The organism is Streptomyces sp. NPDC017936 (assembly GCF_044328485.1).
GTDB lineage: Bacteria > Actinomycetota > Actinomycetes > Streptomycetales > Streptomycetaceae > Streptomyces.
In genome coordinates, this window is the sequence record NZ_JBIRHK010000002.1 from 1 (window position 1) to 57476 (window position 57476).

46 protein-coding genes and 1 pseudogene (1 of these 47 running past the window's edge) are annotated in these 57476 nt (G+C 75.0%); 23 read left to right on the forward strand and 24 right to left on the reverse strand.

Annotation, left to right across the window (positions count from 1 at the left end):
* The first annotated feature begins 298 nt into the window (after positions 1-298).
* The 4 genes and pseudogenes from ACH4F6_RS03610 (at position 299) to ACH4F6_RS03625 (ending at position 3545) form a co-directional block, all read left to right on the forward strand.
* Positions 299-1237 (forward strand): SRPBCC family protein, encoded by a 939-nt coding sequence (locus tag ACH4F6_RS03610; protein ID WP_397958222.1) that lies wholly within the window; start codon positions 299-301, stop codon positions 1235-1237.
* Positions 1234-2406, forward strand: coding sequence for a zinc-dependent alcohol dehydrogenase (locus ACH4F6_RS03615; protein ID WP_397958223.1), 1173 nt, complete (start codon positions 1234-1236; stop codon positions 2404-2406). Before ACH4F6_RS03610 ends, ACH4F6_RS03615 begins: the two co-directional genes overlap by 4 nt.
* Before the next feature lie 225 nt (positions 2407-2631).
* A pseudogene (locus tag ACH4F6_RS03620) lies at positions 2632-2994 on the forward strand (hypothetical protein); the annotation flags it as partial.
* Positions 2991-3545 carry a flavoprotein gene (locus tag ACH4F6_RS03625; RefSeq protein WP_397958224.1) on the forward strand — a complete coding sequence of 185 codons (555 nt, stop codon included), beginning with the start codon at positions 2991-2993 and terminating at the stop codon, positions 3543-3545. The pseudogene ACH4F6_RS03620 and the gene ACH4F6_RS03625, both read left to right, overlap by 4 nt.
* A gap of 127 nt (positions 3546-3672) precedes the next feature.
* On the opposite strand, the gene ACH4F6_RS03630 is transcribed toward ACH4F6_RS03625, so the two are convergent.
* From ACH4F6_RS03630 to ACH4F6_RS03640, 3 genes are all read right to left on the reverse strand, one after another.
* Positions 3673-4455: a hypothetical protein gene (locus ACH4F6_RS03630; RefSeq protein ID WP_397958225.1), complete on the reverse strand. Its 783-nt coding sequence runs from the start codon at positions 4453-4455 to the stop codon at positions 3673-3675.
* A gap of 198 nt (positions 4456-4653) precedes the next feature.
* A complete protein-coding gene (locus ACH4F6_RS03635) occupies positions 4654-5226 on the reverse strand; it encodes a WHG domain-containing protein (protein WP_397958226.1) in 573 nt (190 codons plus the stop codon).
* A gap of 117 nt (positions 5227-5343) precedes the next feature.
* Positions 5344-6672, reverse strand: a complete 1329-nt coding sequence (locus tag ACH4F6_RS03640) for a jacalin-like lectin (protein WP_397958227.1) — start codon at positions 6670-6672, stop codon at positions 5344-5346.
* A 250-nt stretch (positions 6673-6922) separates the two neighbouring features.
* Here ACH4F6_RS03640 and ACH4F6_RS03645 point away from each other — a divergent pair, with 250 nt between their 5' ends.
* Together ACH4F6_RS03645 and ACH4F6_RS03650 are read left to right on the forward strand one after the other, a co-directional pair.
* Complete coding sequence (locus ACH4F6_RS03645) at positions 6923-8623, forward strand: PHP domain-containing protein (protein ID WP_397958228.1); 1701 nt, start codon at positions 6923-6925, stop codon at positions 8621-8623.
* Positions 8620-9132: a hypothetical protein gene (locus tag ACH4F6_RS03650; RefSeq protein WP_397958229.1), complete on the forward strand. Its 513-nt coding sequence runs from the start codon at positions 8620-8622 to the stop codon at positions 9130-9132. The genes ACH4F6_RS03645 and ACH4F6_RS03650 overlap by 4 nt, the downstream gene beginning before the upstream one ends.
* A 2-nt stretch (positions 9133-9134) precedes the next feature.
* Here ACH4F6_RS03650 and ACH4F6_RS03655 read toward each other — a convergent pair whose 3' ends face one another.
* Positions 9135-9641 carry a hypothetical protein gene (locus tag ACH4F6_RS03655; protein ID WP_397958230.1) on the reverse strand — a complete coding sequence of 169 codons (507 nt, stop codon included), beginning with the start codon at positions 9639-9641 and terminating at the stop codon, positions 9135-9137.
* Between the two features lie 250 nt (positions 9642-9891).
* Between ACH4F6_RS03655 and ACH4F6_RS03660 the strand changes: the two genes are divergently transcribed.
* Complete coding sequence (locus ACH4F6_RS03660) at positions 9892-11139, forward strand: MFS transporter (protein WP_397958231.1); 1248 nt, start codon at positions 9892-9894, stop codon at positions 11137-11139.
* Between the two features lie 177 nt (positions 11140-11316).
* Here ACH4F6_RS03660 and ACH4F6_RS03665 read toward each other — a convergent pair whose 3' ends face one another.
* From ACH4F6_RS03665 to ACH4F6_RS03690, 6 genes are all read right to left on the reverse strand, one after another.
* Positions 11317-14184: a glycoside hydrolase family 2 TIM barrel-domain containing protein gene (locus tag ACH4F6_RS03665; protein ID WP_397958232.1), complete on the reverse strand. Its 2868-nt coding sequence runs from the start codon at positions 14182-14184 to the stop codon at positions 11317-11319.
* Between the two features lie 26 nt (positions 14185-14210).
* The gene (locus ACH4F6_RS03670) at positions 14211-15107 is read right to left on the reverse strand and encodes a carbohydrate ABC transporter permease (protein WP_397958233.1); all 897 of its coding nucleotides are present in this window, start codon (positions 15105-15107) and stop codon (positions 14211-14213) included.
* Positions 15104-16069: a carbohydrate ABC transporter permease gene (locus ACH4F6_RS03675; protein ID WP_397958234.1), complete on the reverse strand. Its 966-nt coding sequence runs from the start codon at positions 16067-16069 to the stop codon at positions 15104-15106. The genes ACH4F6_RS03670 and ACH4F6_RS03675 overlap by 4 nt, the downstream gene beginning before the upstream one ends.
* Before the next feature lie 20 nt (positions 16070-16089).
* Positions 16090-17352 carry an ABC transporter substrate-binding protein gene (locus tag ACH4F6_RS03680; protein WP_397958235.1) on the reverse strand — a complete coding sequence of 421 codons (1263 nt, stop codon included), beginning with the start codon at positions 17350-17352 and terminating at the stop codon, positions 16090-16092.
* A gap of 245 nt (positions 17353-17597) precedes the next feature.
* Positions 17598-18830, reverse strand: coding sequence for an ROK family protein (locus tag ACH4F6_RS03685; protein WP_397958236.1), 1233 nt, complete (start codon positions 18828-18830; stop codon positions 17598-17600).
* 147 nt (positions 18831-18977) lie between these two features.
* On the reverse strand, positions 18978-20222 hold the full coding sequence (locus ACH4F6_RS03690; protein ID WP_397958237.1) for a D-arabinono-1,4-lactone oxidase: 1245 nt from the start codon (positions 20220-20222) through the stop codon (positions 18978-18980).
* A 148-nt stretch (positions 20223-20370) separates the two neighbouring features.
* Here ACH4F6_RS03690 and ACH4F6_RS03695 point away from each other — a divergent pair, with 148 nt between their 5' ends.
* Positions 20371-21693: a radical SAM protein gene (locus ACH4F6_RS03695; RefSeq protein WP_397958238.1), complete on the forward strand. Its 1323-nt coding sequence runs from the start codon at positions 20371-20373 to the stop codon at positions 21691-21693.
* A gap of 238 nt (positions 21694-21931) precedes the next feature.
* Positions 21932-23416 carry a cellulose binding domain-containing protein gene (locus ACH4F6_RS03700; RefSeq protein ID WP_397958239.1) on the forward strand — a complete coding sequence of 495 codons (1485 nt, stop codon included), beginning with the start codon at positions 21932-21934 and terminating at the stop codon, positions 23414-23416.
* A 40-nt stretch (positions 23417-23456) separates the two neighbouring features.
* On the opposite strand, the gene ACH4F6_RS03705 is transcribed toward ACH4F6_RS03700, so the two are convergent.
* The 3 genes from ACH4F6_RS03705 to ACH4F6_RS03715 form a co-directional block, all read right to left on the reverse strand.
* Complete coding sequence (locus tag ACH4F6_RS03705; protein ID WP_397958240.1) at positions 23457-25121, reverse strand: alkaline phosphatase D family protein; 1665 nt, start codon at positions 25119-25121, stop codon at positions 23457-23459.
* 494 nt (positions 25122-25615) lie between these two features.
* Positions 25616-26545: an anti-sigma factor RsbA family regulatory protein gene (locus ACH4F6_RS03710; protein WP_397958241.1), complete on the reverse strand. Its 930-nt coding sequence runs from the start codon at positions 26543-26545 to the stop codon at positions 25616-25618.
* Entirely contained in the window at positions 26542-26877 is a 336-nt protein-coding gene (locus ACH4F6_RS03715) for an STAS domain-containing protein (RefSeq protein WP_397958242.1), read from the reverse strand. Before ACH4F6_RS03715 ends, ACH4F6_RS03710 begins: the two co-directional genes overlap by 4 nt.
* 536 nt (positions 26878-27413) lie before the next feature.
* Between ACH4F6_RS03715 and rsgA the strand changes: the two genes are divergently transcribed.
* From rsgA to ACH4F6_RS03745, 6 genes are all read left to right on the forward strand, one after another.
* Positions 27414-28502, forward strand: a complete 1089-nt coding sequence (rsgA, locus tag ACH4F6_RS03720; protein WP_397958243.1) for a ribosome small subunit-dependent GTPase A — start codon at positions 27414-27416, stop codon at positions 28500-28502.
* A 99-nt stretch (positions 28503-28601) separates the two neighbouring features.
* Positions 28602-29987: an AlkA N-terminal domain-containing protein gene (locus tag ACH4F6_RS03725; RefSeq protein ID WP_397958244.1), complete on the forward strand. Its 1386-nt coding sequence runs from the start codon at positions 28602-28604 to the stop codon at positions 29985-29987.
* Positions 29974-30525, forward strand: a complete 552-nt coding sequence (locus tag ACH4F6_RS03730; RefSeq protein WP_397958245.1) for a methylated-DNA--[protein]-cysteine S-methyltransferase — start codon at positions 29974-29976, stop codon at positions 30523-30525. The genes ACH4F6_RS03725 and ACH4F6_RS03730 overlap by 14 nt, the downstream gene beginning before the upstream one ends.
* Before the next feature lie 479 nt (positions 30526-31004).
* A complete protein-coding gene (locus ACH4F6_RS03735) occupies positions 31005-32918 on the forward strand; it encodes a protein phosphatase 2C domain-containing protein (RefSeq protein WP_397958246.1) in 1914 nt (637 codons plus the stop codon).
* Positions 32919-32993: 75 nt separating this feature from the next.
* On the forward strand, positions 32994-34736 hold the full coding sequence (locus tag ACH4F6_RS03740; RefSeq protein ID WP_397958247.1) for a pyruvate dehydrogenase: 1743 nt from the start codon (positions 32994-32996) through the stop codon (positions 34734-34736).
* 1151 nt (positions 34737-35887) lie between these two features.
* Positions 35888-36376: an ATP-binding protein gene (locus ACH4F6_RS03745; protein WP_397958773.1), complete on the forward strand. Its 489-nt coding sequence runs from the start codon at positions 35888-35890 to the stop codon at positions 36374-36376.
* 72 nt (positions 36377-36448) lie between these two features.
* On the opposite strand, the gene ACH4F6_RS03750 is transcribed toward ACH4F6_RS03745, so the two are convergent.
* Positions 36449-37492 carry a DUF2637 domain-containing protein gene (locus tag ACH4F6_RS03750; RefSeq protein ID WP_397958248.1) on the reverse strand — a complete coding sequence of 348 codons (1044 nt, stop codon included), beginning with the start codon at positions 37490-37492 and terminating at the stop codon, positions 36449-36451.
* Between the two features lie 327 nt (positions 37493-37819).
* Positions 37820-38677, reverse strand: coding sequence for a (2Fe-2S)-binding protein (locus ACH4F6_RS03755; RefSeq protein WP_397958249.1), 858 nt, complete (start codon positions 38675-38677; stop codon positions 37820-37822).
* Between the two features lie 158 nt (positions 38678-38835).
* Here ACH4F6_RS03755 and ACH4F6_RS03760 point away from each other — a divergent pair, with 158 nt between their 5' ends.
* Positions 38836-39654, forward strand: a complete 819-nt coding sequence (locus ACH4F6_RS03760; RefSeq protein ID WP_397958250.1) for a GntR family transcriptional regulator — start codon at positions 38836-38838, stop codon at positions 39652-39654.
* Between the two features lie 20 nt (positions 39655-39674).
* Here the strand turns inward: ACH4F6_RS03760 and ACH4F6_RS03765 are convergent, their stop codons facing one another.
* Positions 39675-40817 carry a tetratricopeptide repeat protein gene (locus ACH4F6_RS03765; protein ID WP_397958251.1) on the reverse strand — a complete coding sequence of 381 codons (1143 nt, stop codon included), beginning with the start codon at positions 40815-40817 and terminating at the stop codon, positions 39675-39677.
* 75 nt (positions 40818-40892) lie between these two features.
* On the reverse strand, positions 40893-44282 hold the full coding sequence (locus ACH4F6_RS03770) for a CHAT domain-containing protein (RefSeq protein ID WP_397958252.1): 3390 nt from the start codon (positions 44280-44282) through the stop codon (positions 40893-40895).
* Between the two features lie 113 nt (positions 44283-44395).
* Between ACH4F6_RS03770 and ACH4F6_RS03775 the strand changes: the two genes are divergently transcribed.
* The gene (locus tag ACH4F6_RS03775; protein ID WP_397958253.1) at positions 44396-44830 is read left to right on the forward strand and encodes a hypothetical protein; all 435 of its coding nucleotides are present in this window, start codon (positions 44396-44398) and stop codon (positions 44828-44830) included.
* Positions 44827-45735: a hypothetical protein gene (locus tag ACH4F6_RS03780; RefSeq protein WP_397958254.1), complete on the forward strand. Its 909-nt coding sequence runs from the start codon at positions 44827-44829 to the stop codon at positions 45733-45735. The genes ACH4F6_RS03775 and ACH4F6_RS03780 overlap by 4 nt, the downstream gene beginning before the upstream one ends.
* 388 nt (positions 45736-46123) lie before the next feature.
* On the opposite strand, the gene ACH4F6_RS03785 is transcribed toward ACH4F6_RS03780, so the two are convergent.
* Together ACH4F6_RS03785 and ACH4F6_RS03790 are read right to left on the reverse strand one after the other, a co-directional pair.
* The gene (locus tag ACH4F6_RS03785) at positions 46124-46897 is read right to left on the reverse strand and encodes a hypothetical protein (protein WP_397958255.1); all 774 of its coding nucleotides are present in this window, start codon (positions 46895-46897) and stop codon (positions 46124-46126) included.
* A 427-nt stretch (positions 46898-47324) separates the two neighbouring features.
* The gene (locus ACH4F6_RS03790; RefSeq protein WP_397958256.1) at positions 47325-49007 is read right to left on the reverse strand and encodes a PucR family transcriptional regulator; all 1683 of its coding nucleotides are present in this window, start codon (positions 49005-49007) and stop codon (positions 47325-47327) included.
* Between the two features lie 358 nt (positions 49008-49365).
* Here ACH4F6_RS03790 and ACH4F6_RS03795 point away from each other — a divergent pair, with 358 nt between their 5' ends.
* The 4 genes from ACH4F6_RS03795 to ACH4F6_RS03810 all read left to right on the forward strand — a co-directional run bounded on the left by ACH4F6_RS03795 (position 49366) and on the right by ACH4F6_RS03810 (position 54611).
* A complete protein-coding gene (locus ACH4F6_RS03795) occupies positions 49366-50253 on the forward strand; it encodes an FAD binding domain-containing protein (RefSeq protein WP_397958257.1) in 888 nt (295 codons plus the stop codon).
* Positions 50253-50834 carry a (2Fe-2S)-binding protein gene (locus ACH4F6_RS03800; RefSeq protein WP_397958258.1) on the forward strand — a complete coding sequence of 194 codons (582 nt, stop codon included), beginning with the start codon at positions 50253-50255 and terminating at the stop codon, positions 50832-50834. Before ACH4F6_RS03795 ends, ACH4F6_RS03800 begins: the two co-directional genes overlap by 1 nt.
* Before the next feature lie 5 nt (positions 50835-50839).
* On the forward strand, positions 50840-53248 hold the full coding sequence (locus ACH4F6_RS03805; protein WP_397958259.1) for a xanthine dehydrogenase family protein molybdopterin-binding subunit: 2409 nt from the start codon (positions 50840-50842) through the stop codon (positions 53246-53248).
* A gap of 211 nt (positions 53249-53459) precedes the next feature.
* The gene (locus ACH4F6_RS03810; RefSeq protein ID WP_397958260.1) at positions 53460-54611 is read left to right on the forward strand and encodes an XdhC family protein; all 1152 of its coding nucleotides are present in this window, start codon (positions 53460-53462) and stop codon (positions 54609-54611) included.
* 149 nt (positions 54612-54760) lie between these two features.
* Here the strand turns inward: ACH4F6_RS03810 and ACH4F6_RS03815 are convergent, their stop codons facing one another.
* The gene (locus tag ACH4F6_RS03815; protein WP_397958261.1) at positions 54761-55201 is read right to left on the reverse strand and encodes an SRPBCC family protein; all 441 of its coding nucleotides are present in this window, start codon (positions 55199-55201) and stop codon (positions 54761-54763) included.
* A 74-nt stretch (positions 55202-55275) separates the two neighbouring features.
* The gene (locus tag ACH4F6_RS03820) at positions 55276-56064 is read right to left on the reverse strand and encodes a polysaccharide deacetylase family protein (RefSeq protein ID WP_397958262.1); all 789 of its coding nucleotides are present in this window, start codon (positions 56062-56064) and stop codon (positions 55276-55278) included.
* A gap of 146 nt (positions 56065-56210) precedes the next feature.
* On the opposite strand from ACH4F6_RS03820, the gene ACH4F6_RS03825 reads away from it, so the two are divergent.
* A complete protein-coding gene (locus ACH4F6_RS03825) occupies positions 56211-56357 on the forward strand; it encodes a hypothetical protein (RefSeq protein WP_397958263.1) in 147 nt (48 codons plus the stop codon).
* Positions 56358-56712: 355 nt separating this feature from the next.
* Here the strand turns inward: ACH4F6_RS03825 and ACH4F6_RS03830 are convergent, their stop codons facing one another.
* The 3 genes from ACH4F6_RS03830 to ACH4F6_RS03840 form a co-directional block, all read right to left on the reverse strand.
* Complete coding sequence (locus ACH4F6_RS03830; protein WP_397958264.1) at positions 56713-56910, reverse strand: hypothetical protein; 198 nt, start codon at positions 56908-56910, stop codon at positions 56713-56715.
* Positions 56911-56969: 59 nt separating this feature from the next.
* On the reverse strand, positions 56970-57272 hold the full coding sequence (locus ACH4F6_RS03835) for a DUF3040 domain-containing protein (protein ID WP_397958265.1): 303 nt from the start codon (positions 57270-57272) through the stop codon (positions 56970-56972).
* A 163-nt stretch (positions 57273-57435) separates the two neighbouring features.
* Positions 57436-57476: the 3' end of a family 43 glycosylhydrolase gene (locus ACH4F6_RS03840; protein WP_397958266.1), read on the reverse strand. The gene runs 1408 nt beyond the window's last position; the window shows 41 of its 1449 coding nt (coding positions 1409-1449); its start codon lies beyond the right edge, outside the window — the gene reads right to left on this strand; it ends in the stop codon at positions 57436-57438.

Below are 57476 nucleotides of genomic sequence, written 5' to 3' on the forward strand. Positions count from 1 at the left end.
GGAGCCACAGGGCCGCCGCCCGCCTGCTCCCCACAGGACGGGGCCGACCGAGGAGCGACGTCCGGCCCCGGCCCCGGCCCCGGCCGGGGCCGGACGGGCAATCGTGCGCTCCTGACATGGCTGAGCAGCGGCGATCAACCGTGCCCGGCCCGGCAGGCCGGACAGCGGATCCCGATGACGCCGGTTGAGGATTGGATGCGGGCCACGCGGAAACTCCGCCGTTGTCCGCGATGCGCTCTTCGCCTTCTCACCCAAGTGGCCCGCCTTCCGTTCACCTCACCGCACGTGGGGAGCACTCATGAAGACAGACACCCGTTCCACCTCCCGCCTCCAGCACGATCCGCTCGTCCGGGGCCTGGGCTGGGCCAGTGCGCTCCTGGGCGTGCCTCAGGTCGTCGCCCCGGCGGGTTTCACCCGGGCCCTGGGCGTGGACGACGCCTTCCGGCACCGCTCGGCCACGACCGCAGTCGGTGTGCGCGAGCTGGCGGCGGCGACCGGGCTGCTGGGGCGGCCGCATCCCGCCTGGCTCTGGGGCCGCGTCGGCGGCGATCTCATGGATCTGACGATGCTGACCCGGGCCCTGAGGAACCACAACGGTCGCGGCCTGGGCCGCACCGTTGCCGCGACCGCCGCGGTCACCGCCCTCACAGCCACGGACGTCTACGCGGCCGTGACCCGCACCCGTAGGAGCACCCCCATGGAACTGACCGCGGCCACCACCGTCACCCAGTCCCCGGACGAGGTCTACGCCCTCTGGAAGGACCTGAAGCGACTGCCGGACTTCATGGCGCACCTGGACGAGGTGCGCGTCACCGGTCCGCGCACCAGTCACTGGCGGGCCAGCGCGCCGTTCGGCAAGACGGTCGAATGGGACGCCGAGACCACGCAGGACGAGCCCGGCCGGCTGATCGCCTGGCGGTCGGTGGACGGCGCCGACATCGACAACTCCGGCGAGGTCCGGTTCGTGCCCGCCCCCGGCGGCCGGGGCACGGAGATCCGGGTGACCTTGCGCTACGACCTGCCCGGCGGAGCGGTGGGCAAGGCCGCGGCGCGCTACTTCGGCGAGGAACCGCACCAGCAGCTGGACGACGACCTGCGCCGCTTCAAGCAGATCGTGGAGATCGGCGAGGTCGTCCGCTCCGAGGGGGCGCCCGGCGGCAAGCAGGCCCGCGGCGAGTTCCCGCAGCACCCGGCCCGACCGCTGACCGAGGACGAACTGAAGGAGGCCCTGGCATGAAGGCGAACTGCTGGACGGGACGCAACTCGGTCGAGGTGCAGGACGTCCCCGAACCGTCGATCCTGAACAGCCGCGACGCCATCGTGAAGATCACCTCGACGGCGATCTGCGGCTCCGACCTCCATCTGCTCGACGGCTACGTCCCCACCATGGAAAAGGGCGACATCATGGGCCACGAGTTCATGGGAGAGATCGTCGAGGTCGGCCCCGGCGTCAGCGACAAACTCCGCGTCGGCGACCGGGTCGTCGTGCCCTTCCCCATCGCGTGCGGCGCCTGCGCGTCCTGCCGCGCGGAGCTGTACTCGTGCTGCGAGAACACCAACCCCAACGCCGGCATCTCGGAGAAGCTCTTCGGCCACCCCACCGCCGGCATCTACGGCTACTCCCACCTCACCGGCGGCTTCGCCGGCGGCCAGGCCGAGTACGCCCGCGTGGTGCTCGCCGACGCCAACGTCCTGAAGATCGGGCCGGAGCTCACCGACGAGCAGGTGCTGTTCCTGTCCGACATCCTGCCGACCGGGTACATGGGCGCCGAGATGTGCGACATCCAAAAAGGTGACGTCGTCGCCGTCTGGGGCGCCGGCCCGGTCGGCCAGTTCGCCATGGACAGCGCCCGGGTCCTGGGCGCGGAGAAGGTCATCGCGATCGACAAGGAGACCTACCGGCTCGACATGGCCGCCGCCCAGGGCTACACCACCATCAACTTCGAGGACACCGACGTACGCTCGGCACTGCTCGAACTCACCGGCGGCCGGGGCCCCGACAAGTGCATCGACGCGGTCGGCCTGGAGGCCACACACGGTGCCTCCCACGTCCACCTCTACGACCGCGCCAAGCAGGCCGTCCGCTCCGAGACCGACCGGCCCCACGCCCTGCGCCAGGCCATCCTGTCCTGCCGCAGCGGCGGCGTGGTGTCGGTCATCGGCGTCTACGGCGGACTGATCGACAAGTTCCCGGCGGGCGCCTGGATGAACAGGTCCCTGACCCTGCGCACCGGGCAGTGCCACGTGCACAAGTACATGAAGCCGCTGCTGAGTCTGATCGAGCAGGGCAAGATCGACCCCACCCGGGTCATCACCCACCGGCTGCCCCTGACCGAGGCGCCGACCGGCTACGACCTGTTCAAGAACAAGAAGGACCACTGCGAGAAGGTCGTCCTCACGCCGTGAGGGACTCTCCCGTCAACTGCGGCACCATGTCTCACTGATGCCGGCTTGCGCTGGTCGGACGTGGCCCCGGACCATGATCGGTCCGGGGCCTCTTGTCTGGCGCCCCGGCAGGGCTCGAACGTCGGCGTCGCGGCTTTCGTGTCCTCCGCCGGCTCGGCCGCTGTCCACGAGAAACTCGTTCGAGCCCTCCTGCCGGAGCCGGTTTCGGCGGGCACGGCCGCTTCACTCGACCGGCCCGGTGCCTGGGCCGACTTCGACGCCACCCACGTGGACCTTCGTGGAGTGAGCGCACTGGTGGCCCTGGGCGACGCCGGCTTCGCTCTCCAAGCCGCCCGCCCGCTCACGCGCCGCCGTGTCCCCGTTCCGGAGCGCCGGGCCGCCCTGTGGGTGGAGACCGCCCGCGCCTACAGCCAGCAGGGACGCCTTGCCGACGGCCACCGGGCCCTGCGTATCGCCGAGACGTGCGCCGCACAGGACGTCCGCCGTCCCTCCGTCCGCGCTCTGGTCGCCGACATGGCAGCACACGGCCACCGTCGTGGCCTGCCGGAACTGCACCAGTCCAGCCGCCGACTGGGAGTCCCCGCGTGACCGAGCCGACAGCCACGGGCGAGAAGCCCTTCCTCTACGTCGTCGTCTGCGGATGCGGCATCGCCGCCGACGTCGGCAAGCTGATCGCAGCCGCACGGGGGCGGAACGGGAACGTCGGGGTCGTCGCCACTCCGCAAGGGGTGACCCTCCTCGACGTCCAAGCCGTCCAGGAGCAGACCGGCTACCCGATCCGCTCCGCCTGGCGCGCACCCGGTGAAGCACGCCCCCTGCCTCCCGCCGACGCCGTCGCCGTTGCTCCGGCCACCTTCAACACGATCAACAAATGGGCGGCAGGCATCGCCGACACCCTCGCCCTGGGCATCCTGTGCGAGGCGTACGGCATGGGCATCCCCACCGCCGTCCTCCCGTACCTGAACGCCGCCCAGGCGGCCCACCCCGCCTGCCGGCGGAGCCTGCAAGGGCTGCGTGAGATGGACGTCCTGATCGGCACCTACGAGCCCCACAGGCCCAAGGCCGGCGGTGGGGCGGACCGCTTCCGGTGGGAGGAGGCCCTGGACCTTCTGGAGCCGCGACTCGGCCGGAGGCCATGACGCCGTCACCCGCCGAGCGAAGCGGTGCGCCCCCGGCACGCTTCCGGCAACCAACGACTGACCACCGCGCACAGCAAAAAGGTCCAGGTCGCTGCCCTGGGCGCGAGCGCTGTCGACGTCCGATCGCTCAGGCCGGGAGGACCGGTCCGGCCGTCGCCGTGACCGGCCGTCCCCGGTGCGGTCTCATGAGGTCCAGGTCCTCGCCCCACGCGTCCAGTACCTCGCCGTGTCCGGCCTCTCGGGCCGCCGCCTCGACGAGGGCGAACAGGTGCCGCTGCAGGGAGGCGTCGCCTGTTGCCGAGACGCGGTCCACGGCACCGAGCAACACCTCGGTGTCCCAGCCCGGCAGCGGATGCCGGGCGAGCTCCCACTGCAGGTACTTGTTGTAGGGGCGGGGACGGCGGTCGAGGGCGAAGAGCAGCTCGAGCAGGAACCGCATGCTGTCGGCGGCGTCGAGGCGAGCGGCGAGGTCCTGGCCGTCCCGGTGGTTCTTGACGGACCGGTAGAGCGAGTTGGCGTAGGCGTCGAGCAGGCCGCCGGCGTGGTGGAACGCCTCGTCGGCACCCAGGCGGGCCTTGTCGGCGAGGATCCGGGCGATGTCTCCGTCGAGCCGGTCGAGCACGACCCGGGCCCGGGCGAGGGCGTAGCGTTCGAGACCGGGCATTCCGGCTGCGCGGAACTCGGTGAGGGAGACGATGACGAGGTCCAGCTCGGCGGTGCGGTGGCCCGCGAACCGGGTGAGACCGGTCGTGGCGTCATCGGCGAGGACCACGTACAGATCGTGGTCGGAGTGCTCGGTGATCATGCCGTCGTGGGCCCGGGAACCCTTGAGGACGAGGCCGACGACGGCTGGATCAGTGGTGGCGAGTTCGACGAGCGCGTCGTAGGTGAGGGGCTGCTGCGCGGTCATGGGGGGATCTCCGCTGAGGTGGTGACGGGCATGCCTGCCGGGGCGGCCCCTTGTCCGAGAGGCGCCCCGCACCGTCTGCGGCTGCACGGGGCCGCCGCCCGGGAGATCAACGCACATCCGGACCCTACCGCCGGCCGGGCCGCGGGACAGGCGGAAGGGTCGAGAGGTGGGGAGAAGGGTGTCCGCCGCTCGGGCGGGCTACGTCTCGCGGGGCCAGTGGGTGAGGGCCGTGTGCAGGGCGTGGACCGCCTTCTCCCAGGACCGCTGCACGTCCCGGGACGCCCCGAAGCCGCCGCCGGCCTCCAGGGCGCAGTAGCCGTGGAAGGTGCTGCGCAGCAGGCGGACGGCGTCGGTGAGGTCGGGTTCCTCGAGGCCGTAGGCGCGGAGCATGCCGTAGGTGATCTCGGCGGTGCGGCGGAAGGCGGGTGTGCCGGCGGCCAGGGCCTGGTCGACGGGGATCTGGGTGGCGGCGTACCGTCCCGGGTGCCGCAGCGCGTACTCCCGGTAGGCGTCCGCGAATCCGGCGAGCGCCTCCCTGCCGGCCCGTCCGGCGACGGCCGGGGCGATGTGGTCGATCATCTCGCCCCCGGCCAGCACGGCGAGGCGGGTCCGCAGGTCCTGGAGGTTCTTGACGTGCGAGTACAGACTCGCGTCCTTGACGCCGAAACGGCGGGCCAGCGCGGAGAGGGTGACGTTCTCGAACCCGACCTCGTCGGCGAGGTCGGCGGCGGCCGCGACCAGGCGGTCGGCGGTGAGGCCGGCTCGGGGCATGGGACGCCTCGCTGGTAGGGGCACGGGGCCGTGGTCGGTCGGGGAGCATCCTAGGGGGTGCCCGGACCCGGCCGTCGGGCCCCGCTTCCCCCGGCCCCGCTTCCCCCGCGGGCCGCCTCAGCCGATCGGCGCGTAGAGCAGCCCCAGCTTGTCCACCTCGTCGGCCGAGCGCCCCGTGAACCCGACGATCTGCCAGCCGGCCGGCGCCGTGAAGGTCCTCGTGTCGGAGGTCGCCGTGCCGGACGCGAGGGTGCGGCCCCGGTCGGTGGTGAAGGCCGCCGAGAAGACGCGGGTGCGACCGTCCTTCTGGCCCTGCGTCAGCTTGACCGAGGTGAGGTGCTCGCCGTCCGCCAGGGTCAGGGAGGCGGCCGTGCCGCCGGTGCCGCCGTGGGTCAGGGTCGTGCCGCCGTCGTGCGTCAGGGACACCGCGTCCAGGCGGGAGCCGCCCCTGAGGGTCAGCGTGCGGGGGGCCGCGGCGGCGGGCAGGTCGTCCGCGTCGTTGAAGGCCGTGCCGTGCGGGCCGCCGAAGAAGTCGCTCGCCCGCAGGGACGGGGCGAGGGCGTAGGAGAAGCCGACCGTGTGCGGGAAGTGGTCCGAGAGGTTGCCGCCCGCGGAGTCCAGGAACGACGCCCACTCGTTCCGGTAGCGGGTCGCCGTCAGGGACAGCAGCCTGCTGCCCCGGTAGAGGACCTTGTCCACGACCTCGCAGTCGTTCGGCGGCGCCGACGCCGGGCAGAGCAGCGCGTCCGCGCCCTGGGCCGGCGGCGTGCCGCCCTTCACCAGCTCCACCCACGCGTCCGTCAGGCCGTTCTCGTCGACGAGGGTGCGGATGGTGTCGCCGGCGCGGGTGTAGCGGGTGTTCGTGTCGCCCATCACGATCACGGCGTTGCCCGAGGAGTTCGCCCGGATGAAGGCCGACAGCTGCGCGATGTTGGCGCGGCGCGCGGCGAGGGCGTCGTCCGTCGCGTCGGCGTTGGTGTGGACGTTGTACAGGTCGAGGAAGACGCCCTCGGCCAGGCGGACGCGGGCCAGGGAGAACCCCTTGGGGGTGAGGCAGTTGGTGCCGGTGCAGTCGTTCCACCTCACCCGCTGGAAGTCCTCGAAGGGGACGCCGGAGAGGGTGTTGAGGCCGTCGCCGAAGGGCACGCCGCCGCTGGTCGCGGTGCGGTACGGGTGGTCGTCGCCCGCGTACAGCGCCGCGTGGTAGTTGAAGTCCTCCTGGACGTTCACGATGTCGTACGCCCCGAGGCGCGGGGAGATGAGCGGGGTGTTCGTCGCCGGGCTGCCCGAGCTCAGGCCCTCCGGGAGGCCCGCCACGTTGTACGTCAGCACGTCGAACGTGCCGGTGGCGGCGGTGTCGGCGGCAGCGGCGGGGGTGACGCCGGTGCCGGCGAGGCCGGTGAGGGCCAGGGCGGCGGCCGCGAGGGTGCCGAGGAGTCTTCTCATGGTGGGGGTGTCTCCGGTCGGAGTGGGGGACGGAAAGGAACCTGGACGCTGCTCACGTTCCGGCAACAACAGTGTGGCCAGCAAGGGCAGTCGGGGAAACAGCGAGGGGCGAGGCGAGCCGGACGCGCGCGGGTCGGCCGCCGATCACCCCTCGGTCGTTCGACGTTCATCTTTCGCGTCGATCCTCCCCAGGCGGCGCACTCGCGCCGGGAAGACAGCCGCGACAGTCGGCGGCGACCGGGAGGGCAGCATGGGACACGGCCACGGGCACCACCATCACCACGGACACGACCACGAACACGGCTCCGAGGGCGCCCCGGCGCTGCCCGCCGCCTTCGACACCTCCGTGCCCGACGAGGCCCTCGACCCCGAGCAGCGGTCGCGCCGTTCCCTGCTGCGCCGCGCCGGACTCCTCGGCGCCGGCCTGACCGCCGCCGGCGTGCTCGGCCGGACCGCGGCGGCGCCCGCGTACGCCACCACCGACAGCCGCCGCGGCAAGGGCTTCCTCTGGCTGGCCGGTGACCACCACATCCACACCCAGTACAGCAGCGACGGCAAGTACCGCGTCGTCGACCAGGTCCGTCAGGGCGCCAGGCACGGCATGGACTGGCTGGTCATCACCGACCACGGCAGCGCCACGCACGCCAGGATCGGCGTCGAGAAGGTCAACCCGGACATCCAGCAGGCCCGTTCCGCCCACGAGGACACCCTGGTCTTCCAGGGCCTGGAGTGGAACATCCCGGGCGCCGAGCACGGCACCGTCTTCGTGCACCCCGGCAGGAACGAGGTCTCCGTCCTCAAGCAGTTCGAGACCGACTACGACGGCAGCGTGAAGAACGCCTCCGACTCCACGCCCGCCAACGAGGCCCTCGCCGTCGCCGGCCTGGCCTTCCTCGGCGAGCAGGTCCGCCGCCGCAAGGTCAGGGACGCGCTGATGCTCGCCAACCACCCGGCGCGGCGCGGTGTCGACTCCCCGCACGAGATCCGCGCCTGGCGCGACGCGACCGACGCGGGCCACCAGATCGCCGTCGGCTTCGAGGGCGCCCCCGGCCACCAGGCCGCCGGCCTCCCGGCCCCCCTCGGCCCGGCCCGCGCCCGCGGCATCTACGACAACAACCCCAGCGCCAACTCCTTCGCCGGCTACCCGCTGGAGAGCTACCGCACCTGGGGTGGCTTCGACTGGATGACCGCCACCGTCGGCGGCCTGTGGGACAGCCTCATCGCCGAGGGCAAGCCCTGGTGGATCACCGCCAATTCCGACTCCCACCAGGTCTACGCCGACACCGCCGTGCGCGGCGGCGGCGACTTCACCGCGAACGGCCGCTACGACGACCCGGTGTACGGCGGCGGGATCGACATCACCCAGGGCGACTACTGGCCCGGCCAGTACAGTCGCACCCACGTCGGCGCCGACGGCTTCTCCTACGCCGCCGTCATGGACGGCATCCGCGCCGGCCGCATCTGGGTCGACCACGGTCAGCTCGTCAGCGGCCTCGACGTGCGCGTGAGCGGCGGCGGCCGTTGGGCCACGCTCGGCGGCGCCCTGCACGTCAAGAAGGGCACGGACGTGACGCTGACGGTCGACGTCGCCCTGGCCGGCGGCCCCAACTGGGCCGGCTTCGTGCCCGAGCTGGCCCGGGTCGACGTCATCCAGGGGGACGTCACCGGACCGGTCGCCGACAAGGACACGTTCACCGCGCCGACGGCGAGGGTCGTCAAGTCGTACGAGGTGAACCGGTCCACCGGCACCGTCCGGCTCACCTACCGGCTCGGGCGCGTGGACCGGCCGTCGTACGTCCGCCTGCGCGGCACCGACGGCAACCGGTCCGCCGTCGGCGCCATGGGCGCGGCCGTCGACCCGGCGGGTCCGGCGATCGACGTCGTGGGCGACGCCGACCCGTGGCTCGACCTGTGGTTCTACTCCAACCCGGTGTGGGTCCTGCCGTCGTGACGCGCTACGCCGTCACCGTGGACGCCGGTCTGCGCGACCTGCGCGCGGCCGATCACCTGCTCCGCACGCTCGCCGCCGAACTCGCTCTGCCGCAGGGCGTGTTCGGCTGCACCCACCTCGTGCGGGGCGAACGGCCGCGGGTCGTCGTCTCCCTCGCGGTGGAGGAGGAGACGGTGGCGGCGGACGTGCGTGAGCGGCTCGCGGCCCAGGGGCACGAGGTGGCCGACGGGGTTCCGGACCCCGTCGGCCGGGCCGTCCTCTACCCCGGGGCCGACGTCCTGCGCGGCACGATGACGATCGCGGAGGTGCTGTCCGCCTCCGCGATCGACCGGGTGACCGTGCTGGGCGCCGCCGGGCGACCGGCCCCGGAGGCACGGCTGACGACGCGGGAGCACGTCCGGCCCCAGTGGCAGGACGGACAGCTCGTCCTCACCGCCATGCCCGCCGTCGGCGGCACCCTCGTCCCCTTCGAGGTGCCCGATCCGACGCCCTGCTGCGCGGACCACTGACCTCACCGCCGTTCCCGGCGGCCCCGGCGCGGGCGGTGCAGCGCGTCCAGCCCGCCGACCGGGGCCCGCGCGTGGGCCGGGTCGTCCGTCCCGCGGCCGCCCGCGCACCACCACACCGGGTGGCCGTCCTCCCCCTGCTCCCCTTCCCCGCTTCGCACGTGCATGCCGACGCGGTGCTCGGCGCAGACCGGCCAGACCTGCCACAGACACTCCATGACCGTGTCCTGCGCGGCCTCGGCGACGGCCGCGAGGGCGGCGGCGAGAGCGGTCCCGGAGTCCTGCCGGAGGTCGTTGCCGTGCCACCGGCCGTCGGGCAGGGCCACGTACACCTGCTCGTCCCCGCACTCGTCCCGGGGGTCCCAGGGCGGCAGGGCCAGCAGACGCAGGGGGCCGCGGTCGGGCAGCAGCGCGGCCAGGTCGCGGTTGACGAGGGCCAGGGCCTCGTCCCACACCGGATACTCGCCGGGCTGGACCTCGCGGGGGCGCGGTGCGTCGAAGAGATCGGACATGGAGGCCATCGTCCACCACCGTCAGCCGGGAAGGACGCCGGGGCGGGGACACGGGGCCCGGGGCGGTGAGCGGGGCGGGGCCGGAGAGGCGACGGGGGGCGGCGTACCGCCGGCGGTGTCCGGTGCGTCAAGGCTCCCCCAAGATCGGGGACGCCGCTGGACCACACGGCCGGCCGCCGCCCAACGACGTAGGGTGGCCTGGGACTTGACGCGTGAACGAGGGGGAGCGCATGACGCACGAGGGGGCCGGGTGACGCACGAGGCGCACGGCAGCCGGCAGCGGGACGTCGCCCCGCAGGACGCCCGGCCCCTGTGGCGGCAGCGGGACTTCGGGGTCTTCTGGGCCGCGCAGACCCTCTCCTTCCTCGGCGACTCCTTCGCCCTGATCGCGCTGCCCCTGCTGGTCCTGGAGGCCACCGGCTCCCTCGCCCGCATGGGCCTGCTCACGGCGGTCGGCGCGGCCGCCTCGGTCGTGGCGGCGGTGTTCGCCGGAGCGGTGGTCGACCGGGTCGACCGGCGCCGGCTGCTCATCGCCTGCGACCTCGTCCGCATGGTGCTGTACGGGGTGATCCCCCTCGTGTGGCTGTTCGGGCCGCGGATCTGGCTGCTGTACGCGGTGCTCCCCGTGTGCGAGGCCGTCGGCATGCTGTTCGCCGTCGGATACGTCACCGTCGTCCGGGGTCTCGTCGACACGGCCCGGCTCACCGAGGCCAACGGGCGGCTGGGCGCGACCGCCGCCGCGGCCGGCGTCCTCGGGCCGCTGGGCGCCGGACTCCTCGCGGCCTGGACGGGCCCGGCCGCCGCGGTCGGCGTCGACGCGGCCAGCTTCGGCGTGTCGGCCGCCTGCCTCGCCGTCGTACGGGTGCGGGAGCGGCCCGCCGACGACCGGCCGGGGCGACGGGCCGGGCTGTGGCGGGACCTGCGCACCGGCGTGACGTTCCTGTACGGCCACCCCGTCCTGCGCGCCCTGACCGTCCTGCTGTTCCTGTTCAGCTTCCTCACGCTCGGCCTGAACGACCTGGTCATCTACCACCTCAAGCACGACCTCGGCCACGACGACGGCTCGGTCGGCACGGTGCTGGCGGCCGGCGCGGCCGGCACCGTCGTCGGCTCCCTGCTCGTGGCCCGGCTGCGCCGCCGGCTGGGCTTCGGCCCCACCTGGACGACGGCGGTCGCGGTGAGCGGCGTCGCCGTCGCCGGACTGGGGTGGGCCCGGGACGTCGCCCTCGTCGGCGTCCTCGCCGCGCTCTTCCTGGCCGGGGTGGCCGTCGCGGGCACCTGCTCCCTGTCCCTGCGCCAGGAGGTCACCCCGGAACCGCTCCTGGGCCGGGTCACCTCCGCCTTCTGGACCCTGCAGTACGCGGCGGCCCCGGCGGGCGCGGCCGTCCTGACCTGGACGGCGGAACGGCACGGCACCGCACCGGTCGCGCTGCTGGCCGGGGGCTGCTGCGTGGCGATCGCCGGGCTGGCGCTGGCGACACCGATACGGGGCAGCTGAGCGGAGCCCGGCGAGCCGTCACCCGTCGGACCCGGCGCGACGGGCGAGACCGCGCCGCCCCGGCGGCCGTGCCCCCGGGCAGGACGGCACGGCCGCCGGCGCCGCCCACGGGAACGGACGCGGCCAGGGCCGGCCGGGGCGGTGTGCGGGCCCGGCCGGCCCCGGTGAGCCCCCGGGTCAGCCGGTCGCGGAGAACACGAAGGAGAACTCGGCGGGCGCGGCGTCCAGGAAGTACTGCGGCAGCGGGCCCGGACCGCAGGACTGCGAGCCGATGCCGTGCTGGCCGTGGTCGAGGTTGACCCACACCGTCCCGCCCGGCACCAGGTCGGTGCGGTGCCGCGCCGCGTCCAGCTGCTCGCTCGTCCAGCGGCGGGCGCTGAACCAGAACTCCGGGTCGCCGTCCACGCGCAGTCCGCCGATCTCGGCCCAGCGGACGTCGGCGCGGGCGCCGTTCTCCTGCGGACGGACGTAGGGCGTCTGCATACCGTCGACGGTCGACCGCCAGCGGCCGATCTGCGACGCCGCACGGGTGTCCGGATACGCCTCGCCGGGGCCGCCGCCGTACCAGGTCACCGCGTCGGCCTCGGACAGCCCGAAGCGGATCCCGAGCCGCGGCAGCGGCACCCGCCAGTCGCCCTCCGGTGTCACGGACACCGTCAGCCGCAGCCGGTCGCCGTCCGACGTCCACCGGTACACCGTCGACAGGCCCACCTCCCAGCCGGCGGGCGCCACCCGGGTCCGCACGGTCAGCGCGTCGTCGCCGGGCTCCACCGCGTCCAGGCGGTGCCGCATGCGGTGCAGGCCCAGCTTGCGCCACAGCTCGCCGTGCCGGACGTCCGACTGCCAGGCCGCGCCCTCGTCGTTGTCGGTGGGCGCCCGCCACACGTCCAGCCGCAGCGCGGTCACCTCCACCGGGCCGATGGTCCGCAGCGCGCCCGTGCGGGCGTCGAAGGAGGCCGGGCCCAGGGTGATCAGGCCCTCGCCGGCCACCGGCCCGTCGGTCGCGGCGACCGACGGCACCGTCCGTGCCGCGACGGGCACCTGGCCCCACGCCACCACGTGCCCCTTCGGCGCCCACGCGGTGTCCTCGGCCAGCACGGCCCGCACCGTCCACCGCGTCTCCGCGCCGCCCCGGTCGCCCTCCGGCGGCCGCGGCAGCTTCACCTCGGCCGACTCGCCCGCCGCGAGCGCCGGCACCGGCAGGGTGCCCGAGGCGGCCGTCTCGCCGTCCACCTGGAAGGCCCACGTGAACTCCAGCGCCGACAGGTCCGCGAAGTCGTGCCTGTTGGCGATCCGCACGGTGCCGTCCGCCCCGTCGCCGCTGATGGCGACCGGTTCGATCACCTTCTTGAACTCGACCAGCCCGGGGGAGGGGGCGCGGTCCGGGAAGAGCAGGCCGTCGCAGACGAAGTTGCCGTCGTGCAGTTCCTCGCCGAAGTCGCCCCCGTACGCGTAGCCGTGGCGGTCGTCCTCGATGCCGTGGTCGATCCACTCCCAGACGAAGCCGCCCTGGAGTCGCTCGTGCGCCTCGAACAGCCGCTGGTAGTCGGCGATCCCGCCGGGCCCGTTGCCCATGGCGTGGCCGTACTCGCACAGGATGAAGGGCAGCCGCCGCCGCTTGAGGGTGCCGCCGTCCACGCCGCGGCCGATGCGCTCGACCTCCTCGTGGGCGGTGTACATACGGGAGTAGACGTCCGTGTCACGGCAGTCGGCGTCGCCCTCGTAGTGCACGAGCCGGGAGGTGTCCCGGCCGTGGATCCACTCGGCCATCGCGGTCAGGCCGCGTCCGGTGCCGGCCTCGTTGCCCAGCGACCAGATCACCACCGACGGGTGGTTCTTGTCCCGCTCGACCATCCGGGCGGCGCGGTCCAGCAGGGCCGGGGTCCAGCGGTCGTCGTCGACGGGGTTGTCCCGCCAGTCCTGCTCGACGAAGCCGTGCGTCTCCAGGTCGCACTCGTCGATCACCCACAGCCCGTACTCGTCGCACAGGTCGAGGAAGGCCGGGTGGGGCGGGTAGTGGGAGGTGCGGACGGCGTTGACGTTGTGCCGCTTCATCAGCAGCACGTCCTCGCGCATGGTCTCCGGGTCGAGCGCGCGGCCCTTCACCGGGTGCCACTCGTGCCGGTTGACGCCCTTGAACAGCACCGCGTGGCCGTTGACCTTGATCAGGCCGTCCTCCAGGGCGACCGTGCGGAAGCCGATGCGCAGCGGGACGCGCTCGCCCTCCGTCACCAGCGCGCCGTCGTACAGGCGGGGCGTCTCGGCGCTCCACGGTTCGACGGGGAGCGTCACCGGCTCGCCCGTCGCGACGTCGACGTCCAGCTCGGGCACGGTCACCCGCCCGTCGACGTCGGAGTCGACGCGCAGGGTGCCCTCGCCCGTGGTGTGGTCGTAGGAGGCGTGCACGAAGAAGTCCAGCGCGCTGCCCGCCGGGCGGTGCAGCAGCGTCACGTCGCGGAAGATGCCCGGCAGCCACCACTGGTCCTGGTCCTCCAGGTACGAGCCCGCCGACCACTGGTGGACGCGCACGGCGAGGACGTTGCCGGCCGGCCTCAGCAGGTGGCCGACGGCGAACTCGTGCGGCAGCCGGGAGCCCTTGAACTCGCCGAGGTCCGTGCCGTTCAGCCAGACGCGGGCGCAGGACTCCACGCCGTCGAAGCGCAGCACCGCGCCGCCGTCGGCCGGCCAGTCGCCGGGCAGGTCGAAGACGCGCAGGTGGTCGCCGGTCGGGTTCTCGGTCGGCACCCGCGGCGGGTCGACCGGGAACGGGTAGAGGTGGTTGGTGTAGACGGGGGAGCCGTGTCCCTGCAGGACCCAGTGCCCGGGGACCGTGACCTCGGCCCAGTCCCCGGCGTCGTAGCCCTCCGCGGCGAAGGAGTCGTCCTCGGCGTCGGCGGTCGCCGACAGACGGAAGCGCCAACTGCCGTTCAGCGACACCGACTCGGCGTCCGAGGAGGCGTACCAGGCGCGGGGCGGGAGGGCGCCGCTGCCCGGTGAGACGTCCTCGACGTAGTCGACGGACGCGGAGGTGGTGCGGAAAGTCATCGGTCTCCAGATCGTGTCGGTGGGCGTCAGCCCTTGATTCCGGTCTGCGCGATCCCCTGCACCAGCCAGCGCTGGAGGAAGAGGAACACGAGCAGCAGGGGCAGCAGGGAGATGGCCGTGGCCATGAAGATCAGGTGGTAGTTGACGGTCTGGTTGGTCATGTACGACGACAGCGCCACCTGCACCGTCCAGGCGCTGGGGTCCTGGCCGACGACCAGCGGCCACAGGAAGGAGTTCCAGCCGTTGACGAAGGTGATCGTCGCGATCGCCGCGAAGAAGTTCAGCGAGTTCGGCACGACGACGCGCCAGTACGCGCCCCAGTGGCCGAGCCCGTCCACGCGCGCCGCCTCCTCCAGCTCCTTGGGGAACCCCAGGAAGTACTGCCGGAAGAGGAAGCAGGTGAAACCGCTGAAGAGGCCCGGAACGATCAGACCGCGGTAGGAGTCGATCCAGCCGAGGGACGACACCAGCACGAAGCCGGGCACGAAGGTGACGGCGGTCGGGACCATCAGGGTGAACAGGACGGCGTAGAACACCTTGTCGGCGTGCCGGTAGGGGATGCGGGCCAGGCCGTAGCCGGCCGGCGAGCACACCAGCAGGGTGCCGACCGTGTGCAGGACACCGACGACCAGGGAGTTCTCCAGGGCCTGGGCGAAGTCGACGGTCGGGTCGTCGAACGGCTCGGTGACGTTGCCCCACCGGACGTCCGTGGGGAAGAGCGTCCAGTCCTCGCCGGTGATCTCGGCGTCCGTCGACAGGGCGTTGCGGACCAGGACGTAGAACGGGACGAGGAAGAGGACGGCGGCGACGCCGACGGCGAGACACAGGCCGGCGGAGCTCATCACGCCGCGGCCGCGGCGGGTGGTGCGGCGGGGCCCGCCGGTGGAGGCGGCCCCGCCGGCCTCGGGCGCGATCGTGGTCACGTGGACGCGTCACCCCTCCCGAAACCCATGATCCTGCCCTGGAACAGGGTCACGACGACGATCAGCAGGGTGAGGATCACCGCGCCCGCGCTGCCCGCGCCGTAGTCCTGGTTGTCGCCGAGGGCGGTGTGGTAGAGCTCGACGAGCGGTGGCCGGCCCCAGGTCGTCTTCGACAGCAGGTTGAAGAACTCGTCGAAGGCCTGGTAGGCGGCGATCAGCAGCAGCAGGACGACGGCCGTCGAGGTCGCCCGCAGCTGCGGCAGCGTGATGTGCCAGAAGGTCTGCCGGCCCGGCTCGGCGCCGTCGATCGCGGCCGCCTCGTACAGCTCGTCCGGGATGTTCTGCAGCGCGGCCAGGAAGAGGATCATGTAGAAACCGGACTGCAGCCACAGCCTCGCGGTGACGATGACCAGCCAGTACCAGGGCGGATCGGGGTCGGCCAGCCAGGCGATGTTCTCGACGCCGAACCAGCCGAGCACGGTGTTCGCCAGACCGAAGCGGACGCCGTTGAAGACGGACATCTTCCAGATGAGGGAAGCGGCCACATAACTGCACGCCGTCGGCAGGAAGAAGACCGAGCGGAAGAACGCCCGCAGGAACCGCAGCCGGTTCACCAGCAGCGCCAGGCCGAGGGAGAGCGCCCAGGTGGTGGGCACGATGATCGCGGCGAAGACGGTGAACGTGACGAGCGCACCGGTGAAGTTGTCGTTCTCCAGCATGGACCGGTAGTTGTCGAACCCGACGAACGTGCTGGGGGTGACGGTGAAGCGGGCCTCGAAGAAGCTGAGCCAGACGCTCCAGCCGATCGGGACGTAGACGAAGACGAGCAGGCCGATGAGGAACGGCCCGGTGAAGAGCCAGAAGGCGAGGGTGGGGCTGCCCCGCAGCCCTCGCCGCGGACGGCCCGGCGAGGGCTTCGCCGGGGCGGGGGGCGCGAGGCCGGGCTTGGCGGTCGTCGACATGTCGGGGTCCGTCCGCCGCTCTATCCGAAGAGCTTGTCGAGCTCGGCCCCGACGGCCTTGTCGCACTTGTCGAGCGCGGCCTCGGGGTCGCCGTTCTTGCGGACGGAGTCGGCGAAGACGTCCTCCGTCGCCTTGATCATGGCCTGGGTCCAGCCGATGTTGTCGAAGTGCCCGTGCTCGGTGAAGAGTTCGACCCCCTCGGCCGGCAGTCCGGACTTGAGTTTCCCGGCGGACGCGGCGATGGAGGTGCGGGGCGGGATGTGGAAGCCGTACGAGAGCGCCCAGTCCTCCTGGTACTCCTTCCGGTCGATCCACAGCCACTTCACGTACTCCTTGGCCTCGTCGGCCCGGTCGCTCCTGGCGTTGACGAACATCGACCAGCCGCCGTTGTAGACCGCGGGCCTGCCGGCCGCGCCGACCTTCGGGAAGGGGAAGACGCCGAGGTCGTCGCCGAGCGCCTGCTGCATCGCCGGCATGGCCCACATGCCGCAGAACTGGATCGCGGTGAGGCCCTGGACGAGCGCGGACGGATCCCAGTAGTCGGCCGGGGCGTCCAGCAGGAGGTCGCCGCTGGTGAACAGCTTGCGCATCTGCCTGAGGCCCTCGACCACGCCGTCCGTGTGGTAGGCGGGCTTGTTGTCCTCGTCGAGGGTGTCGGCGCCGGCCGCCCAGATCATCGGGCGGATGACCGCCTGGAGCGTGTTGCCGAGGTAGACGCCCTTGACCTTGTCGGTGGTGAGCCTGCCGGCGGCCTCCAGCAGCTCCTCGAGCGTCTGCGGCACCTCGACGCCGGCCTTCTCCAGCAGCGAGGGGCGGTAGAAGAAGAACTGCGGGTCGTCGATCATCCGGACGCCGTACACCTTGCCGTCCACCGTGTGCGACTGGATGTCGGCCTGGTTGAAGTCGTCCTTCACCGGCTCGACGATGTCGGTGAGGTCGGCCACCTGACCGCTTCTGACGAGCTGGATCTGCGGGTGGAACTCGAAGAGGTCGGGCGCGTTCCGGGTGAGCAGGCTCGCGAAGAGCTTGCTCTCGAAGTTCGAGCCGGTGATCCACTGCGTCGACACGTCGGCCCCGTCGTACGCGGCCGCGTACTTCTTGATGGCCTGCTCGGTCCCCGCCTCGCCGTACGCGTGGAAGTACTGCACCAGCCCGTTGCCCGAACTCCCGCCGCCGCGCCCGTTGTTGCCGCCGCAGGCGGCCAGTGCGCCGGCGGCGGCCAGACCCGCGGCGGCCCGGAGGAGTGAACGGCGGGACCAGTTGCTGCTGCTCATTGCCGACATGCTGACGTCCTTGTCTCGAGTACGGCTGCGGCTCGGTGCGGCTTCAGCGCCAGGTGGGTCGGACGGCTTCGCGGTGCGGGACGTTAACCTTCGGCTAAGGCTTCGGCAAGGGGTTGGACGAAGCGGGTTCGAAGCGTTGTGTGACGTTCGGGATACCGGACGTGAGCGGGGCGGGGTGCGGGGTGGGAAGGAGCCGGACGGGGGCCGGGGGAGCGTGCGGCGGCGGATCGGGAGGGGCGTGGGGATCAGCCCGCGTCGGCGTCCGTCCTGGCGGCGGGACGCCTGCGCTGTCCGACGGCCTGCAGCGCCCCTTCGAGCGCGAAGGTCGCCGCGCCCAGGCAGACCGGGTCGGTGGGGATCGGGGAGAGGACGATCTCGGTCGAGGCGAGCGGTCTGCGCAGCGCGTGCCGGGCGACGGCCGCACGGACCTCGGTGAGCAGGGGCTCGCCGAGCCGGGCCGCGACCCAGCTGCTCAGCACGACGACCTCGGGGTTGAGCAGGTTGACCAGGTCGGCGATGCCCGCCGCGAGATAGCGGGCGGTGTCCCGGACCACCTTGACGGCCACCGGGTCCCGCGCGGCGACCGCGCGGGCCAGCGCGTCGACGGTGGCGGTCTGGTCCTCGGGGTGCAACAGGGGGCTGCGCGGGCTGAGTTCCCGCAGGTTCTGCATGATGCCCGGCGCGCCGACGTACGTCTCCACGCAGCCGTGGTTGCCGCAGTGGCACAGCCGCCCGTCGAGCACGAGCGTGGTGTGCCCCCACTCGCCGGCGCTGTTGCTGACCCCCCGGTGCAGCCCGCCGCCCAGGACCAGGCCGGCGCCGACCCCGGTGCCGAGGTTGACGACCACGGCGTCCCCGCGTCCCCGGGCGGCCCCGAACCACAGCTCGGCCACCGCGCAGGCGCGCAGCGGATTGTCCAGGTACAGGGGATGCGCGATGTGCTCGGAGAGCAGGTCGAGCAGCGGCACGTCGTGCCAGTCCCAGTTGGGCGCGTACTCGCAGACGCCGGTGGCCCGGTCCACCTGGCCCGGCACGCTCACGCCGACGCCCAGCACCCGCGCCGCCTCGACGCCCGCCTGCGCGACCACCGAGCCGGCCGCGGCGGCGACGTGGCCGACCACCTGCTCCGGCCGGCTCTCCCCGGGACGCATGTCCTCCTCGGCGCGGGCCAGCACGTTCAGCGCGAGGTCGAACAGCTCGACGTGGACGTACGTCTCCGCGATGTCCACGCCGACCAGCGCGCCCCCCGGCGCGTTGACGGCGACGAGGCCCCGGGGGCGGCCGCCCGCCGAGTCCTCGAACCCGACCTCCGTGATCATGCGCAGGTCGAGCAGCTCGCCCACGAGGGTGGCGACGGTGGCGAGGCTCAGGCCCGTGGCGGCGGCCAGCTCCTGCCGGGAGGTGGGCGAACGGGCGATGATCTGGCGCAGCACCTCGTAACGGTTCGCGGTGCGGATGTCGCGTGAGGTGCGCTTCACCGGAGAGCCCCTCTCCCTTCCGTGCCGGGCGCGCCGGAGCGGGGGCGGTGCCGGCGCGGCGTCAGGCTATGGCGTGCGGGGACGTTCGACAAGGGGTTAGGAAAGGGGGTTGACGAAGTCGGGCGGAAGGCTGCGAAGGGCCGCGCCTCACCGGTCGAGCACGTCCGCCAGGAACGCGTTGGCGAACGTCCCCGAGGGGTCCAGGTGCCGCACCAGCGCCCGGAAGTCGTCCATCCGCGGATACCGCCCGCGCACCGTCTCGGCCGGCACGGTGAAGACCTTGCCCCAGTGCGGCCGCGGCGCGAACGGCTCCAGGACGGCCTCCAGCTCCCGTACGACGGGCAGCACCGCCTCCGTGTCCGCCACCCACGTGAAGTGCAGGGCGACCGAGTCGCGCCCGTACGCGGGGCTGAGCCACTGCTCGTCGGCGGCGACGGTCCGCACCTCGCAGGTCTGCAGGACACCGGCGACCGTCTCCCGGATCCCGTCGATCGCATACAGCGCGTCGACGGCGTGCTCCCGCGGCAGCAGGTACTCGCTCTGCAGCTCGTTCCCGCTGCTCGGCGTGAACTCCGCCCGGAAGTGCGGCAGCCGCTCGTGCCACGGCCCCGGCACCCCGAACTGCTCGGTGCAGTTGACCGCCGGCATGCCCGGCACCGGGTGCAGCGCCTCCGTGGCCGGCCTCGCCCACGGGAAGCCGGCCAGGGGCTGGTCGGTGCGTCGCTTCAGCCACACCTGCCGGAAGCCGGGCGCACGCCAGTCGGTGAACAGGCTGACGCTGTACGCGGCTCCCGCCACCGTCTCGAAGTCCAGCCCGTCGAGGGGGAGTTCGGTGAACAGGTGCTGCTCGACCTCGAACGCGGGTTCCAGGTCGAGGGTGAGGGCGGTGACGACGCCGAGGGCCCCCAGCGAGGTCACGGCGCCGCCGAACCGCTCGTCGTCCCGCCCCATGGTGCCGAGGTCCCCGGCCGCGGTGACGACCTCCACCTCCCGGACGGCGGCGGCGAGCGACCTGTTGCGCACCCCCGACCCGTGCGTGCCGGTCGCCACCGACCCGGCCACCGAGATGTGCGGCAGGGAGGCCATGTTGGCCAGCGCCAGCCCGTGCGCGTGCACCCGGCGGGCCAGCTCGGCGTACCGCACCCCGCCGCCGACCCGCACGGTCCGCGCCGCCGTGTCCACGTCCACCTCGACGGGCAGCGCGTCCAGCGACAGCAGCACCCCGCCGGCCGCCGGCTCGGCGATCCGGTTGAACGAGTGCCCGCTGCCCAGCACCCGCACCCGTTCGCTCCCCGCCACGAGCGAGCGCAGCGCGTCGAGCGTGCGGGGGCGGTGCAGCTCCTTCGTGGCGAAGGTGATGTTGCCCGCCCAGTTCGTCACCGTCTCGGCCATATGGTCGCCCCTCCCTCGGGGAAAGCAAGAACCCGGAATTCCCAGGTGAAACCTACCTCGCCCGCCACGACGAGACCCCCGCCCCCACCCCCGCCCGGGCAGGGGCATACCGTGAGGAGTCGTACGCCTGAGCCGGGAGGAGAGACGGATGGGCAGCCGTACCGCGCTGGTCGAGGATCTGATGGAGCGGTTTCCGCACGTTCCGCGAGAGGCCGTCTTCAAGGAGGACCTGCTGCGCGGGGGAGTGGCCTTCGACGCCTCCGCCCTGAGCGACAACGAGTCGGGCGAGGTCAAACCGAAGTCGTACTTCATCTTCTCCTTCGACCACGGCACCCTCCCCGAGCTGGGCGAGGCCGCGCTGCGCCGCCCGCCGGAGGAGATCATCCTCACCGGAGGCCCGTACGACCTGCGGCGGACCGTGGTGTCCGTGCGGGTGAACCCGTCGTCCCCCTACCGGGTCGCCGCCGACGGCGAGGGACTCCTCGGGCTCTACCTCGACGGGAAGCGCATCGCCGACGTCGGCGTGCCGCCCATGCCCGAGTACTACCGGCACACCCTGTCCAACGGGAAGTCGGTGATGGAGGTCGCCCCGACCATCCAGTGGGGCTACCTCATCTACCTGACCGTCTTCCGGGTCTGCCAGTACTTCGGCGCCAAGGAGGAGTGCCAGTACTGCGACATCAACCACAACTGGCGCCAGCACAAGGCCGCCGGCCGGCCCTACACCGGGGTCAAGGACGTGGAGGAGGTCCTGGAGGCCCTCGAGATCATCGACCGGTACGACACCGCCAAGGCGTCCACCGCCTACACCCTCACCGGCGGCGCCATCACCAAGACGGTCTCCGGCCGTGACGAGGCCGACTTCTACGGCCACTACGCCAAGGCCATCGAGGAGCGCTTCCCGGGCCGGTGGATCGGCAAGGTCGTCGCCCAGGCGCTGCCCAGGGACGACGTGCAGCGCTTCAAGGACTACGGGGTGCAGATCTACCACCCCAACTACGAGGTGTGGGACGAGTACCTGTTCAAGATGTACTGCCCCGGCAAGGAGCGGTACGTCGGCCGCGACGAGTGGCACCGGCGCATCCTCGACTCCGCCGAGGTCTTCGGCGCCCGCAACGTCATCCCCAACTTCGTCGCCGGCGTCGAGATGGCCGAGCCCTTCGGCTTCAAGACGGTCGACGAGGCCATCGCCTCCACCACCGAGGGCCTGCGCTTCTTCATGTCGAAGGGCATCACGCCCCGCTTCACCACCTGGTGCCCGGAGCCGACCACCCCGCTCGGCAAGGCCAACCCGCAGGGCGCCCCGCTGGAGTACCACATCCGGCTGCTCCAGGCGTACCGGCAGACCATGGAGGACTTCGGCCTCTCCTCGCCCCCCGGCTACGGCCCGCCCGGACCCGGCCGGGCGGTGTTCTCGGTCAGCTCCTTCATGGACAGCCTGCCGGCGGAGGAGACCGCACCCGTTCGATAACGCTTCGGTGACGACGTTCACCGGAACGGTACGTCGTTGAGTCGCAGGGCGGGCGGCACCCGTACGACAGCGGTGGGAAACCGTGGTCGCGGGGGGTGCGCCCGCCCTGTCCTGACATCCGAACAGGGCGCTTGTCAGTTGTGCGGGATACGTGAAAAGCTCTGGCACTGCCGCGAGGTTCCCCCCAACTCCATCGCCTACATGGCGAGTTGACCCCGCTTGTGGATGCAGGAGACCCATGCCCGACCTGCCGACCCCGAAGGACCCGGCCGAGGCCGCGCTGTTCTCGGAGTGCTGGGACGCCGTCCTGTCGTACGCCGACCTGTGCACGTCCGGCTCGACCGCGGCCAACCAACTCGCCCGGGAGGCGTTCGCGCTCGGCATACGCGAGGCCCGTGCCGCCGAGGACGGTGTCCGGCGCGGCGCCGGCCGCCGCCCGTCCCGGCTGCCCCGGATCCCGCTGCTGCTGACCGCCGTACGCACCACGGCGGCCGCCTGGGAGGCCCGGGGCCAGGGCCACAAGCTCGACCCCGACCTGCGTCTGTGGCTGAACTCGGACAAGGCCGCCCGCTACACGGGCCCGCCCCTGCGCCGCCCCGTCGCCCTGCGCGGCCTGCGCGACATGCAGGAGCCGGACGCCGCGCTGCTGTGGCTGGCGGAGGTGGAGGCGCTGCCGCTGCGCGCGGTCGCCCGCCGGCAGGGGCTGGACCCGGCCGCCGCGATGGAGGAACTGAACCAGGTCCGCGGCCTGTTCCGGGACCGCTGCCACCGCAACCACCTCGACACGCCGATGGACGCCGAGTGCCGCAGCTACGTCCGGCTGCTCGACGCCGTCACCCGCTCGCCGGTCGCCGACACGCCCGAGGACCTCTCCCGGCACCTCGCCACCTGCGTGGAGTGCGCGGAGGCCGCGGCCTGTCTGCGCCTGCACGGCGGCGGGCTGCCCGCGGCCCTGGCCGGCGGGGTGATCGGCTGGGGCGGACTCGCCTACCTGGAGCGCCGCCGCCGCGCCGCCGAGGTCCGGATGAGCGCCGGCCGCCCCGACACCCCGGACCCGGACCTCGACCCGGGCGGCGCGGACGCCGGCCGGGCCCGCCTGCTGCGGGGCGGGCTCCTGGCCGCCGCCGGCCTGGTCTCCGTGCTGGCCCTCGCCGTGTCGCTGATGCCGTTCGGCGACGGCGACAGCGCCGCGCAGGGCGGTGCGCCCACCGGCAGCACCCCGGTGGCCGGCCCCGGCAACCCGTCCCTGCCGTCCGTCGTCCCCGGACCGGCGCAGTCCTCCGGCCCGACCGGCTCCTCGACCGGCTCCGGCTCCCCGGAGCCCACCACCGGCGGCACGCCCACCACGCCCCAGAAGCCCGACCCGGAACCCCAGGGCACCAGCTCGTCCACCGGCGAGACCGGGCAGCCGGCCACCTGCGCGGTCGCCTACGACCTGGTCAACCAGTGGCCGGACGGCTTCCAGGCCACGGTCACCGTCACCACCGAGGAGGCCCTCGCCTCCTGGAGCGTCGCCTGGTCCTTCCGCGACGGCCAGGAGGTCGACCAGATGTGGGACGCGGGCTTCTCCCAGGACGGCTCCCGCGTCACCGCCACCGCCGCCGACTACAACAGGACCGTCCCGGCCGGCGGCACCCTGTCCTTCGGCTTCCTCGCCTCCTGGCAGGACAGGAACACGGCCCCGCACGCCTTCACCCTCAACGGCGCGGCCTGCACCGGGTGACCCGGACCCCGCGGCGCCCGGCCCGGCCGGACCCCGTCCGTCACACCGGCACGAGACCCGGACGGCCCGCCTCCGTCACGAAGGACGCCGCCGTGGAGACGGGGGCGCCGGGGGTCGTCACCGCGGAGACGGTCCTGAAGTCGGCGCGCGCCTGCGACCGGTCCAGGCGGACCCGGACGTAGCCGCGGCGGCCGTCGTAGAACCTGAGGTGCGGATTGGCCGTCAGGTACGTCCGCCAGTTCGCGGGGCGCTCGACGCCGTCCCTGCCGCTGGCGACCGACGTGGCGACGATCTCGGTGCCCAGGGTCCTGGACGCGGGGTCGTCGAAGTCGTCCTTGATGTCGAAGGCGTACCCCACGTGGACGTCACCCGTCAGGACCATCAGGTTCTCCACCCCGGCCGACTTCGCCCCGGCGAGGATCCGGTCGCGGGAGGCGCGGTAGCCGTCCCAGGCGTCCATCGACATCGGCGCCCGCTCGCCCAGGTCCAGCTTGCGCTGGGAGAAGCAGACCTGTTGCGGCATCACGTTCCACAGCGCGTCCGACGCCCGCCAGCCGTCGAGCAGCCACCGCTCCTGGACGGCCCCCGTCATGGTGCGCGCCGGGTCGTCCGACTCGGGGCCGGGGACGTGCCGGCCGTCGCCGTAGGCCTGGTCGGAGCGGTACTGGCGGGTGTCCAGGACGTCGAACTGGGCGAGGGTGCCCCAGTGCAGCCGCCGGTACAGCGGCATGTCCGGGCCGACGGGCCGCTGCACGGGGCGCAGCGGCTGGTGCTCCCAGTACGCGCGGTAGGCGGCGGCCCGGCGCAGCAGGAACTCCTCCGTCAGGACGGAGTCCTCGGGGACGCCGCCGGCGTAGTTGTTCTCGGTCTCGTGGTCGTCCCAGGCGACGACGAACGGGTGCGCCGCGTGGACGGCGCGCAGGTCGGGGTCGCTCTTGTAGAGGGCGTACCGCAACCGGTACTCCTCCAGGGTCACCGTCTCGCGGTCGAACACCTCGGGCAGGACCCGGTCGGTGTAGTTGCGGGCGCCCCCGGCGGAGTCCACGGCGTACTCGTACAGGTAGTCCCCCAGGTGGAGGACCAGGTCCACGTCGTCCTGGGCGAGATGCCGGTGCGCCGTGTAGTACCCGTCGAAGTACGCCTGGCAGGACACGGCGGCGAAGGACAGGGCCGGGGCCGCGGCGGCGGGCGCGGGCGCGGTACGGGTGCGGCCGGTCTCGCTGGTCCAGGAGCCCGTCCGGAACCGGTAGTGGTACGGGCGGCCGGGCTCCAGCCCGTCCACGTCGACGTGGACGGTGTGGTTGTACTCGGGCGACGCCAGGGCGGTACCGCTGCGGACGACCGACGTGAAGCGCTCGTCCCGCGCCACCTCCCACGCGACGCCGACGGACCGTCCGGCCAGGCCCCCGCCCGGCTCGTACGGTGCGGGCGCCACCCGCGTCCACAGGACCACGGAGTGCGGCAGCGGGTCCCCGGAGGCGACGCCCAGGGTGAACGGGTCGCCGGTGATGCGTGCCGCGTCGAGCTCACGGGCGGCCGCCGCGCCCGCCGCGGGCAGGTGGGTGGCGAAGGCCAGCGCCGCGGCGGCCGCGGTGCGGGTCAGGAAGCGGCGACGGGCGAAGTGGCGGGCGGCGGCGCGCAGTTCCTCGCCGTGGGGGGCCGGGGGCCGGTGGTGCGGGGGTCTTTGACGGCCTGTCGGGCGCATGGGCCGGGGCTCCCGGGGCTCGGATGCGTCTGCGGCCCACGGGGCCGGAGCCTGCGGGCGGCAGGCATCAAGATGCTAAGCAGACGAACTCCGTAATTCCGGCAGGCGGCCCGCCCGAGTCGCCGGCGGCGCGCGGCGTCCGGCGGTACTTCATCGCGCGTGACGGGCGGGTACCTGCGGCGCTCGTCGCACGGGGCGGGCGGGCGCCGGCGGCGCGCGCCGGTCGCCCGTGACGTGGCTCCTCGCCCGTGACGTGACCCGGCACCCGGCGCGCGGCGGCGAGAACCGGCACCCGGCGGCCGGGTCCGGCACGCGGCGGCGTGGTTCCGCGCCCGGCGGGCTCGGCGCGCGTGCGGGGAGGCCGCCGTGGTGGGGGAGGCCGCCGTGGTGGTGGTGGGGGGGAGGCGGTGCTTCGGGGCGGTGCTCGCCGCCGCGGTCACGGGCCGCCGCCCCGCGGCGGTCCGGCGGGGGTGCGGCGGGCGGGACGGTCCGGGTCAGCGGCCGAGGTAGAAGCGGACGGCGGTGCCCTCGTCCGAGGTGTGCACGCGCACCAGATCCGCCAGGTAGTGGACCAGCATCAGCCCCCGGCCGCCGATCTGCCCCCGCTGCGGCGGCCTGCGCCCCGCGAGCGGATCGGTCAGCCGCCCCCGGTCGCGGACCTCGCACACCACCCGGTCCGCCTCGGCCCAGAGGAACAGGGTGCCCCGCCCGCCGCCGTGGACCACGCTGTTGGTGGTCAGTTCGGCCACCGCCAGCTCGACGTCCTGCAGGCGCTGCCCGGTCAGGCCCATCCGCGCGGCCAGGTCCACGGCGAAGTGGCGGACCCCGGGAAGCTCCTCGGCCTCGAACGAGCGGACGACGGCGTCCGGGGCGGGCTCCAGCTCCTCGTTGTACCGGTCGACGACGGCCGGCCAGTCGTAGGCGTCACTGGCCCGCTCGCGGCCCTCGGCGATGACGGTGGGATGCGTGGTCCGGGCGTCGGCCAGGACGACCGGGTCCAGCCGGGACTCGTCGTACGGGCACAGGATCGTCGCCGCACGGCCCTCGAAGGCGAGGTTGATCAGCGCCTCGTGCTGTGCGCACGCCGGGTACTCCAGCGGGCTGCGCCCGGCCCAGACCGGCTCGCCGACGATGCGCACGCGCTCCTGCGGGTGGGCGTCGGCGAAGGCGCGCAGCACGCGGGGGATGATGCGTCCCGGGTTGCGGCCGGCCTCGGTCATGTCCAGGAGGAGGACGTCCCGGGCGTCGGCCCCCAGCCCGGACCTGATCAGTTCCAGGTTCGGGCCGGGCACCGCGACCGCCACGGGCTCGCCGGCGGCCAGGCCTTCCCGCACGAACGACACCGTCAGCTCGGTGTACTCGCGCGCGGTGCGGTAGAACAACGCCGGATGGGCGAACGTTTCGTCAAGGGCCGGGGAGCTCATCGGGGCGCCACCTCGATCGCGCGCAGAGTCGGCCAGAACATGTCCAGCACGCGGGGCAGCTGGGGCGGCGGATGCTCCACCACGACCCGGCCGCCGGGCAGGTTCATGGCCGTGACGGCGAGCGCCGACACACCCGCCACGTCGACGAACCCGACACGCGACAGCTCCACGTAGGACACGTCCGTATGCCGCCGGGCCAGCTCGGCCAGGGCCGCCTCCCAGGACAGCCGGGTGACGACGCCGATCTCGCCGCTGACGCGTATCCCGGGACGACCGGACAACGGACTCACCTCCAGCACGGCCCCACCATGCAGCAAGGAGGGTTCCCCCATGCCCTGCGGTTCCACACCCGGTCTCCTCAGCAGTGCCGGCCGCCGGTTCGCCCCTTGGCGCCGCACGACGGGAAACGGCCGTTCCGGGCCACGAGCCTATCGTGCGCCCCGGGCTCGGGACGGCGCGGACCCTCCGGGGGACGCGGGCCCGGGGCGGTGCGCCGAGGACACCGGGGCGACGGCGGCCGGACCGCGGGATATTCGATCGCGCCGCGTGCGGGATCCTCCTACGATGGGGCCCGCTCCACGCGGTGGCGGTCGGCCGCCGCCGTCAGCCGTACGAGGAAGAACAGGAGGTGTGACCGATGACTGTCGCCACGACCGGTGCTGTCCGCAGCCACCACACGTCCGTCCACTCCACCTCCGCGGTCACCGGCTGACCACCTCTCACCTTCCGCGCGCCCGCGGGCGCGCCGCCGGGACCGCCCTGTGAAGGGTCTTCCTTGAACCTCCCCTCCTTCCCGGAGTCCTCGGCTTCCGCCCCCTCCGCGACCTCCTCCTCCCCCTCGGTCCCTTCGGTCTCCCCGATCCCCCCGGTGGCCCCTCCCTCCCCGCACCCGCTCGCCCCGTACGGCTGGGACGAGGGGTGGGAGGCCGGGTTCGCCGACCACGCCGAACGCGGTCGCGTGCCCGGCCGGGTCGTCCGGGTCGACCGCGGGCAGTGCGACGTCGTCACCGGCGACGGCGTCGTACGGGCCGACACCGCCTTCGTCACCCCGCACGACCCGCTGCGCGTCGTCTGCACCGGCGACTGGGTCGCCGTCGACGCCCACGGCAGTCCGCGCTACGTGCGGGCGTGCCTGCCGCGCCGCACCGCCTTCGTGCGCTCCACCTCCTCCAAGCGGTCCGAGGGGCAGATCCTCGCGGCCAACGCCGACCACGCCGTGGTCGCCCTGTCCCTGGCCGTCGAGCTCGACCTCGGCCGGGTGGAACGGTTCCTGGCGCTGGCCTGGGAGTCCGGCGCCCGGCCCGTCGTCGTCCTCACCAAGGCCGACCTCGTGCCCGACCCGGCCGTCCTGGCGTACCTCGCCGAGGACGTCGGGCGCAGCGCCCCCGGCGTGCCCGTGCTCACGGTCAGCGCACACGCGGGGGAGGGCGTCGAGGAACTGGCGGGTCTCCTCGGCCGGGGCACCGCCGTGCTGCTCGGGGCCTCCGGCGCGGGCAAGTCGACGCTCGCCAACGCGCTCGTCGGCGAGGACGTCATGGACGTGCGGGCCACGCGCGACATGGACGGCAAGGGACGGCACACCACGACCACCCGCAATCTGCTGACCCTGCCCGGCGGCGGTGTCCTCATCGACACGCCCGGACTGCGCGGCGTCGGGCTGTGGGACGCCAGCACCGGCGTCGGCCGGGTCTTCTCGGAGATCGAGGAGATCGCCCGGGGCTGCCGGTTCCACGACTGCGCCCACGCCGACGAACCGGGCTGCGCGGTGCTGGCCGCCGTGGACGGCGGCGAGCTGCCGCCGCGCCGGCTGGACAGCTACCGCAAGCTCGTCCGGGAGAACCGCCGGATCGTCGCCAAGTCCGACGCCCGGGTGCGGGCGGGCCTGCGGCAGGACTGGAAGCGCAGGCGGGCCGAGGGACGGGCGGCCTGGCGGGCCAAGCGGGGCGACCGGCCCTGACGGCCACCCGCTCCCCCCCCACTCCCACCGCTCACCCCCACCGTCATGTCCGATTTCCGCCAGCACGTTCCTCGCGCCGGGCGAAGACTGGAACCCGTGATGGACGAGGAGAGCAGGTACGAAGCGGTCCGCAGCAGGGACGCCCGGTTCGACGGCGCGTTCTTCTTCGCCGTGGAGACGACCGGCATCTACTGCCGGCCCAGCTGCCCCGCCGTGACGCCGAAACGGCGCAACGTGCGGTTCTACACGACGGCCGCCGCCGCGCAGGGCTCGGGCTTCCGGGCCTGCCGGCGGTGCCGGCCGGACGCCGTGCCGGGCTCGGCGGACTGGAACGTCCGCGCCGACGTCGTGGGCCGCGCCATGCGGCTGATCGGCGACGGCGTCGTCGACCGGGAGGGCGTCGCCGGGCTCGCCGTACGCCTCGGCTACAGCGCCCGCCAGGTGCAGCGTCAGCTCACCGCCGAGCTCGGCGCCGGACCCGTCGCCCTCGCGCGGGCCCAGCGCGCGCACACCGCGCGGGTGCTGCTGCAGACGACCGGCCTGCCGGTCACCGAGATCGCCTTCGCGTCCGGGTTCGCCAGCGTGCGCCAGTTCAACGACACCGTCCGCGCCGTGTACGCGCTGACGCCGACCGCGCTGCGGGCCGCCGCCCCACGGCAGGGCCGCACGGCCGCGCCGGGCGCCGGCATCCCGCTGCGGCTCGCCCACCGGGGCCCGTACCACACGGCCGCCGTCTTCGACCTGCTGCGACGGCAGGCCGTGGCCGGCATCGAGGAGGTGGCGGGTCCCCCGGGCGGCCGCACCTACCGCCGCACGCTCCGCCTCCCCTACGGCACCGGCATCGTCGCCGTCGAGGAGCGGGCGGGCGCCGCGGCCGCCTCCGCCGTCCACCCCGGCGGCTGGCTCGACGCCCGTCTGCACCTCACCGACCCGCGCGACCTCACCACCGCCGTCCAGCGGCTGCGGCGGCTGTTCGACCTCGACGCCGACCCGTACGCCGTCGACGAGCGGCTCGGCGCCGACCCGCGGCTCGCCCCGCTGGTCGCCGCCCGGCCCGGACTGCGCGCGCCGGGCGCCGCCGACCCCGAGGAGTACGCGATCCGCGCGCTGGTGGGCCGGACCGAGGCCGGACACCTGGTCCGCGCCCACGGCAAGGCCCTGGACGCGCCCTGCGGAAGCCTCACCCACCTCTTTCCCGAACCGGCCGCCCTGGCCGACGCCCCGGGACCCCTGGGCGCCCTCGCCGCCGCCCTCGCCGACGGCGCCGTGCGCCTCGACCCGGGCGCCGACCGCGACGACGCCCAGGAGGCCCTGCTCGCCCTGCCCGGCCTGGACGGCCGTACCGTGGCGGCGATCCGGGCCCGCGCCCTCGGCGACCCGGACGTCGCGCCGCCCGGCGCGGACGTCCCCGACACCTGGCGCCCCTGGCGCACCTACGCCCTTCACCACCTGCGCGCAGCGGAGGAACCCCATGTACTGGACTAGCGTCGACAGCCCGCTCGGCCCCCTGCTCCTCACCGCCGGCCCCGACGGCGCCCTGACCTCGCTGTCCGTGCCGGGACAGAAGGGCGGCCGGACCGTGCGGCCCGAATGGCGGCACGACCCCGGCCCCTTCCGCGCGGCCCGGGAGCAGCTCGCCGCCTACTTCGCCGGCGACCTGGAGGAGTTCCGCCTCGACCTGCGCGCCGAGGGCACCGCCTTCCGCGAACGCGTGTGGGCCGCCCTCGACGCCGTCCCCTACGGGACCACCACGACGTACGGCGAGATCGCCGCCCGTGCCGGCGCCTCCCGGGCCGCCGTACGGGCCGTCGGCGGCGCGATCGGCGCCAACCCGCTCCTGATCGTCCGCCCCTGCCACCGCGTCATCGGCGCCGACGGCTCCCTGACCGGATACGCCGGCGGCCTCGAGCGCAAGGTACGGCTGCTCACGCTGGAAGGCGTGCGGGGAGGGGCGGCGGGCGTCCCGGGCGGGGCGGCCCGGCCGGCCGGTCCCGCAGCACCGCTCCCGGCCACGCTGCCCTGACCGGCAGGCGGGCGAACGGTCCCACGAGGACGCCGGCGCCGCCCGCGCGCACCGTCGCGCGGGGAGGCGAGGGCCGTGTCGGAGCCGCCCGGTCCGCGCGGCGGGGAACCGCCACGGCGGTCGCCGGTGCTCGCCCGCGGCCGCGGCCGAGGGCGTCCGGCACAGCGGACCGCCGGGGGCGCGGGGACACATTCCTGGCCTCCGGCGGCATCGGTCCGGCTCCGGTGGGCACCCGTGGCGTGATGCGGACTCATGACGCGCAGGGGCGCAGGGGAACTGGGTCCGGGTCACCCGGAGTCGCCGGGCGGTCCTCCCGTGGGGGGTGGGACCGCCCGGCGATTTCCACGAACCGCCTGTCCGCACCCCCGTTCGACGAGTCACCCGGAAGGCTGTTCGGTGTGCCACTCGGCACGGGACGCCGGGCCGCATTTTCCCGATGCCCCGTTCCCGAACGGGCCGTGCGGTGGACAATCGGGGACATGAACCAGCAGGGGGGAAGGCCCACCGGTCACGAGGACGACTGGTGGAGGCAGTTGTACGAGGACTCCACCGAGGACACCGGACCGACGGCCGCCGCCGACTCGTTGGACGACCGGTTCGCCTCGGCGGCCGGGACGGTGGGGCCCGGCGGCACGGCGGACTCGGCGGGCGGGGCGGACGAGGAGGGGGAGGGCGACCCCGGGGCGGCGCCGGGGGCGCGCTCCGGACGCCTCGGGCGCCCCGACGACCCCGGCCGCACCGACAGCCCCGAGCACGTCGAACGCCCCGGCCGGCCGCGGCGCCCGGAACCTTCCGGGCGGGAGGCGCCTCCCGGGCGTCGGGAACCGGTGGACCGGTGGGCGCGGGAGGACGCGGACCCGCCGCCCCCGCGGACCGCCGCACCGCCGCAGCCAGGTACTGTTCCGCCCCCGCCGACCGCCTTGCCGCCCCGGCCGGCCACTGCTCCGCCCCCGCCGCCGGCCGCTCCGCCTCCGGGGCCCGTGGTCCCGCCCCCACGCGGCGGCTCCGCCGCCGGGCCCGCCGACGGCTTCCGCGACCCATCCGATGCGGACCCCGCCGAAAGGCCGGGCCCCGCTCCAGCCGAGCGGCCGGGCCCCGCCGGCGCCCCGCCCGCCGGGCCCCGGCGCGCCCCCTGGGAACCGCCGCCGGTCACACCGCCCGGCCCCACCGCCTTCCCGCCCGGCCCCCTGCCGACGGGCTTCGACGAGCGCTCCCACCGGGCCGGGGAGCCCCCTTCCGCGGCCCCCGCCGCCCCGGCCTCCGCCGAGACACCGCCCGTCCCCGCCGTGCCGGCGTCCCGGACGCCTCCCGGCAGCCGCCCCCCGACACCCCCGGAGGCCCCCACCGCCGCCGCCACCGGCACGGCGCTCCCCTTCCACCGGCCGGCGGCCTCCCCGTCCGCGCCGCCGGCGTTCACCGAACGCCCCACCGGCAGGCCCTACGTCGGTTCCGGGCCGCCCACCTACGACGCCGAACCCACCGCCCTGCCGCCCGCCGACCCGGACGAACTGCAGGACCTGGTGGCCGACACCGCGCTGGACGGCGCCCGGTACGGGGCCTGCACCCTGCGGGCCGCCTCCGTGCGCGGGGACTCGGCGCGCTACCGGGGCGAGCCGCGCCGCGACTCCCTCCTCACCGCCCGCTTCGGCACCGGCGAACAGGCGCTGATCCTGGTCGCGATGGCGACCGGCGCCCGCGCCACGCCGAGGGCGCACCAGGCGGCCGCCGAGGTGTGCCGGTGGATCGGCAGGGCCGTGGGCCGCAGTCACGTCCGGCTGGCGCAGGACATCAGGGCCGCCCGCCGCGGCGACCTGAAGTCGGGCCTGCACCGCCTCACCGACCGCAGCCTCGGCCGCCTCCGCGCCGGCGCCGCCGAACAGGGCCTGGCACCCGACGAGTACGCGGCCACCCTGCGCTGCCTCCTGCTGCCCGCCGACCCCGAGTGCCGGACGCGTGTCTTCTTCGGCGTCGGCCCGGGCGGACTGTTCCGGCTCAGGGACGGCGCGTGGCAGGACATCGAACCGCGGGCCGGCGAGGTCGCCGGCGAGCCGGTCGTCGGCTTCGGCTCCCCGCCGGCCGAGACGCCCGAGGGCGACCGCCTCACCATGGACCTGGGCGTCCCCACCCCGCCGAACCCCTACGACCCGGCCCCCGAGCCGCCCCGCGAACCCTTCCGCTTCCGGGCGTCCGTAGCCCGCCCGGGTGACACGCTCCTGATGTGCACCGCGGGCCTCGCCGAGCCCCTGCGCGGCGAGCCCCACCTGCCCGCCCACCTGACGGAACGGTGGTCGCAGCCCGCACCGCCCGGCCTCGCCGCGTTCCTCGCCGACATCCAGGTCCGGGTCAAGGGGTACGCGGACGACCGTACGGCCGCCGCCGTCTGGGAGGCATGACCACACCGGGTGTGACTTCATGGAACCCGCAGGGTCCGGGGGGATCCACGGATACCGAAGGGGCACGAGAGCACCATGGCCAAACAGAACGTCGCCGAACAGTTCGTCGACATCCTCGTCCGCGCCGGGGTCGAGCGTCTCTACGGCGTCGTGGGCGACAGCCTGAACCCGGTCGTGGACGCCGTCCGCCGCAACGCCGCCATCGACTGGGTGAGCGTCCGCCACGAGGAGACCGCCGCCTTCGCCGCGGGCGCCGAGGCCCAGATCACCGGCAAGCTCACCGCCTGCGCGGGCTCCTGCGGCCCCGGCAACCTGCACCTCGTCAACGGCCTGTACGACGCCCACCGCTCCATGGCGCCCGTCCTCGCCCTCGCCTCGCACATCCCGTCCAGCGAGATCGGGCTGGGCTACTTCCAGGAGACCCACCCCGACCGCCTCTTCCAGGAGTGCAGCCACTACAGCGAGCTGATCTCCAGCCCGAAGCAGATGCCGCGGCTGCTGCAGACCGCCATCCAGAACGCCGTCGGCCGCAGCGGCGTCAGCGTGGTCTCCCTCCCCGGCGACATCGCCGACGAACCGGCCCCCGAGAAGGCCGCCGAGACCGCCCTCGTCACCAGCCGGCCCACGATCCGCCCCGGCGACGCCGAGATCGACCGCCTGGTGCGGATGATCGACGCGGCCGACAGGGTCACCCTGTTCTGCGGCAGCGGCACGGCCGGCGCGCACGCCGAGGTCATGGAGTTCGCCGGGAAGATCAAGTCCCCGGTCGGGCACGCCCTGCGCGGCAAGGAGTGGATCCAGTACGACAACCCGTACGACGTCGGCATGAGCGGCCTCCTCGGCTACGGCGCCGCCTACGAGGCCACCCACGAGTGCGACCTGCTGATCCTGCTCGGCACCGACTTCCCGTACAACGCCTTCCTGCCCGACGACGTGCAGATCGTCCAGGTCGACGTGCGGCCCGAACACCTGGGGCGGCGGTCCCGGCTGGACCTGGCCGTGTGGGGCGACGTGCGGGAGACCCTGCGCTGTCTCATCCCGCGCGTGCAGGAGAAGAAGAACCGGCGCTTCCTCGACAAGATGCTGAAGAAGCACGCCGACGCGCTGGAGGGGGTCGTCAAGGCGTACACGCGGAAGGTGGACAAGCACGTCCCGATCCACCCCGAGTACGTCGCCTCCGTCCTCGACGAACTCGCCGACCAGGACGCCGTGTTCACCGTCGACACCGGCATGTGCAACGTCTGGGCCGCCCGCTACATCTCGCCCAACGGCCGCCGCCGCGTCATCGGTTCCTTCTCCCACGGCTCGATGGCGAACGCGCTGCCCATGGCGATCGGCGCGCAGTTCACCGACCGGGGGCGGCAGGTCGTGTCGATGTCCGGCGACGGCGGCTTCGCCATGCTCATGGGCGACTTCCTCACCCTCGTCCAGTACGACCTGCCGGTGAAGGTCGTCGTCTTCAACAACTCCTCGCTGAGCATGGTGGAACTGGAGATGCTGGTCGCCGGCCTGCCCTCCCACGGCACGGCGAACCGGAACCCCGACTTCGCCGCCGTCGCCCGCGCCTGCGGCGCCCACGGAGTGCGCGTCGAGAAGCCCAAGGACCTCGCCGGCGCGCTGAAGACCGCCTTCCGGCACAAGGGGCCGGCCCTCGTCGACGTCGTCACCGACCCCAACGCGCTGTCCATCCCGCCGAAGATCAGCGCCGAGATGGTGACCGGGTTCGCGCTGTCCGCGTCGAAGATGGTGCTGGACGGCGGCGTGGGACGGATGCTCCAGATGGCACGTTCCAACCTGCGCAACGTGCCGCGTCCCTGATCCGGCGCGAGCCCGGCGGCGCCCGCTCCCACGGCCGCCGCCGGCGCGCCGGGGCGGTGCACGGGCGACGGCGGCCGACCGTCGCGGCCGGACGGGGGGGCGGGGCGTGCGCCCGCCCGGGCACGGCCCGGGCACGGGGGAGTGGCCGTCGGTCCGGTCCGGCCGCCCCCGAGAGGCGCGGCCGGACCGGTTCAGGCCGCTTCCGGGGGCGGGGAAGCGGTGGATTCCGGCCAACTTCCCGCACCGTCGCCCCCGCACGGGCCGCCCGGCGGTGAGGCCGCGCCGCAGGGCCCGCGGGCGCGGTCCCGCCGGGCGGCCGACGCGCCACGGGCCCGTCCCGGGCCCGGCACGTGCGGTGGCCTTTCGGGCATCCGGCCCTCCGGCACCAGCCGCCCCACGCCTTTCCCGGACACGGCCGGACCGACAGCCGCGCCCCGGCGGAACCGCCCGGGCCCGGTGACCGGCACGTCCCCCGGCCGGGCGGACCCGAAGGCGTGCGGACCGGTCGGCGGGCGCGCGCGTCGCGGACGGATGCGCCGGCTCGCCTCCGTCCGCGGGGCGGCGCCCGCCGGACGCCGGACGCGCGGGCGCACGCCGGTCCCGGGGGTGTCCGCGCCGTCGTACGGTGGTGTCCGCGCCCGCGGGACACGACCGCCGCGGCCGCGGCCGGGGCCGGACACCGCCTCCGCACGCGGACGGGTCGCCGTCCTCCGGAACCCGGCGCCCCCTCCGTGCCCGACCCGTCGACCAGGGACTTCTTCGGCCCGATCCGAGCACGAAGGGCGCGGGGGCGGCCGGAGGGGACCGGTCGACGGCACGTGGTCCGGCCGGCGCCCGCTCCACCCCGGCCGGGACCGGGGGCACCCCCGCCCCGCCTCGCGCGGCGGGCGCGACCGCCCCACCGCGCGCTCCCGGCGCACCGTCACCAGGAGGGAACCGCCGGGCCCGGCGCTCCGCGCGGCGGCCGGGACGGCGGCGCCCTCGGGCACGCCCGCGGCGCGACGCCCGTCGGGACGTGCGGGAAGGCCGCACCGTGGCCGAACACCCGGTCGTCGGCGATCCGGCATGACTGGCCCGATCCCCACGGGGCAAGCATCCCCCTGAACGTGTTCGAGCAGAGGGGAACCGACATCGGCACGCGGGCGGGGGTCATGAAGAGGCAGGCACGAGGCAGCGGTTCGACGGTGGTCGCGAGCACCTCGGCGAAGCGGACAGCGGAGGACAAGGCCGACGACGACGCCGCCGGGCAGACGCAGGCGTCCCAGTTACGGCGCCGACTCGGCCGGGCGGACCTGCGGGCCGTCCCCGAGACGCGGCGGGCGCTGCGCGAGATGCTGCGGCACTGGGGGAAGCCCGGACGGTCGGACATCGCGGAACTGCTCACCAGCGAGCTCGTCACGAACGCGCTCGTCCACACCGATCACGACGCGGTCCTGACGGCCACCGTGGGACCGTCCGGCCTGCGGGTCGAGGTGCGGGACTTCGTCTCCCGCCGCCCGCGACCGCGCCCGCAGAACGCCGGGGACGGCACGCACGGCCGGGGGCTGCTGCTGGTGCAGTCGCTCGCGGACGCGTGGGGGGTCCGGGCGCACGGGGTCGGGAAGGCGGTGTGGTTCGAACTGGCGGCGACGGCCGCGTGAGACGACGGGAACGGGAAGGGGGCGCGACCTCGCGGGTCGCGCCCCCTTCCCGTTCCCGTCGTGGCGGAGCGGTCAGCCGAACTGCTGCTCCAGGTCCTTGAGCTTGCGCTCCAGGGAGTCCAGGCGCGGCAGGGCCATCGTGTCGTCCTCCGCGGTGAGGTCGACGGTGATCGGGTCAGAGCTCTGGCGTACGGGCTGAAGGGAGGGCCGCGTGCGCACGGGCAGCTGTTCCGGCGTGCTCGCTATGGCAGGCTCCGCGGAGACCCGCTCGTCCGCCCGTTCCAGGGTGGCCTGCGCCTCCAGCTGACGGCCGCCGCGGCCCGGGAAGCGGTGCCCGCGGCTGATCGCCTTCAGCTGGGCCCGCTCCACGCGCTGCTGATCGCGGCGGCGCATGCGCTCCTGCTCCTTCTGGCGCTTGTCCTCGCGCACCTCCTCGACGGCCTCGTCCAGGCTGCGCACGCCCTCCAGGAGCATCAGCGACCAGGCCTTGTAGGTCTCGCGGGGGGCCCGCAGCCAGCGCACGACGCGGATCTGCGGCAGCGGGCGCGGCACCAGGCCCTGCTCGCGCAGCGCGGCCCGGCGGGTCTGCTTCAGCGCCCGGTCGAAGAGCACGGCCGCCGAGAGCGACATGCCGGCGAAGAAGTGCGGGGCGCCGGCGTGTCCGAGACCCCGGGGCGCGTGCACCCAGTTGAACCAGGCCGCGGCGCCCGCGAACGTCCACACGAGTATCCGGGAGCCGAGCGCCGCGTCACCGTGGCTCGCCTCGCGCACCGCGAGGACCGAGCAGAACATCGCGGCCCCGTCCAGACCGAACGGCACCAGGTACTCCCAGCCGCCGGACAGGTTCAGGTTCTGCTGGCCGAAGCCGACCAGCCCGTGGAAGGAGAGCGCGGCGGCGACCGCCGCGCAGCAGAACAGCAGCACGTAGGAGGCGGTGCCGTAGATGGCCTCCTTGCGCCTGCGGCGCTCCTCGCTGCGCTCCCACGAGTCGTCCGCGCTCGCGTTCCCCCCGGAGGAGCGCTTGCCGCGCGCGAGCACCGCCACCGCCGCCAGCATGCCCAGGAGCAGCACGGCGCCCGGAAGCAGCCAGTTCAGCGATATGTCGGTCAGTCTCATCTGGGGTCCCTTGCATTGGGATAGGGCGTAACGCCCGCCATAGTGGCCCAACCCCGCCGGCCCTCAGGGGGTTTCGGGGCAAGAGGCCGCCAAGGAGGTGCAAGGGGATGCCCAGGGCGACGTTCTGCTCGAACTGCCGCGTGAGGGGCGGGAGTTGAGTTCGAATAAGACTACCCGGACGGGTGGTTCCCGGGAAAGTTCCCGTGTCGCGTGAGGAAGTGGTGAATCAACCGTGACCGCCGGGGGGAGTCTCGCGCGGCTGATCCTACGGGACGCGGTGCGCGCGCCGGCCGGCGGGGTGGCCCGGCGCGACGGACTGAGCGGGCGTCAGCCGGCGGCGGCGAGCGCGAGTTTGCCGACGCGGTCCGCGTCGCAGGTGCGCGGGCAGGTGGCGCAGGTGTCCTCGGGGCGCACCGTGTAGAACATGCAGCAGCTGGCCCGGTCCCGGGTGGGCAGCGGCTCGCCGTCCGGCCCGGTCAGCTCGCGGAAGGCCGCCGAGCCGACGTACGGCCGGGTCGCGCCCGGCAGCAGCAGTTCCAGCTCGTGCCGCGCCCGCTCCTGCTCGCCCTCGCCGAGCAGGTGGGCGACGTACCAGAGCCCCTCCACGACCTCGTCCGTGACCATGCCCCACAGGGCCCGGCCGCGCCGCCGCGTCCGGGGCCCGAAGCCGGCGAGGAGCGGCTCGTGGTGCTCGGCGATCGCGGCCCGCACCTCGGCCCGCAGCGCCTCCTCGTCCGGGACCACCCGGGCGCCGGGCAGCGCCGCCGTGGGATCGCCCGGCAGACAGGCGAAGGAGTCGGGCGCGCGGACGGCCATCCGCATGCCGCCGCCGGTGCGGTCGTACGAGACGTGCGTCACGGGGAGGCGGGGCACCCGGCGGTGCAGGAACCACGGGACGGTGATCAGCAGACAGGCGGGCCAGGCGTACCGGTGCAGCCCGAAGGTCGCCACGACGTCCGGGCGGGCCCGCTGCCCGTAGTCCCGGACCACTTGGGCGTCGTCCCACGCCAGGAAGGCGTCCAGGGCCGCGCCGCCCTCCGCCAGCTCGGCCGCCGTGAGCCAGCCGCCGCCCCGGGGCGCCGGCTCCCCGTCCGCCAGTTCCCCGACGGTGAGACCCGGGCAGACCCGCGTGAGGCGGGCGTACGCGTCCGCCAGGGCCGACGCGGCCGAGGGGTGTACGGGCATGCCGGGACCACCGATCCGTCCAGTGACTGAGAGGTAAGCCTTACCTTACTCATTCTTACCCGGATGTGAACCGCCGGCCGGTACGCCTAAGGTGCTTGACGGACAAGCGACAAGCAGCCGTAATGACCCCAAGTACCGAAACGTCCGGAGGAGGACCCGTGGAGCGGAGCGCACAGGGCTTTGCCGGTACGGGCTTCCCCCGGGAGCGCGACGCCGGCGTCGGGGTGCCCGCACAGCCGCGGGCGGCACGGCGTGAGCGGGGCCCGGCCGGCCCCGGCGTGGAGGCGCACGCGTCCGGCGCCGTCCGCGGGGAGCACACGCACGGCGAGACGCCCCTGCCCCGGCCCCGTCCCGTGGTGCAGCGGGCGTCGGTGCGCGGCCAGGTCCTCGACGCCCTGCGCACCGCCCTCGTCGCCGGGGAGCTCACGCCGGGCGAGGTGTACTCGGCGCCGGCCCTCGGCGACCGCTTCGGCGTGTCCGCGACACCGGTCCGCGAGGCGATGCAGCAGCTCGCCCTGGAGGGCGCCGTCGAGGTCGTGCCCAACCGGGGCTTCCGGGTGATCGTGCGCGGCGCCCGTGAACTGGCCGAGCTGGCCGAGGTGCGCGCGCTGATCGAGGTCCCCGTGATGCTGCGGCTCGCCCGTACCGTCCCCGCCGAACGGTGGGCGGACCTGCGCCCCCTCGCCGAGGACACCGTGCGCGCCGCGGCCTCCGGCTGCCGCGCCGCGTACGCGGAGTCCGACCGGGCCTTCCACCGCGCGATGCTGGCCCTGTGCGGCAACGAGCAGCTGGTCGGGATCGCGGAGGACCTGCACCGGCGCTCGCAGTGGCCGCTCGTGGGCGGGCCGGCGACCCGCGGACGGGCGGACCTCGTCGCCGACGCGGCGGAGCACACGGCACTGCTGGAGGCGCTCGGCGCGGGCGACCTGGACGTGGTGCGGGCGCTGGTGCGCGAGCACTTCGCGGGCGCGGGCTGAGCGGGCCCGGACAGCGCCCCTCAGGCGCCCGGCGCGGTGAGCGCGGCCAGCTTCTCGCGCGCGGCGCGCGTCTTCGGGTGGCCGTCGCCCAGCAGGGCCCGGTAGCCGCCCAGACAGCGTTCGAGCAGGCGCGCCGCCTCCCGCTCGCGACCGCCGCCCCGGGCGACGAGCACGGAGGCCAGGTTGTCCCGTGCGCCGTGCGTCTCCAGATGGCTCTCGCCCAGGGTCCGCTCCCGGGCCGACAGGACCGACCGCAGCAGCGACTCCGCCTCCTCCAGCCGGCCGAGGTCGTGCAGGACGGCCGCCAGGTTGTTGCGCGCGGTGACCGTGTGCGGGTGATCGGCGCCCACCAGGCGCTCCTCGTCCGCGACGAGGACCCGGAACTCCGCCTCGGCCTCGGCGAGCGCGCCCCGGCGGTACAGCACGGCGGCCAGGTTGTTGCGCACGTCGAGGAGCGAGGAGCCGTCGTCGCCCCGCGCGCGGCGCACGCTCAGCAGCCGGCGCAGGAGGCGCTCGGCCTCCGCCGGCCGCTCGGTGCGCAGCAGCGACGCCGCGAGGTTGTGCAGCGCGGTCAGCGTGTCCGGGTGGTCCGCCCCCAGGCGCCGCGTGCGGTGGTCGACGACGTGCTGCCACAGGGCCGCCGCCTCCGGGGCGCGCCCCAGTTCGTCGAGCGCCTGCGCCAGCCCGCAGGCGGCCTCCAGGGTGCCCGGGTCGGCCGGTCCCAGCGTCTCGGCGCGGGCGTCGAACACGAAACGCCACATCTCCTCCGCGGTCACCGGCTGCCCGTCGACGTGCAGCAGCGCCGCGGCCTCCGCGGAGACGTCCAGCGTGTCGGGGTGGGTGGCGCCGAGGGTCGCGGCGCGGGTGCCGCACACCTGCTGGTACAGGTCGAGCGCCTCGGTGCGGCGGCCGGCGTGGGCGAACGCGCGGGCCAGGTCCAGGCCCATCCTCACCGTGTCGGGGTGGGTCGGACCGAGCCTGCGGATGCGTTCGTCGAGGAGGCCGGGCAGCACGTCCACGGCCTTCAGGGTGATCTCGATGACCTTCGGCGACTCGGCGGTCCCCGGCGCCCCCCGCGGATCGGCCGAGGGCTCCTCTGGCGCCGGGGCCCCGTCCGGACCCGGCGTGCCGCCGCCCCTGCGGAACAGATCCCTCAGGCCCATCGCTCCGCTCCCCCTTCGGACGACCCCTGGTACGCAGCGTGACACAACGGGCACGGCGGGCACAACGGAGCCGTGTCAGGCGCCCGCGTGCACGTGCGCCGCCCACAGGCTCGGGCTCGCCGGATACCGCCGGCGGCACGCGCACACCGCGCGGTGCAGCGCCTCGGCCGCCCGCCCGGCGTCCAGCGCCCCCGCGGTCGGCGCCCCCGGACCGCCGAGCAGCTCGCGGTAGAAGACCGTCGCCGTCCGCCGGGCCACCGCGTCGTGCACCGGCCACAGCGTGCCGACCACATGCGGATACCCGGCGACCTGGAACGCCGAGGTGATGTGGATCGCCTCGTCCGCCAGCCGCCCGTCCGCGCGCGAGGTCTCGCACGCCGACAGCACCGCCAGCCGCGCCCCCGACAGGTCGAGCCGCGAGATGTCCCGGACCGTCAGCGGCCGTTCGGCGTGGTCGTGCACGAGCAGCCGGCCGGTGGACGGGTCGGCGGGATCGCTGACGCCGTGGCACGCGAAGTGCGCGTGGGCATGGCGGGGCAGGGCCCCGTACACGGCGTCGAACGTGGCGTCCCGGCCGGACAGCACCCGCGTGGGCAGCAGCCTGCGCAGGGCGTCCACCTCGCGCTCCGCGCCGGGCAGCGCGGGCACCCCCGGGGCGTCGCCGGACGCCACGGCGAGCACGGTCGTGACGTCCGTGCCGGCCGCGGGCACCGCGCGCGCCGCCTCCTCGCGCGAGCGGGCGTGGCGCAGCGCCCGCAGGGTCGGCGTGTACGAGGAGACGACGCGGTCCAGCGCCGTGCGCGCCGGGTCGCCGTGGTGTCCCGCCGCGTGCAGCGGCAGCGCGGTGAGCGCACCGCCCGGCGACCACCACACCCGCGGCAGCGGGCCGGGACCGGCCGGCGGCGGTCCGAGGGCGTCGAGCACGGGGCCGACGGCGCCGTCCCACAGCCAGGCGAGCACCTCCCGCAGGACACGGCCCGCGTCCCGCTCGCCGTCCGGGGAGCGGGACGCGGCGAGCGCCTCGTGGAACCGGGCGGCCTGCCGCTCCACGACCGCCTCGCCCATCCCGGGCAGCGGGACGTGACGGACCTCCCCGCGCTCCCGCCCGCCGCCCGGGGACCCCCGCAGGATCAGCGCGTCGCCCCGGCGCGGCCCGCCGTACAGCAGCACCACCGGGCCCTCGTCGGCGCAGGCCAGCAACTCGTCGAGGGAGGGCAGGGCGAGGAAGCCGGCGAAGCCCGGCAGCTCGCGCACGCGCGCCACCTCGGCGTCCCACCGCGCACCGAGGGCGTGCCGTTCGTCGGCGTCGAGGCCGTCGTCGGCCCCGAGGCTCAGACGGTCCATGCGGTCGCGCAGCGCGGTGAGACGGGCGGCGGCCGCCGGGTGGGCCCGGCGCAGCTCCGCCACCTCGCCCCGGGACTCGAAGAGGTGGCCCAGCAGCGTGCCACGGCCCTGCTCCAGGAGCCGCACCGCCAGCCGCACGTCGCCCACGTCCAGCGCGCAGGCGGCCGCACGGGCGGCCAGGCCGCCCAGCCGGGCCAGCTTCTCCTGCTGGTCGCGGCGGGTGAGGTGGCGCGGGGCGACCCGCGGCAGCAGCCGCACGGCCAGCCGGTAGGCCTCCAGCGCCGCGGCCGGCCCCTCGCCCTCGGCGGCGTCGTCGCCCCAGGCCAGCGCGGCCATGGCGCGGGACAGGGGCGGGGCCTCGACGGTCAGGGCGGCCCGGCGGCGGCCGCGGGCGGCGGCCCGCAGCACCCCCGGGTCACCGGTCGTCTCGTACAGCAGCCGCAGCGCGTCGGCGTGGTTGGCCTCGTACGAGGCACGCCGGTCCGGCCACCGGTCGCCGGCGGCGACCGCCCGGCCGAGCACGGCGACCGCCTGCTCCGTCGCCGCGAGCTCCCCCGTGGACTCGGCCTTGCGGCGCCAGGCGCCGCCGAGGTTGCTCAGGGTGCGGGCGAAGTCGGGGGCGTCAGGGGGCAGCAGGGCGGCCGCCCGCTCGAGCAGGGCGATCGCCTCGTCCAGCACGTGGATCCGGTCGCCGGCGCTCCCGGGGCCGGCGGGGGCCCCGGCGCACTCGTACAGGGTGACGAGGGCGTTGGCCAGCGTGTTGAGCCGGTCGGCCCGTACCGCGGCGGGATCGTCCGGGGTCGCGGACAGCGCGGCCCGGGCTGCGTCGACGCCCTCGCGGGCGGCCTCCGGGTCGCGGGTGGCCGTCGCCCAGCTCTGCAGGACGACGCTCGCGTTGGCCAGGGTGCGGTGGTGCCGGGCCGGCGCGGTGGCGGAGCCCATCAGCCGGCGCACGAGGGCGACGGCCTCGCGGAGGGAGGCGAGGTCCAGAGTGGCGAGGTGGCGTCGGCGCAGTGCCACCGCCAGGTTGCCCCGGGCCCGGTCGCGGTCGCCGTCCGGCCTCCGGTGCTCGGTGAAACCCGCGACGGCCCGGCGCAGGCAGTCGATCGCCTCGTCGAGCCACTCGCCCGGCTCCTCGGCCGTCTCGGAGCGGCGGTGCAGGACGTTGCCGAGGCCCTGCAACCGGTCCGGCAGCTGCGGATGGCCGGCCGGCGTCTCGCGGACCGCCTGCCGCGCCGCGGTCACGGCCTCGTCCAGAGCCGTGACACCGAGCTCCCCCGCCTCGACCGCCAGCCGCAGCAGGGCGCCGAGCCGGTGCAGCAGCGCGCCGCGCTCGGGCCGGCCGGCCGGGGTGAGGGCCAGTGCCTCCCGGCACACGCGGACGCCCTCGACGGCGGCGCCCGGCGTGCCCGCGCCGGCGGCCGTCATGAGGACCAGCGCGAGATTGCCCAGCATCACCGGCTGCTCGGGGGCGCCGGCCGGCAGGCAGGCGGCGGCCTCACGGCTCAGGGCGACCGTCTCGGCCAGCGCGGCGGGGTCGCCGTCGGCCTCGTGGCGCAGCTTGCGCACGGACGCCAGGTTGGCCAGCAGCCGTGCCCGCGTGCCGGGCTCGACGTCCGGCAGGCGCAGGCCGCGCCGCAGATCGGCCTCCGCGGCGGCCAGGTCGGGCGGCCGGCCGGTGCGCTCGTACCGATCGATGAGGGCCGCCGCGCGGTTGATCAGCACGGGCAGGAGGTCGTCGGCCGTGCCGGAGACCTCCGCCGCCCGCCCGTACACCTCGACGGCCTCGTCGAGTTCGCCCGGCGCGCCGGTCCGTTCGTGGCTCCACACCAGTGCCTGGCCGAGCAGCGCGAGGTCCTGCTGCCGGGGCGAGCCCGCCGCGGCCACCCGGCCGTACGCCACCAGGTCGGCGAGGTCCCGCGGGTCCCCGACGGCCGTGCAGCGGAGGGCGAGCGCGGCCAGGAGGTTGCCCAGGCAGGCGACGTACGCGCGCGTGCCCGGCGGCGTCTCGCGCACGCCCTGCCGCAACTGCTCGACGGCGTGGTCGAGCGCGCCGGGTTCGCCGCCGCGCAGGTGGGCCGCGAGGAGGAGCGACCCCCGCTGCGCCGCCGTTCCGCTCATGTCCGCCCCCGTCCCCGCCCCCGGTCCGCGCGGCCGGAGCCGACGGCCGGGACCCTTCCCTATCATCGGTGACAACACACTCACGGATCACCGTAGTTGACGGGGAGTCACCGTTGGCCGTACCGAACGAGCCAGAACGACGCGACACCCGCCTGGCCGTGCTCTGCGCCCGCCTCGCGGAACCGGGCGGACCGCTGGCCGAGGACGCGGGGCTGCGCGCGCTGGCCGCCGACGCGGTGGCCCGGGTGCGGCAGGGGCGGGACCGGGACGAGATCGACGCCTGCCTCGACGAACTGGAGGACGGCCTCCTGGCGGCCGGCCACACGGCCGGGCTCGGCGCCTACCGCACCGTCCCGGCGCAGCCCCACCCCGCCTTCGAGCCGTTGCCGGGGCTGGGCGCCGGCCGCCCGCTGCTGGAGGTGCTGACCTGCCCGCGCGAGCGCTGCACCCGCGTGGAGGCGCCGCCCGCGCCGGGCGCGTCCGCGGCCGGGCCGCCGCACTGCGCGCTGTTCGGCGAGCCCCTCAAGCCGTTCGACGTGACACCGTGAGCCCGTTCCTCGACACGCTGGGCGGCAAGCTCGCCGACCGCTGGAACGCCCTGCTGGTCCTGCCCGGCCTGCTCTACCTGGCGGTGCTGGCCGGCGCCGCCGTCCTCGGCCACGCGCACGGGGACGACCTCGCCCGGCTGCGCGCCGCGCTCGACGACGTGGCCGGCGCGCGCGCCGCCGGTTCCCCGGGCGCCGTCGCGCTGGCGGCGGCGGGCGTGCTGGCGGCCGCGTACGGCGTGGACCTCGTGGTCAGGGCACTGGGGACCGGGGTGGAGCGCCTGTGGCTGGCCGACGGACGCGACCCGTTGTCGCGTCGTCTGACCGCCCGCCGGCTGCGCCGCTGGCAGGCGGCCGACGAGGCGTTCCGCGAGGCCCTGGTGGCGGCGGGCCGCGCCCGGCTCGCGGCGGACCCCGACGCCGCCTCCCTCGCCGAACGGGCGGCACGGCTCGGCGCCGGCCGCAACCGCGTCGCGCTCGCCGCCCCGGCCCGTCCTTCCTGGGCCGGGGACCGGCTGGCCGCGGCGGAGCGACGGGTGTGGGACGCCTACCGGCTCGACCTCGTCTCGGCCTGGCCCCGGCTGTGGCTGCTGGTCGCGGACGGCGCCCGGCTGGAACTCCACACCGCCCGCCAGACCCTCGCCGCCGCGCACCGCCTGCAGGCCTGGGGGGTGCTGTACGCGGCGCTCGCGGTGCTGTGGTGGCCGGCGGCCCTGCTCGGCGCCGTCCCCCTGGCACTCGGCGTGCGCCGGGCCCGCGCCGCGGTCGCCGTCCTCGCGGAACTCGTCGAGTCGACCGTCGACCTCCACCTGCGCACCCTGGCCGCCGAGCTGGGCATCGACTGCCCGGGCCCACCGGACCACGACACGGGCCGAGCCCTGACCCAGGCCCTGCGCAAGGGCACCTGACCCCCCGTCCGACGGCCGGTGGTGCCGCTTCGTCCGGGACCGCTCGGCCACGGGTGCGGCAGCGCCCTAGAAGGGGCGCGGGGAACTGCGCGCCGAGCCACGACGGCGCCGCACCCGCCCGGCGACCGGTGGTGCCGCTTCGTCCGGGGCCACTAGGCAGGCTGCGGGACGGCAGCGCCCTCTCGAAGGGGCGCGGGGAACTGCGCGACAAGCCACGACGGTGCCGCACCCGCCCGACGGCCGGTGGTGCCGCTTCGTCCGGGACCGCTCGGCCACGGGTGCGACAGCGCCCTGAAGGGGCGCGGGGAACTGCGCGACAAGCCACGACGGCGCCGCGCCGCACCGCACTCGGCCGACGCCCCACCCCGCTCCCGCGAAGCGCACCCGCTCAGGCCGTAGCCGCCGGCGGCGCCAGCTGCCGTGCCAGCCACGTCGGTACGCCGCCGAGCAGCCGGAACAGCCGCCGGGCCTCCTCCCGCAGCCGCGACGCCTCCGGCTCGGTCTCCGCGTCCGCCAGCGAGGCCAGGGCCGGAGCCGTCCCCACGAGGTACCCCAGCTCCTCACGGATCCGCAGCGACTCGGCGAAGCCGTGCCGCGCCTCGGCGATCTCGCCGTCCCGCAGGGCGAGGCCCGCGAGGTGACGCCAGGTGAAGGAGAGCAGCAGGGCGTCGGAGTGGGCCGCGGCGGCCGTGTGGGCGCGCCGGTAGGCGGCGCGGGCGGCCTGCGGGGAGCGGGTGAGGTTCTCCGCGAGCAGCCCGCGGCGGAAGTCGAGCAGCGCCCGGCCCGGCGTCTCCGGGTGGATCAGCGCGGCCGCCCGCCCGAGCGCGGCCCGCGCCTCGTCGATCCGGTCGCGCACCCCGTGCACCGTCGCCGCGTAGGCCAAGTTCCCCCGTTCACAAGCGGCGGCGCCGCGTTCCTCGTCGGTGTGGGCGAGGGCCTCCGCCGTCCGCAGCGCGTCCTCCGCCTCCTGCCAGCCCTGCTCGGTGTACAGGCACCGCTCCACGAGCAGCGCCGCGCGCTGGAGGGAGCCGGCCGCGCTGTCGGGCGGGAGCAGGGCCGCCGCGTCGGCCCAACAGGCCCGGGAGCGCAGCCGCCACACCGCGGTCTGGAGGGGATCGTCACCAGCGGTCGTTCCGTTACCAGACATGGCGGGATGCGCCACGTTGCCCTCCTCGAGCGCGCCGTCGAGCTTTGAGTTGGTGGCGGCATCTCAGCACGGATCGCCGGGCCCGGCCAAGAGGGTGTGTGAAAGATTTCACTTGGACCGGGCTTGCGCGAGCCGGTCGCGAGCCCCACAAGGCGCGAACCGGTCAACCCCGCGCCCCGGTTGCGGCGGGCGCCGGCCGGCCGGGAACCGCCGGGATCCCCCGCCACGGGGCCGCACCACCGGTCCCGCACCCGCCGGGGCGACACGGCGCCGGCGCCCGGCCGCCGACGGCCGGGAACCACGGCGATGCGGTAACCGCCCTGCCGCGCACGGCCGTTGACGACCGGGGACAGTCGGAGGCGGCCGGGGGCGGCCGGGGGGGGCGAAGCCGTGGGACACCGCGCGGGACGGGAACGGCGCGCGGCGGGCCCGGCCCGCCGGCTCAGCTCATCCGCAGCGCCAGGAAGAAGTCCAGCTTGTCCTCCAGCCGCGACAGGTCACGGCTCGTCAACTGCTCGATGCGGCCCACCCGGTAGCGCAGCGTGTTGACGTGCAGGTGCAGCCGGGACGCGCACCGGGTCCACGAGCCGTCGCAGTCCAGGAACGCCTCCAGCGTCGGGATCAGCTCGGCGCGGTGCCGGCGGTCGTAGTCGCGCAGGGGGTCCAGGAGGCGGGCGGTGAAGGCCCGGCGGACGTCGTCCGGGACGAACGGCAGCAGCAGGACGTGCGAGGCCAGCTCCTGGTGGCCCGCCGCGCACACCCGGCCGGGACGGGCGGCCGCCACCCGGCGCGCGTGCCGGGCCTCCTCCAGGGCGCCCCGCAGCCCCTCCGCCGAGTGCACCGCCGCGCTGACGCCCAGCGTGAGCCGTCCGTCGCCGTCCAGGCCCGCCGACAGCGGCTCCCGCACGGCGGCGAGGAGGGCGTCGGCGAGGACGCCGGCCTCCGAGCCGTCGTGCTCGGTGGAGACCGCCGGGAGCGGTACGAGGGCGACGGCCTCGTCGCCGGTGTGGGCGACCGCTATCCGGTCGGACGGCTCGGGACCGGTGACGTGCGGGTCGACCAGGACCTCCTCCAGGAGCGCCTGGGCGACCGGGCCGCCCTCGATCCGCCCGCCGTCCCACTCGACGCGCGCCACGACCACCTGCCAGTGCGGAGCGGCCCCCAGGCCCGGCAGCAGCACCGGCGCCGCCACCCGCAGCCGGGCGGCGATCTCGGCGGGCGCCGCGCCGGTCTGCACCAGCTCCAGCACCTCCTGCGCGAGCCGCCGGCGCACGGTGCGCGCCGCGTCCCGGCGGTCGCGCTCGACCGCGATGAGCTGGGTGACGCCCTGGAGCAGGTCGAGGCGTTCCTCCGCCCAGTCCCCGGCGTCCGCCTCGACGGCCAGCAGCCAGTCCGACAGCACCGTCTCGCGCACGTCCCGCGCGTCCTGCGCCGGCTGCGGGGAGCGGCCGCCGGAGCGGATCGGGAAGAGGGAGTACGTCGTCTGCCCCACCAGCATCCGGTGCGGTCCGCGACGGCCGGCGCGGGCGGCGGCCAGGTGCTCCGCGGCGAGCGCCGCGCACACCTCCGGCGCCGGCCCGGGGCCCGCCACCTTGGGGCCCGCGACGAGCCGGCCGGTGGGGGAGAGGACCCAGGCGCGCAGGTCGAGGTCGGAGCCGAGGAGGTCCAGCACCACGTCGGGGCCGCCGCCCGCCGGACCCGAGGTCATCATCCGCCGGTGCCGGTCGACGACGGCCGCGAGGTCCCCGGCCCGCTCGCCGGACACCTGCCGCACGACGTGTTCGGTGATCGTCGCGAAGGCGACCGACTCGTGCACCGCGAACAGCGGCAGCCGGTGCCGGGCGCAGGCGACGACCAGGTCGTCCGGCACGTCGCCCAGCTCGGCCTCGCCGGCGGCGAGCGCGGCGACCCCCGCCTGCACCAGGATCCGCACGAACGGCTCGGAGTCCGCGGCGTCCCGGCGCCAGGCCAGGCCGGTCAGCACCAGTTCGCCCCCGGAGAGGTAGCGGCTCGGGTCCCGCAGGTCGGTGGTCATCACCCCGCGCACGGTGCGGTCCAGCTCGTCCTCGCCGCCGAGCAGCCGCAGGCCCAGCGCATCGGTGTCCAGCAGTGCGCGCAGCCGCATTCTCGTCGCCGCCGTTCCTTGTCTCGAAATGCATGATGGAGCAGGAGGACCCACCGGGGGGTGAAAACCGTGCCGGGGGGCTCGTCGGGGCCCCGGCAACCGCATTCTTCGCCCGCCGGACCGGTTCCCACGTTTCCACGGGAAAACGGGGAGGTTACCGATGACCTCCGTTCATACGAATCTACAAGATGCCCTCCCCGACCAGCCAACTCCTTCATGGTTTCGGTGACTGACCCGGTCGGAGCACACCGCTGTGTACTGGCTGCGATCCACGTGAACAGCACCTGAACGAGCCGGGCCCGCCGCACCCGATCCGGCCCGATCCGAACGACCGCCGAGACGAAGAAGAGAGCCGGTCATGGACTTCCTTCGCCCCGCCAGCTGGGAGGAGGCGCTCGCCGCGAAGGCCGAGCACCCCACCGCTGTGCCGATCGCGGGTGGCACCGACGTGATGGTCGAGATCAATTTCGACCACCGGCGGCCCGAGTACCTCCTCGACCTGGGCCGCGTCGGCGAACTCCACGAGTGGGAGGCCGGCGAGGAGAGCGTGCGGCTCGGCGCCTCCGTCCCCTACACGAGGATCATCGAGGACCTGCGCGCCGAACTGCCCGGTCTGGCCCTCGCCTCCCGCACCGTGGCGTCCCCGCAGATCCGCAACCGCGGCGGCGTCGGCGGCAACCTCGGCACCGCCTCCCCGGCCGGCGACGCCCACCCCGCCCTCCTCGCGGCCGGCGCCGAGGTCGAGGCCGAGTCCGTCCGGGGCTCCCGGCGCATCCCGATCGACGACTTCTACACCGGCGTGAAGCGCAACGCGCTCGCCCCCGACGAGCTCATCCGCGCCGTCCACGTCAAGAAGGCCGACGGACCCCAGCAGTACTCCAAGGTCGGCACCCGCAACGCGATGGTCATCGCCGTGTGCGCGTTCGGCCTCGCCCTGCATCCGGAGACCCGTACCGTCCGCACCGGCATCGGCTCGGCCGCGCCGACCCCCGTCCGGGCGAAGGCGGCGGAGGAGTTCCTGGACGCCGCGCTCGACGAGGGCGGCTTCTGGGACAGCGGGAAGACCGTCACCCCGTCGGTCGCCCGGCGGTTCGCGGAGCTGTGCGCCGCCGCCTGCGACCCGATCGACGACGTCCGCGGCACCGCGGCCTACCGCCGTCACGCGGTCGGCGTCATGGCCCGCCGCACCCTGACCTGGACCTGGGAGTCGTACCGCGGCGCCCGCCACACCGAGGGAGCCGCGTGATGCGCGTCCACTTCACCGTCAACGGACGTCCGCAGGAGGCCGACGACGTCTGGGAGGGCGAGAGCCTGCTGTACGTGCTGCGCGAGCGGCTCGGCCTGCCGGGTTCCAAGAACGCCTGCGAGCAGGGCGAGTGCGGCTCCTGCACGGTCCGCCTCGACGGCGTGCCGGTGTGCGCCTGCCTGGTGGCCGCCGGCCAGGTCGAGGGCCGCGAGGTCGTCACCGTCGAGGGCCTGGCGGACCACGCCGCGCAGCGTGCCGAGGGCGGACGCGCGACGGGCGCCCGCGGTACGTCGCTCCAGGACGCCCGGCAGCGGGAGGCCGAGGGGCACGGCTCCCCCACCGGGGAGGGCGCCCCCCTCTCCCCGGTCCAGCAGGCGTTCATCGACGCCGGCGCCGTCCAGTGCGGCTTCTGCACGCCCGGTCTGCTGGTCGCCGCCGACGAGATGCTGGAACGCAACCCGGCCCCCACCGACGCGGACATCCGCGAGGCGCTCTCCGGCAACCTGTGCCGCTGCACCGGCTACGAGAAGATCATGGACGCGGTCCGCCTCGCGGCCGCCCGGCAGCAGAAGGCGGTCTGATCACGATGCCCTCGCCCACTCCCGGCCTCGCCCGAGCGGGGGGCGCCCCCGTCGGCGCCCCCACCAGGATCACCCAGGGTTCGCGGACCAGGGGCGGCATCGGCGAGTCCACGCTGCGCCCGGACGCCGGCCTCAAGGTCACCGGCGAGTTCGCGTACTCGTCCGACCTGTGGCACGAGGACATGCTCTGGGGCCAGATCCTGCGCTCCACCGTCGCGCACGCCGAGATCGTCTCCATCGACACGGGCGAGGCCCTCGCCACGCCCGGTGTGTACGCCGTCATGACGTACGACGACCTGCCGGCCGACGTGAGGCACTACGGCCTGGAGATCCAGGACACCCCGGTCCTCGCCCACGGCAAGGTCCGCCACCACGGCGAGCCGGTCGCGATCGTCGCCGCCGACCACCCGGAGACCGCCCGCCGCGCCGCCGCGAAGATCAGGGTGGAGTACCGCGAGCTGCCGGTCGTCACCGACGAGGCCTCCGCGACCGCCCCCGACGCGGTCCTGGTCCACGAGAACCGCACCGGCCACGTGCCGCACCCGAACATCGTCCACCGCCAGCCGATCGTCCGCGGCGACGTGGCGGCGGCCCGGGAGCGGGCGGACGTGATCGTCGAGGGCGAGTACACCTTCGGCATGCAGGACCAGGCCTTCCTCGGGCCCGAGTCCGGTCTCGCGGTGCCGGAGGAGGACGGCGGCGTCCACCTCTACATCGCCACCCAGTGGCTCCACTCCGACCTGCGCCAGATCGCGCCCGTCCTCGGCCTGCCCGAGGACAAGGTGCGCATGACGCTGGCCGGCGTCGGCGGCGCGTTCGGCGGCCGCGAGGACCTGTCCATGCAGATCCACGCCTGCCTGCTGGCCCTGCGCACCGGCAAGCCCGTCAAGATCGTCTACAACCGCTTCGAGTCCTTCTTCGGCCACGTCCACCGCCATCCGGCGAAGCTCCGCTACGAGCACGGCGCCACCCGGGACGGCAGGCTCACCCACGTGAAGTGCCGCATCGTCCTGGACGGCGGCGCGTACGCCTCCGCCTCCCCGGCGGTCGTCGGCAACGCCTCCTCGCTCGGCGTCGGCCCGTACGCCGTCGACGACGTCGACATCGAGGCGATCGCCCTCTACACCAACAACCCGCCCTGCGGCGCGATGCGCGGCTTCGGCGCGGTCCAGGCCTGCTTCGCCTACGAGGCGCAGATGGACAAGGTGGCCAAGGAACTCGGCCTGGACCCGGTGGAGTTCCGGCAGCTCAACGCCATGGAGCAGGGCACGGTCATGCCGACGGGCCAGCCCGTCGACTCCCCGGCCCCGGTCGCCGAACTCCTGCGCCGCGTCAAGGCGATGCCGCTGCCGCCGGAGCGCCAGTGGGAGTCCAGCGAGGGCGCGGACGTACGGGAGCTGCCCGGCGGCCTGTCCAACACCACGCACGGCGAGGGCGTCGTCCGCGGTGTCGGCTACGCGGTCGGCATCAAGAACGTCGGCTTCTCCGAGGGCTTCGACGACTACTCGACCGCCAGGGTGCGCATGGAGGTCGTCGCCGGTGAGCCGGTGGCGACCGTGCACACGGCGATGGCGGAGGTCGGCCAGGGCGGTGTCACCGTCCACGCGCAGATCGCCCGCACCGAGCTGGGCGTCACCCGGGTGACCATCCACCCCGCGGACACCGGGGTCGGCAGCGCGGGATCGACGTCGGCCTCGCGGCAGACGTACGTCACCGGCGGCGCCGTGAAGCACGCCTGCGAACTCGTCCGCGAGCGGGTGCTGGAACTCGGGCGCCGCAGGTTCGGCTCCCGCCACCCCGCCTGGGCCGGCGCCGGGCTGCTGCTGGAGGACGGCAAGGTCGTCACCGGCGCCGGCGAGGTCCTCGCCGACCTGGCCGACGTCCTCGGCGACGAGGCCGTGGAGGTCGAGAGGGAGTGGCGGCACCGGCCGACCGAGCCCTTCGACCTGCGCACCGGCCAGGGCGACGGGCACGTCCAGTACTCCTTCGCCGCCCACCGGGCCGTCGTCGAGGTCGACACCGAACTCGGCATGGTGAAGGTCGTCGAGCTGGCCTGCGCCCAGGACGTCGGCAAGGCCCTCAACCCGCTGTCCGTGGTCGGTCAGATCCAGGGCGGCACCGCCCAGGGCCTGGGCATCGCGGTCATGGAGGAGATCGTCGTCGACCCGCGGACCGCGAAGGTCCGCAACCCCTCCTTCACGGACTACCTGATCCCCACCATCCTCGACACGCCGGCCATTCCGGTCGACGTCCTCGAACTCGCCGACGAGCACGCCCCGTACGGGCTGCGCGGCGTCGGCGAGGCCCCGACCCTGTCGTCGACCCCGGCCGTCCTCGCGGCGATCCGCGACGCGACCGGGCTGGAGCTGAACCGCACGCCGGTGCGTCCGGAGCACCTCACGGGCACCGCGTGACCGGCCCTCGGGGCCGTCCCCCGGGCCGTGCGGCCCCTGCACCTTCCCGCATCCCGCCCGGGGCGCGGCGGGGGAGACCGGCACCTTCCCGCAAGGGCTGATCGTGGTCCTCCCCGGGTACTCGCCCTCGACCCGCCGGGAGCCGGCCGGACGGCCACCGCCCCGTCACCGGCACCCCTGCACGAACGACCGCGGACAAGGAGACCGAGAGATGCTGGACATCGCCGAGGAGCTGAACCGCTGGGTCGCCCAGGGCCGTGACTTCGCCGTCGCCACCGTGGTGGCCGTCGGCGGCAGCGCGCCCCGCCGGCCGGGCGCCGCCCTCGCGGTGGACGCCGACGGCACGGCGATCGGCTCGGTCTCCGGCGGCTGCGTGGAGGGCGCGGTGTACGAGCTGTGCCGGCAGGCCCTGCGGGACGGGGAGCCGGTCGTGGAACGCTTCGGGTACAGCGACGACGACGCCTTCGCCGTCGGCCTGACCTGCGGCGGCGTCATCGACGTCCTCGTCGCTCCGGTGCGGGCGGCGGACCCGGTCCGCCCGGTGGTCGCCGCCGCGCTCGCCGCCGCCGCGCGCGGCGAGGCGGCGGCGACGGCGCGGATCGTCTCGGGCCCCGCGGAGCTCGTCGGCCGGGCCCTGCTGGTCCGCCCCGACGGCTCCCACGAGGGCGGCTTCGGCGCCCATCCCGAACTGGACCGCACGGTGGTCGCCGAAACCGGCGCCTTCCTGGACGCCGGCCGCACCGGCACCCTGGAGATCGGCGAGCGGGGCTCCCGCTGCGGGGCCCCGCTGACCGTGCTCGTCGAGTCCTCCGTGCCGCCGCCCCGGATGATCGTGTTCGGCGCGATCGACTTCGCGTCGGCGCTGGTGCGGGTCGGCACGTTCCTCGGCCACCGCGTGACGGTGTGCGACGCCCGTCCGGTGTTCGCGACGAGGGCCCGCTTCCCGGAGGCCGACGAGATCGTCGTCGAGTGGCCCCACCGGTACCTGGAGCGCACCCCCGTGGACGCCCGGACCGTCCTGTGCGTCCTCACCCACGACGCCAAGTTCGACGTGCCCCTGCTCCGGCTCGCGCTGCGCCTCCCGGTCGCCTACGTCGGCGCCATGGGCTCGCGCCGCACCCACCTCGACCGCACCCGGCGACTGCGCGAGGCCGGCGTCACCGAGCTGGAGCTGGCGCGGCTGCGCTCACCCATCGGCCTCGACCTGGGCGCCCGCACGCCCGAGGAGACCGCGCTGTCGATCGCCGCGGAGATCGTGGCCGCGAAGCGCGGCGGCAGCGGGGTGCCGCTGACCGGCGCGCACACCCCGATCCATCACGACGTGACGTCGGCGCCGGCGGGACGGGTCGGCTCCGTCGCCTGAGACGGCGGCGTGCCCCGGCGGACCGGACGGGCGGTCCGGCCGGGCGGTCCGGCCGGGTGGTGCGGCTCGCCCGGCCGCCCGGCCCGCGGCGGCCCGCGCACGACGCCCGCCCCGGCCGGCACGCGGTTCCGGGGCGCTCGGCCCGGCCGTCACGGGCGGCGCAGCAGACGGTTGGCCGCCCGCCCGAACACCGCCCGGGCCGTGGTCCGCAGCAGCGGGTCGAACAGGGACGGCAGCAGCCGCAGCCGCACCTCCTCGCGCCACACGACCCGGGCCCGCCCGCCCGGTCCGGGCCGCACCTCGATCTCGGCCCAGCCCAGGACCGCCCGGCCGCGTTTCTCCAGCCGAGCGAGGCCCGGTTCGTCCTCGCCCGGCGGGCGCCAGACGGTGACCTCCATCCGGTCGTCGACGGCGAACGGGCCGATGCCGGTGCGCGCCACGAACACGGTGCCCTCGCCGGCCGGCTCCGGGGTGAGGACGGTGACGCGGGTCAGCGGCACCACGTCACCGTGCCGGGGCCATGCGGTGAGACGGCGCCAGGCCTCGTCGAGGGGGAGCGGGACCGTGCGTTCCAACTGGAAGGTGACCACGGAGCGATCGTAGGGACTGCGGGCGGCGCGGCGGCGGATTCCCCGGCGGCTCACACCGTCGGCCCCACCGGAGGTCAGCGGTAGACCTCGCCCGGCTCCGCCGTTCCGGGCGCCAGCAGTTGCGGCACCGTGACGAAGACGTACCCCCGCTCCTTCAGGCCGTCGACGATCCCCGGCACCGCGGGCACCGTTCCCGCGTAGAGGTCGTGGAGCAGGATGATGCCGTCCCGGTCGGCCCGGTCGAGGACGCGGCGCCGGATCAGCGCGGGGTCCTCCGTCGTGTAGTCCTTGGCGGTCACGGTCCACAGCACCTCCGCGAGTCCCAGCTCGCGGCAGATCTCGTGCACGGTGTCGTCGGTGCGGCCCTGGGGCGGGCGCATCAGGGTGGGCCGGCGGCCGGTGAGGCGCTGTATCTCCTCATCGGTGCGCCGCAGTTCCTCGCGTATCTCGTCGGGCTCGAGCTCCGTGAGGATCCTGTGGTCCCAGGTGTGGCTGGCGACCTCGTGGCCCTCGTCGGCCATGCGCCTGACGAGCTGCGGGTACTTCTCGATGTGCCGCTCGCCGAGCAGGAAGAACGTCGCCGGGACCTGCTTGTCCCGGAGTATGTCCAGCAGGCGGGCCGAATGCTCGCTGGGGCCCGCGTCGAACGTGAGCGCGATGCACTTGGCGCGGCGGCAGTCGACGGCGCCTAAGCGGGCCGCCTGAGCGGTGGCCGCGGGCTGCGTGCGGACGGCGCTGGGCGCGGTGGTGTCGAGACCGGCACAGCCGGTCAGGGCCGGGGAGAGACAGGCGGCGACCACACCTGCGGCCGCCGCGCGGAACGAGGTCCCTATTTTCTTCGTCTTCCGGGTCGGAGAAGGCATGCCGGGACTATACACAGTGTGTATATACGGGGTGTATGGGCTTCGACGTGCCCAGATGTCCGGTATGTGTTTGAGGTGGTCACCGGCCGGCACCCGGAAGGTCGGGAAGGCGCCCACCCGCCGGCCGGGCGGAGGAAGACGCACGCATGACCGCCTGCACCGTCGTGGTCCCGACGCTCGTGCGGGACTCGCTCGCCGACTGCCTCGCCGCGCTCGTGGCCGCCTGGCACCGACTGAGCGGCACCTGGCACCACCGGCACGCCGAGCCATGGAGGGGTGAGCAGACGCCGTAGCCCGCCCCGCCCCGTGCTCGGGCCCGCCCCGTCCCGCGCCGTGTCCCGCACCCGCCCCGTGCCCGGGCCCGCCCCGTCCCGCGCCGTGTCCCGCACCCGCCCCGTGTCCGCCTCGCGCCCCGCGCCCGCCTCGCCCCGCGCCGCGTCCCGCCCCCCGGGACGGGTCCCAAGTGCGGGCGTCCCGCACGACGACGCCGGCTCCGGGCCGGTGTGCCCCTCCGCGGCGCCCGCGAGGTGTTCGGCCGGCCGCGCGCTCGGGGGTGCGCACCGGCGGGTCCGCCCCGGGGGCACGCCGAGCGGGGCCGTCCCGCACCGGGACGGCCCCGCTCGCCACGCGCCCCGCGGCCCCGGAGGGCTACGCGTTCTCCGGACGCTCCCCCTTCGGCCCCTTGCCCCGCTCCGTGCGCGGGCCGCGGCTGCGCCACTTCGGATCGCTCTGCAGCTCCTCGTCGGCGGCCGCGTTCGCGTCCTGGTCGGAGATCCCGGACCGTTCGGCCTCCTTGCGCTTCCTGGCCCGCTGGGTGTCGTACTTCTTGCTTCCGGGTTCGGGCACGACGATCACCTCCGGTCTCCCGGGTCCCCGGAGGCGAAGCGGGACAAACCGGACCCCTGTCAGGGCTCCGTCCAGCGGCACAGCAGCCGGAACGCCGCGTACAGCGTCAGGGGCCAGACCGCGGCGAACGCCCAGATCACGGCCGGCGCCGAAGTGGCGATGCCGGCCACCATCAGGCCGACGGACACGGCGAGCAGCTGGGCGACGGTCCACGCGCGGGGGGTGTACGACGCCAGCCGGGAGACGCCGGGCCGCCACCGCAGGGTGCGCAGCCGCCGGTCGAGGCGGCGGTCGCGGCGCAGTGCGCGCTCCATCTCCGCCAGGATGCGCCGCTCGTCGTCGGAGAGCCGGCCTGTCGTCACTGTCCCTCCTCACCGGGCCGACAAGACGCCGTACGGGGTACCCGGGAGTCCGCCGGAGTAACGGCGAGCGCGCGTACGGCGAGGCGTCCCCCGGCCGGCGGGTCCCGCCGGCCGGGGGACGCGCCGGATCCCGTGGGTCAGGAGGGCGCCCGGACGCATCCCGTCACTGGGCGTGGTACGTCGCGTCCGCCCGGTCCGTCGCGG

Bases quoted from the DNA above. Each gene is read 5' to 3' on its own strand.
- ACH4F6_RS03610 (WP_397958222.1), top strand. From the start codon at position 299: ATGAAGACAGACACCCGTTCCACCTCCCGCCTCCAGCACGATCCGCTC.
- ACH4F6_RS03615 (WP_397958223.1), top strand. From the start codon at position 1,234: ATGAAGGCGAACTGCTGGACGGGACGCAACTCGGTCGAGGTGCAGGAC.
- ACH4F6_RS03630 (WP_397958225.1), bottom strand. From the start codon at position 4,455: ATGACCGCGCAGCAGCCCCTCACCTACGACGCGCTCGTCGAACTCGCC.
- ACH4F6_RS03635 (WP_397958226.1), bottom strand. From the start codon at position 5,226: ATGCCCCGAGCCGGCCTCACCGCCGACCGCCTGGTCGCGGCCGCCGCC.
- ACH4F6_RS03640 (WP_397958227.1), bottom strand. From the start codon at position 6,672: ATGAGAAGACTCCTCGGCACCCTCGCGGCCGCCGCCCTGGCCCTCACC.
- ACH4F6_RS03645 (WP_397958228.1), top strand. From the start codon at position 6,923: ATGGGACACGGCCACGGGCACCACCATCACCACGGACACGACCACGAA.
- ACH4F6_RS03655 (WP_397958230.1), bottom strand. From the start codon at position 9,641: ATGTCCGATCTCTTCGACGCACCGCGCCCCCGCGAGGTCCAGCCCGGC.
- ACH4F6_RS03665 (WP_397958232.1), bottom strand. From the start codon at position 14,184: ATGACTTTCCGCACCACCTCCGCGTCCGTCGACTACGTCGAGGACGTC.
- ACH4F6_RS03675 (WP_397958234.1), bottom strand. From the start codon at position 16,069: ATGTCGACGACCGCCAAGCCCGGCCTCGCGCCCCCCGCCCCGGCGAAG.
- ACH4F6_RS03680 (WP_397958235.1), bottom strand. From the start codon at position 17,352: ATGTCGGCAATGAGCAGCAGCAACTGGTCCCGCCGTTCACTCCTCCGG.
- ACH4F6_RS03690 (WP_397958237.1), bottom strand. From the start codon at position 20,222: ATGGCCGAGACGGTGACGAACTGGGCGGGCAACATCACCTTCGCCACG.
- ACH4F6_RS03695 (WP_397958238.1), top strand. From the start codon at position 20,371: ATGGGCAGCCGTACCGCGCTGGTCGAGGATCTGATGGAGCGGTTTCCG.
- ACH4F6_RS03700 (WP_397958239.1), top strand. From the start codon at position 21,932: ATGCCCGACCTGCCGACCCCGAAGGACCCGGCCGAGGCCGCGCTGTTC.
- ACH4F6_RS03705 (WP_397958240.1), bottom strand. From the start codon at position 25,121: ATGCGCCCGACAGGCCGTCAAAGACCCCCGCACCACCGGCCCCCGGCC.
- ACH4F6_RS03710 (WP_397958241.1), bottom strand. From the start codon at position 26,545: ATGAGCTCCCCGGCCCTTGACGAAACGTTCGCCCATCCGGCGTTGTTC.
- ACH4F6_RS03715 (WP_397958242.1), bottom strand. From the start codon at position 26,877: ATGGGGGAACCCTCCTTGCTGCATGGTGGGGCCGTGCTGGAGGTGAGT.
- ACH4F6_RS03725 (WP_397958244.1), top strand. From the start codon at position 28,602: ATGGACGAGGAGAGCAGGTACGAAGCGGTCCGCAGCAGGGACGCCCGG.
- ACH4F6_RS03730 (WP_397958245.1), top strand. From the start codon at position 29,974: ATGTACTGGACTAGCGTCGACAGCCCGCTCGGCCCCCTGCTCCTCACC.
- ACH4F6_RS03735 (WP_397958246.1), top strand. From the start codon at position 31,005: ATGAACCAGCAGGGGGGAAGGCCCACCGGTCACGAGGACGACTGGTGG.
- ACH4F6_RS03740 (WP_397958247.1), top strand. From the start codon at position 32,994: ATGGCCAAACAGAACGTCGCCGAACAGTTCGTCGACATCCTCGTCCGC.
- ACH4F6_RS03745 (WP_397958773.1), top strand. From the start codon at position 35,888: ATGAAGAGGCAGGCACGAGGCAGCGGTTCGACGGTGGTCGCGAGCACC.
- ACH4F6_RS03750 (WP_397958248.1), bottom strand. From the start codon at position 37,492: ATGAGACTGACCGACATATCGCTGAACTGGCTGCTTCCGGGCGCCGTG.
- ACH4F6_RS03755 (WP_397958249.1), bottom strand. From the start codon at position 38,677: ATGCCCGTACACCCCTCGGCCGCGTCGGCCCTGGCGGACGCGTACGCC.
- ACH4F6_RS03765 (WP_397958251.1), bottom strand. From the start codon at position 40,817: ATGGGCCTGAGGGATCTGTTCCGCAGGGGCGGCGGCACGCCGGGTCCG.
- ACH4F6_RS03770 (WP_397958252.1), bottom strand. From the start codon at position 44,282: ATGAGCGGAACGGCGGCGCAGCGGGGGTCGCTCCTCCTCGCGGCCCAC.
- ACH4F6_RS03790 (WP_397958256.1), bottom strand. From the start codon at position 49,007: ATGCGGCTGCGCGCACTGCTGGACACCGATGCGCTGGGCCTGCGGCTG.
- ACH4F6_RS03795 (WP_397958257.1), top strand. From the start codon at position 49,366: ATGGACTTCCTTCGCCCCGCCAGCTGGGAGGAGGCGCTCGCCGCGAAG.
- ACH4F6_RS03800 (WP_397958258.1), top strand. From the start codon at position 50,253: ATGCGCGTCCACTTCACCGTCAACGGACGTCCGCAGGAGGCCGACGAC.
- ACH4F6_RS03805 (WP_397958259.1), top strand. From the start codon at position 50,840: ATGCCCTCGCCCACTCCCGGCCTCGCCCGAGCGGGGGGCGCCCCCGTC.
- ACH4F6_RS03810 (WP_397958260.1), top strand. From the start codon at position 53,460: ATGCTGGACATCGCCGAGGAGCTGAACCGCTGGGTCGCCCAGGGCCGT.
- ACH4F6_RS03820 (WP_397958262.1), bottom strand. From the start codon at position 56,064: ATGCCTTCTCCGACCCGGAAGACGAAGAAAATAGGGACCTCGTTCCGC.
- ACH4F6_RS03825 (WP_397958263.1), top strand. From the start codon at position 56,211: ATGACCGCCTGCACCGTCGTGGTCCCGACGCTCGTGCGGGACTCGCTC.